We start from the raw sequence: 54,038 nt of genomic DNA, 5'->3' as shown, positions 1-54,038 counted from the left end.
GGCGTTGGGGCCGATCAGCGCGAGGCGGCGCGGCGCAGCGAGCGGCAGGACGCCGTCGTTCGCGAGCAGCACCACCGACTCCTCGGCCAGGCGGCGGGCGATGTCGCGGTGGGCCGGCGAGTCGAGGTCGATCGACTCGGGGGCGTCGTCGAAGCGCGCGTCGAGCAGTCCGAGCCGCTCCTTCTGCGCGAGCACCCGCAGCACGGCCCGGTCGACGAGCGCCTCGTCGGCCTCCCCGGCTCGGATGCGCGCGGCCAGCGGAGCGAGGAACGCGTCGCCCGTGGGCAGCTCCACGTCGATCCCCGCGGCGAGCGCCAGCTCGGCCGCCTCGCCCAGATCGGCGGCGACCGCGTGCATGAGGTGGAGGAACGCGACCGAGAAGTAGTCGGCGACGACCACGCCGTCGAAGCCCCAACGCTCGCGCAGCACGCCCGTGAGGTAGGCGGGCGTCGCTCCGACCGGGTCCCCGTCGATCTCGGCGTAGGAGTTCATCACCGAGCGGGCGCCCCCGTCGCGGATCGCCATCTCGAACGGCGGCAGCAGCACGTCCGCGATCTCGCGCGGTCCGGCGTGCACCGGCGCGTGGTTGCGGCCGCCGCGGGAGGCGGAGTAGCCGATGAAGTGCTTCAGCGTCGCGTCGACGCCGGTGGACTGCAGCCCCTGCACGTACGCGGTGCCGATCGTGCCGACGACGTACGGGTCCTCGGCGATGCACTCGTCGACCCGGCCCCAGCGGGGGTCGCGGATCACGTCGAGCACGGGCGCCAGACCCTGGTGGATCCCGAGCTCGCGCATCGAGCCGCCGATCACGGCGCCGAGCTCGGCCACGAGCTCCGGGTCGAAGGAGGCGCCCCAGGCGAGCGGAGTCGGGAACGTCGCGGCCTGCCAGGCGGCGAGCCCGGTCAGGCACTCCTCGTGGACGATCGCCGGGATGCCCAGCCGCGTCTCCTCGACGAGCCGGCGCTGCTCCGCCCACAGCCAGCGGGCGCGCTCGAGTGGATCGACGGGGCGCGTGCCGTAGACGCGGGTCAGCTGGCCGATCCCCTCGCGGGTCGCCTCGGCGTACCCGGTCGAGGTGGCCATCTCGCCGGCGAGCGGGGCGACGACCTCGCCGCCCTGGTCGACCCAGTAGCCGACCAGCTGGGAGAGCTTCTCCTCCAGCGTCATCCGGCCCAGCAGCTCGGTGGTGCGGGCGGACGGAGCCTGGGGGTCCTCTGGTGCGTGCGGTGCGGTCACGGTGCGACCCTCTCTGCGGGTGGGGCGACGGGTGCGGACGGAACGGGGGACGCGGCGGACGGGCGGATCGATCCGCTCATCCCTTCACCGCCCCCGTCAGCCCGCCGACGATGCGGCGCTCGAAGACGCTGAAGAAGATCAGCGCCGGGATCATCGACAGCGACACGAAGGCGAGCACCTTCGCCGTGTCGACCGAGTACTGCGACGAGAACGCCTGCACTCCGAGCGGGAGCGTGAAGGTGGACTCGTTGTTGAGGATGAACAGGGGCAGCAGGTAGCTGTTCCAGCTCGCGATGAACGCGAGGATCCCCGTGGTGATCACGCCGGGCATCGCCAGGCGCACGACCATCCGGAAGAAGAAGCCGATCCGGCTGCAGCCGTCGATGAAGGCCGCCTCCTGGATCTCGTCCGGGATCGCGCGGAGGAACGGCACCAGGATGATGATCGTGGTCGGCAGGCCGAACGCGATCTGCGGCAGCACCACTCCGGCGAGCGAGTTCATCAGGCCGAGGCTCTTGATCACCAGGTAGAGAGGAGTGATCGCCACGGTCATCGGGAACATCAGGCCGGCGGCGAAGAGCGCGTAGAACACGCCCCGGCCGGTGAAGTCGTAGCGGGCCAGGACGTAGCTCGCCATCAGGCCGAGCACGACCACGCCGAGCGTCGTCGCGAGGCCGGCGATGGTGGAGTTGCCGACCTCCTGCCAGAAGACGCCGCCGGTGATCACGTCGAGGTAGTTCTGCACGTTCCACGGCGAGGGCAGGCCCGCCGGGTCGGTGGTGATCTGCGCGTTCGTGCGGAAGCCGCCGAGGATGATGTACGCCACCGGGGCGAGCATCAGCGCGATCACGACGATCGCCACGACGTAGGCGATCGTGGTGCCGCGGCCCAGGGGCTGCCGGCGCCGCTTCACCGCGAGAGGCCGAGGGGTCTCCGGAGTGATCGGCGGGGCCGTCATCGTCGTGCCGGTCATCGCTTGTCTCCCGTCAGTGCGCCCGCCGTGTCGCGCCGGAGCACGAAGCGCTGGTAGAGCAGCGCCACCACGAGCGAGATCAGGAACAGGACCACCGCGACGGCGTTCCCGTACCCGTAGTTGCCGGCGTTGCGGCCGTTGGTGACCAAGTAGATCGCCATGGTCGAGGTGCCCGCGGTCGAGGACACGTACTGGCCCCAGATGATGTAGACGAGGTCGAACAGCTGCAGTGCGCCGATGATCGACAGGAACGCCCAGATCCGCAGGGTCGGCGCGAGCAGGGGCAGGGTGATCCGCCGCTGCACCTGCCAGTAGGAGGCGCCGTCGATGGCCGCGGCCTCGGACAGCTCCTCGGGGATGCCCTGCAGACCCGCGAGGAAGAGGATCACGGCGAAGCCGATGTACTTCCACGTGATGATCAGCATCAGCGTCCAGATCGCGATCGCCGGATCCGAGAGCCAGTCCTGCTTCAGCGCGCCGAGGCCGACCTTCTCGAGCAGGCCGTTGACCGCGCCGCTGGTCTGGAGCATCAGGCTCCAGCCGGTGCCGACGACGACCTCCGAGATCACGTACGGCACGAAGATCAGGACGCGGATGATCGACTGCCCGCGCAGCTTGCGGTTCAGCAGCAGCGCCAGGAGGATCGCGACCGGCCCCTGGAGCACGAGCGAGAGCACCACGATGATGCCGTTGTGCGCGAGGGCGTCGTGGAAGGTGGGGTCCTGCAGGATCGTCAGGTAGTTGCGGAAGCCGACGAAGTCCGTCGGCACTCCGTAGCCCTGCCAGCTGAAGAAGCCGTAGTAGGCCGCCATCACGACCGGGAAGATCACGAAGGCGAGGAAGACGATCAGCGCCGGGCCGACCAGGAGCGCGATCTCGAAGCGCCCCGCCCAGCCCACGCTGCGGCGGCGCCGGCGCACCGGAGGCGTCGAGGTGACGCCTCCGGTGCGCGCGGTCCCGCGGGGCTCATCCACTCCGAGGAGCGGGCTCTCGCGGAGTGCCATGGTGGCTAGGCCTTCGCCGCGGCGGCGTTGACGGCCTCGACCAGCTGCTCGGGGTCGCTCTTGCCGGCCAGCAGGTCGACGACTCCGACGTTCAGCGCGTTGCCGACGTTGAGGCCGTAGACGGTGTCGAGCCACTGCGAGACGTACGGGGCCGAGTTGTAGGCCTCGAGGATCTGCTGCAGGTACGGCTCGGTGACCGCCTCCTGCGCCACGGTGTTCACCGGGGGCGCGTTGAAGGCCGCGTAGTACTCCTTCTGCACGTCGGAGGTGGCCAGGTAGTTGAGGAAGTCGACGCACTCGTCGGGAGCGCCCGCGGAGCAGGAGTAGCCGTCGACACCGCCCATGATCGCGCCGGCCTCGCCGTCGCCGCCGTCGATCTCGGGGAACGGGAACCAGCCCAGGTCGGGCAGCGGCTTCTCGTCGGGGGTGAGGGAGGCGATCACGCCGGGGTTCCACGCGCCCATGAGCTCCATCGACGCCTGGTGGTTGGCGAGGAGTCCGGCCGAGCTGCCCGCGCCCTGCTGGGCGGCGGTGGTGAGGAAGCCCTCGTTGAACGGCTCGGTGGCCGAGAAGTCCTGCAGGTCCTCGCCCGCGCGGACCCAGCAGTCGTCCGAGAAGTCCTTGGTGTCGGCCGCCTCGGCCATGGTGTCGGCGCTGCACTCGCGGAGCGCGAAGAAGTAGTACCAGTGCGCGGCGGGCCAGGCGTCCTTCGCGCCGAGCGCGACGGCCTGGGCTCCGCTGCCCTTGATCTTCGTGATCGCCGAGTCGAGCTCGTCGATGGTCTTCGGCGTCTCGGTGACGCCCGCCGCCGTGAAGAGGTCCTGGCTGTAGAACAGGCCGCCCGGGAGGACGGCGACCGGCATCGCCCAGACCTTGTCGTCGAGGGTGTTCGCCGAGAACGAGCCCTCGGGGATCTCGCTGCGCGCCTGGTCCGAGATGCCGTCGGTGAGGTCCTTCAGCTGTCCGCCCGCGACCATGGCGGCGAGCTTGCCGCCTCCGCGCTGGAGGAAGACGTCGGGGGCGTCGCCCGAGTTGAGCGCCGTCTGGAGCTTGCCGTCGAGGTCCTCGTTCTGGATGGCCTGCGACTCGATGGTCACTCCGGGGTTCGCGGCCTCGAAGTCCGCGATCGTCTTGTCCCAGAACTCCTGGCCGGGGCCCGTGGTCGAGTTCTGCCAGAGGGTCATCGCGACGGTGCCGTCGCTCGATCCCGAGTCCTGGCCCGAGCAGCCGGTGAGGGCCGCGACCGTGCCGAGCAGGGCTGCTGTCGCCACTGCGATCTTCCTGAACTTCATCGTCCAACCGTTCTCTTCATCGAGGGCGCCGCCTGGTGCACCGGCGCCGTGGGGGTTCCCGCCTTCGCGGGTGGAGTCAGTGTCCGCAGTGCTTGCGAAAGTGGTCAAACGTTTTCGAAATGGTTTTCGAAGCACGGGTTACAGTCGGCCACATGACCACCCGACCGACCATCCACGACGTCGCCGCTGCCGCCGGCGTCTCGGTGGCGACGGTGTCCAAAGCCGTGAACGGCCGCTACGGCATCGCCCCCTCCACCGCCACCCGCGTGCTCGAGGTCGTGCGCGAGCTCGGCTACGAGTCGAGCCTCGTCGCGAGCAGCATGCGCTCCCGGCGCACGGGCGTGATCGGCGTGCTCGTCGCGGGGTTCGAGCCGTTCAGCGCCGAGATCCTGAAGGGCGTGGGGTCGGTGCTGGCGGAGTCGCGGTTCGACCTGCTCGCCTACTCCGGCTCCCACGAGGGCGAGCAGGAGGGCTGGGAGCGGCGCTCGCTCAGCCGGCTCAGCGGCACCCTCATCGACGGGGCGATCATGGTGACACCGAGCGTGGTGAGCGCCCCCTCCGACATCCCGCTCGTCGCCGTGGACCCGCACACCGGCCGCGCCGACCTGCCGACCGTCGAGTCCGACAACTTCGGCGGCGCCCTGCTCGCCACCCGCCACCTCGTCGCCCTCGGGCACCGCCGCATCGGCTTCGTCGCGGGCCGCGGCGACCTGCGCTCGGCGCGGCTGCGGGAGGCCGGCTACCGGGCGGCGCTGGCGGAGGCCGGCATCGCCTTCGACGAGCGCCTGCTGCGGGTGGGCAACTACCACCGCGACACCGCCCGGCGGCCCGCCTCCTCGCTCCTGTCGCTGGCCGACCGCCCGACCGCGGTCTTCGCCGCCAACGACGTCTCGGCGCTCGCGATCATCGAGACCGCCGCGCACCTGGGCCTCGCCGTGCCCCACGACCTGTCGGTGATCGGCTTCGACGACGTGCCCGAGGCCGCGCGCTTCGATCCGCCGCTGACCACCGTCCGCCAGCCGATGCAGACGCTCGGAGCGACCGCCGCCGAGATGCTGATCGCCCTGATGGCCGGGCGCGAGCCGCGCTCGCTGCACGTGCAGCTGCCGACGCAGCTCGTCCGCCGCGCGACGACGGGACCGCCGGCATGAGCGGCGACGGGACCGCCGGCACGGTCGACGAGCTGGAGGACGACGGCCCGACCGCGGTGCACGCCGCCCTCTTCGACGCGCTGGAGCTGGTGGACCTGCCCGCGCTCGAGGCGCTGCTCGACGAGCGCTTCGTGATCGAGCACCCGACCGGCCTCGTGCAGTCGCGGGAGGAGTGGCTCGACGACATCGACGAGGCGCGCAAGGAGTACCACGAGATCGACCACGTCGAGAGCGCCCTCTCGGGCGGCGCCGCGCACCCGGTGCTCACCTCCCGCACCATCACCGAGGCGACCATCGGCCGCCTGCACGCGACCTGGCGGCTCCAGCTGACGAGCCGCCTCGTCCGCCGCGACGAGGGGTGGGTGATCACGCGGACCGTGGTGACGAGCTGGTGAGGCGGGCGGACCGGCGCGTCCGCGGCCGGCTGCAGGCGCGGCGGGCAGGATCGACACCGTGCTCCTCCAGGTCGTGACCCGCTCCGCCCGCCCGGCCGCCGAGATGTTCGACCGGGCGCGCGACATCGACCTGCACACCGCCTCGCAGGCCGGCGCTCGCGAGCGCGCGGTGTCCGGGACGACCACCGGGCTGATCGGCCTGGGCGAGCACGTGACCTGGAGCGCCCGGCACTTCGGCGTCCCGCTCCGGCTGACCAGCACCGTCACCGCGCTCGACGCCCCGCACTCCTTCGTCGACGAGCAGACCCGCGGGCCCTTCGCGACCTTCCGGCACGAGCACCGATTCGAGCCCCACGGCTCCGGCTCCGTGATGATCGACCGGCTCGAGTACTCCGCGCCGCTCGGCGTCCTCGGGCGGATCGCGGAGCGGCTGGTGCTCGACCGGCACCTGCGGCGGCTGCTGGAGGAGCGCGGCGCGTTCCTCGCCGGACGCGACCGGTGAGGCTCCTGATCCGGACCCTGCTGACGCTCGTCGCCGTCGCCGGCGTCCTCTCGCTCGCGACGACCTCGGTCCTGTTCGCCCTGTCCTCCCTCGACACCGGCCGGGACGTTGGCGATCTGCTCCTCCCGCTGGCCCGAGCGCTTCTGGCGACCGCCGTGACGGCGGCCGTCGGCGGGCTCCCCTACTCCGCGGGACGGGGTCGCGCGCCCTGGCCGGTCCTCTGGTCGGCCTCCACCGTCTGCATCCTCGCGATCGCCTGGATCGTGGTCTCGATCGCGGCGTGGACCGACGCGGGCGACGGGACGGACGCCGTCGTCGCGCTGCTGACCGTGGTGCCCGCCGCCTGCTGCTCGATCGCCGCGGTGCCGGTGACCGAGCTCGTCCTCCGGGTGGGAACCCGCAGGATCGGCGCCCGCTAGCGGATCCGTTCCCGCCGCTTGACGTTGACGCTGCGTCAACCCGTACCGTCGCTTCCATCGCCGCCGGAGTCACCGGCGACGCGGAGACAGAGGGCACTGTGGAGCAGGAGTGGTCCGTGCACGAGGTGGCGCGGCTGGCCGGCACGACCAGCCGGACGCTGCGGCACTACGGGGCCGAGGGACTGCTCCCGGCGAGCCGGGTGGGCGCGAACGGCTACCGCTACTACGACGCCGCCGCGCTCGTGACGCTGCAGCGGATCCTGCTGCTGCGCGACCTCGGTCTCGGGCTGCCCGAGATCGGGCGGATCCTGCGGCGCGACGCGGAGCCTGTGGCCGCTCTCGAGCGGCACCTCGACGTGCTCCAGGAGGAGCGCCGACGGCTCGACCGCCGCATCCGGGCGGTCGCCGGGACGATCACCACGATGAGAGAAGGGAACGGGCCGATGGCCGAGGACATGTTCGACGGGTTCGACCACGCGGAGCACCGCGAGGAGGTGGAGCGATGCTGGGGCGCCCCGGCGTACGCCGACGGCGACCGCTGGTGGCGCTCGATGAGCGCGGAGGACCGCGAGCAGTGGCAGCGGCGGCAGGCGGACCTCGCCGACGCCTGGACCGCCGCGGCGGCGAGCGGGGCGGATCCGACCGGTGAGGAGGCGCTCGCGCTGGCCGAGCGGCACCGCGCCTGGCTCGCCGAGGTGCCGGGCACGCCCCGCGACGCGACCGGCGGCCCGAGCGACGAGTACCTGCTCGGGCTCGGCGAGATGTACGTCGACGACGAGCGGTTCTCGGCGCACTACGGCGGAGTCGCCGGCGCCCAGTTCGTCCGCGACTCGCTGCGGGCGCTGGTCGACCGGCAGGGATGACGGAGGTCTCGTCGGCCGCAACGCGACCCCGCTCCGGAACGGCATGATCGCCTGATGGGACGCATCCGATTCAGCAGTCCGGGCCGGGACGAGGACACCGACCGGGGACCTGCGCCCGACCCCGACCGTGCCCGGTACTCCCGGGACGACGGGGCGAGGTTCACCGCGATCACGCTCACCTGCCTGTCGGTCCTCCCCGCGATCGTCCTCACGGCCGCGTTCCTCCTCGTGCGGCTCCCTCCGCTCGACCGCGACGACCAGCCCGACTGGACGGCGCCGAGCGCGGACGTCCTGGCTCCGTGGCTGCTGCTGTTCCTGCTCCCACCGCTGGTCACGGGACTGCTCGCCCGTCTGGTCGGCGGGCGGGACTCCTTCCACGGGTTCCTGCTGTCCGCCGCGGTCTGCCTCGTGGTGATGGCGCCGTTCCTCGGCCTCTCGGCCCTGTCGCTCCTCGGCTAGGCGCTGCCACCGCTCACGCCTGCAGGACCACCGCGCCGTAGTGCGTGCCCGCGCCCGTGCCCACCAGCAGCACCGACTCCCCCGGCTGCACGCGCGAGCGGTGCAGGGCAAGCGGGATCGCGCTGCCGATCGTGTTGCCGACCTCGCCGAGCGTGATCGTCATCCGGTCGCGACCCCAGAGGCGGGCCATGCCCTCGAGCCCGGCGGCGCTGGTCTGGTGCGGGACCACCCGGTCGATGCCGGGGAGCCCTCTCGAGAGACCGGGCCGCACCTCCTCGAGGAACGCCGGGAAGTGCCGCAGCGCGTCGACGAGCAGCGCCTTGCCCTGCATGTCGAAGCGGAAGTCGGCGAGCCGGTCGGGCGCCTCCTCGATCCGGATCCGCGAGCCGAAGCCGCGCAGCTCCGCGTGGCGCACACCGCTCGGGCGGGTGCGGAAGTGCGTGGTGACCAGGCCCTGGCCCGGCGTCAGGGCGCGTCCGATCACGACGGCGGCGGCCGCGTCGCCGAAGAGCAGGGCGCTCTCGGGCTGGCCCGGGTCGATGCCGCGGCTGCCGCAGTCGGTCGAGACGATGAGCACGGTGTCGGCGCGACCCGTGGCGAGGAGGAACCCCGCCTCCTGCAGCGCGAAGAGGAACGACAGGCAGGTGGCGCCGACGCTGTACGCCGAGACGTCGTCCAGGCCGAGGCCCGCGGCGAGCAGCGCGCCTCCGTCCGGGATCGCCTGCAGCTGGGTCCCCGAGGCGTTGAGCACCACGTCGACCGTGTCGAGCCCGGCCGCCGCGAGCGCCCGACGGGCGGCGAGCAGGCCGAGCTCCAGCGGGTCCTCGTCGTCGGTGACCCAGTGGCGGGTGCGCACGCCGGAGCGGCGCTCGGCCTCGTCGGCGGGCAGGCCGCAGAGCGCGGCGACCTCGGCGGTCGTGACGATCCGCTCGGGCAGCGCTTCGCCCGTGCCGAGGATGCGGAGCGGGAGGAGGTCGGGCACGCGGGCCCCTTCCTGCCCCGGGACGTGCGGAGCGAATCCCTGTATAGCGCGCCTCTGCACCTCCGCGCGCACTGTTCGGCGCGGTTTGACGGCACGGGCCCCCGCCGACACCATGGTCCCGGAGCGGGGGACGGATGGACGCGCGCGGTTTCTGGGTGGTCGTGCCCTTCCTCGACGAGGAGAAGCTGCTCGGTGGCGCCCTCGACGCGCTCGCCCGCCAGACCGATCCGGACTTCACCCTCCTGCTCGTCGACAACGGCAGCACCGACGGCTCGCGCGCCGTGATCGAGGAGTTCCGCCGCCGCCACCCGGAGCGGCAGGTCGCCGTGATCGACGAGGCGCAGAAGGGCACGGGAGCCGCCTCCGACACCGGCTTCCGCCACGCGATCGCCGAGGGCGCGACGGCCGTCGCCCGCACCGACGCCGACTGCCTGCCGAGCGCCGACTGGGTGGCGCGCCTCAAGGCCGACCTCCGCGGCGGCGCCCGCTTCGTCGGCGGCCGCCTGTCCCCGCGGCGGGACGAAGCCGTCTACCGCTGGTACGACGGCGTGCTCGGCACCGCGCTGATCCGCCTGATGGAGCACGCGCCGGGCGTCTTCTACCGCCGCCCCGGCCAGCGGTACCGGATGTTCATGGCCGCCGGCTGCAACCTCGCGATCGATGCCGCGCTGTACCTTCAGGTCGACGGCTTCCCGCGCTCGAGCATCGACGACACCGACGAGGACCTGGAGCTGCACCTCAAGGTCTGCCAGGTGATCGGGCGGAGCGAGGCGCTGCTCGACAGGGACGCGGTCGTGCTGATGTCGATCCGGAAGGGCAAGGCGCTCGGGTACCTGGGGATCCTGCTCTGGTACTGGGGCCGCAAGCGCGGGCTGGAGGTCGTCGATGTCCGATGAGCGCCGGCGCCGCGTGCTGATCACTGGGGCGACGGGCTTCCTCGGCGGCTACGCGGTGCGCGAGTTCCTGGCCGCGGGCGACGACGTGCTCGCCACCGGTCGCGCCCCCGAGGCGCTGGCGCGGTTGGAGGAGGAGGGCGCCACGGTCCTCCGCGCCGACCTCGCCGAGCTGGGCGCGACGGACGTCGAGGCCGACGTGCTCGTGCACGCCGCCGCTCTGTCGAGCCCGTGGGGAACGTGGAGCGAGTTCGAGCGCGCGAACGTCACGGGGACGGAGGCGATGATCGCGCTGGCCGAGCGCTGCGGGATCCGCCGCTTCGTCTTCGTCTCGTCGCCGAGCATCTACTCCGCCCGCCGCCACCAGTACCTGGTGCGGGAGGAGGAGGTCGACAACGCCAGCCGGATGAGCCTCTACATCCGCAGCAAGATCGAGGCCGAGCGGCTGCTGCAGGAGGCACACCGCGCCGGCCGGATCCCCGAGCTCGTGATCCTGCGCCCCCGCGGCCTGATCGGCGTCGGCGACCCCAGCCTCCTCCCCCGCTTCGTCGCCGCCAGTCGCCGCCGCGGCATCCCCCTCTTCGACGGCGGCCGGAACCCCGTCGACATCACCTGCGTCGAGAACGCCGCGCACGCGCTGGTGCTGGCGGCCGACGCTCCCGTGGCCGACGGCGGCGTCTACAACATCACCAACGGCGAGCCCGCTCCGCTCGGCGACCTCCTCGAGCGCTTCTTCGCCGCGATGGGCGAGGAGCCGCGCTTCATCCGGGTGGACCTGCGCGTGCTGACCGCGCTCGCCGAGATCCTGGAGCGGGTCTACCGGCTGCTGCCCGGGCACGAGCCGCCGTTCACCCGCTACACCGTGGCGACCCTCGCGTACGCGCAAACCCTCGACATCTCGCGGGCGCGGGCCGAGCTCGGCTACGAGCCGACCGTGCCGCTGGCGGACGGCATCCGCCGGGTCGGCGAGCACCTGAGGGGGACGCGTGGCTGAGTCGTCGCTGCAGGTGATGGCGTGCGGGAGCACCGTCTTCCCGCTGTCCCGGGTGTTCCGCGGGAGGGGGCTCCCCCGCCGCGTCTTCCCCTCGAACGTCTTCCTCTACACGCACGCGAGCGGCCGGCGGGTGCTCGTGGACACGGGCTACCCGCCGACGTTCCGCGGAACGGGCCTCGTCGGACGGCTGTACGAGCGGATCCTGCCCGCGACCGTGCCGGACGACCAGACCGTCGACCAGCGGCTGCTCGCCCTCGGCCTGACCCCGGCCGACGTGGAGTTCGTGGTGCTCACGCACCTGCACCCGGACCACGTGGGCGGCGTGCGCTGGTTCCCGGACGCGACCTTCGTGCTGTCGTCGGGCCAGGTCGCCTCCGTGCGGCGGAACCGCGTGCGCGAGGGGATCTTCCGCGCGCTGCTGCCGCCGTGGTTCGCGGCCGGGATCGTGGCGGACGAGCAGCCCGCGACGACGATCAAGGGGCTGACCGGATTCGACCTGTTCGGCGACGGGTCGCTGCTCGTGGTGCCGCTCCCGGGGCACGCACGCGGTCACCTCGGGGCGCTCGTCGAGGGGCGCGTGCTGGTCGCCGGGGACGCGGCGTGGGGGCGGGAGTTCCTCGGCTGGTCCGGGCGCCTGCGGAGACTGCCGCGGTTCATCAGCGACGATGCGCGGGCGCACGAGCGGACGTCCGAGGTTCTCGAGCGGGTGGAGGCGGAGGGCGTGCGGCTGTGCTTCTCGCACGACGCGTATCCGGAGGGGGACGTGCGGCTGGGTGGGGCGGCGGCGAGTGGCGGACAGGACCTCATCGACCTAGACGGTGAGAGCTCCCGTCTCCGCTAGACGGGAGGCGACTCAGGTTCACGGCGTCCTCGGCGGATCAACCGTTCGAACGTCCCGCGAGAGGCCCCGTCACCGGGCATGTCTTTCGGGACGCTGCGGACCGCGAGATCTCGAGTTCCGAGGCTCGACCAGGCGGCGGTCGTCAGCGGGGCAGGTGCTCATAGGGGACGCGGCGGCTCAGCCAGGCGAGCAGCCCGGCGGCGAGCGCCGCGATCGCCGCCGGGATGAGAAGCAACCAGAGGGCCGAGGTCACGGCGACGAGGACGAGCGCCGCCGCGGCGACGCCGGCGCCGATCGCGAAGTTCCAGCGCACATCCGTCGCCACTCCGCCCTCGGGACGCGCCCACAGCACGACGAGGGCCGTCGCGATCGGCCCGAGCAGCAGCCCCAGCACGAACCAGCGCCAGCGCGAGCGGCCCTTCTGCTCGGCGAGACCGGCGGTGACGATCGCGAGTCCGAACCAGATCCAACCGGAGTCCTCGGTGAGTGTCATGCGTGGAGCCTAGGGCGCGGGCAATATCACCCCGGCGAGGTCGCCGATCGGGCACGTGGGCCTGTCGCGCGCGTCTCCCGCCCAGCGGTCCACGGCACGGCCGCCGACCTCCGCCGCTACCCGGGCACCACCGCGAAGGCGACTCCGACGACGACGCCCAGCACGAGAGCCACCGAGCCGAACCCGATCAGGAGGGCGAACGTCAGCGGACGGGTCTCGCGGAAGCTCATCGTGCCGGGGATCAGCTCGTTGATCTCGGAGGGGCTGAGCGTCTTCTCCGCGGCGGGCGGCGCCTCGATCTCCTGCCGACGAGCGGCTCCGGTCAGGCGCGCCCACACGCTCCGGCTACCGGTGTGCACGCCACGCGCCGCCGGCAAGAGCGGCGTCGTCACGGCGGCGACGACGGCCCGCAGATCCTCGATCTCCCAGTCCGCCCCGCGGAGCCGCAGCGACCGGCTCCCGTCCGACAGGAACAGGATCAGCGACGGGGGGAGATTGATCCCCTCGCTGTTGGGGCCGGCGGGCACCCACGCGAGCAGCGCCTTCACCGACGGGTCGGCGCGGTCGAAGGTCACGACCCTGCCTCGAGCATCCGTGCACACGATCGCCCGGTCCGAGATCCGGAGGGACGCGGTGGCGAGGAAGCGCCGGTTGCGGAGCGCCAGCACTCCGACGATCACCAGAGCCACCGCGGTGGCGAAGCCGAACAGCCCGAGGTAGACGGCCAGCGCCGCACCGCGGTCGTCGGCGACCGCGACTCCCCAGACGCTCCCCGCCAGCAGGACCAGCGCGGGGAGCACGGCAACGGGCCTCAGCCGTCGCGACTCGTTCTTCTGCCGAGCCCTCGAGGGCCGGAACTCGCGAACCGGCTCCGAGCGGTCCGTCCGTCGCCGCTCCATCAGGCGGACGCGACGGACGGAGAGCCGGTGCGGACGCGGTTCCGAAGAGGGTCGTCGAGACTGCGGCGCATGGCGTCAGGGTAGCGGTGGCGTTCCGTCGGGCCGCGCTCGCGGTGCGGGCCTTCGCGTGGTTCCAGCGTCGCGCGGTCCTCTTCATGTCCTCTCCCTCCTTCGACGCCCCTCGTCCAGTCTCCGGAGAGTGAGCGGACACGGCGCGCCTGTCGATCCGTGCAGGACGTCACCGCACGACAGGTCGGCCCCTCCCGGGGTGCCGCTGCCGGGCACGATCATCCGAGCGAGGGCTCGTCCGGGTCGACAGACTGGGCTGGTGTCCTCACCGATGACGATCCGCGCCGTGCCGACCTCGGCCCAGCGTGAGGAGATGCACCTCAGGCGCCATCTCGCAGAGAGCAGGCGAGTGCTGCCTCTCGCGGCCGTCCCCGGCGATCTGCCTCCTCAGGACCTTCCGTACCGGGCAGCGCACTCGACGCACGCGCGACGCCTGGCGCGGCGGCAGCCCGCCGGGGGCCGAGCGCCCTGACGCGACTCCCGCGCCGCCGGCGACACGACGCCCCCACCCGACGCCCACGCACCCACTCCAGACAGGACCCGCCATGACCTCCTCCCTCTCCCACCCGGCGAGCCGCTGGGCTCTCGACCACATGCCCCTCACCGCGCAGGCCGTCCGGGAGCTCGCTCCGGTGCTCTCCGGGAAGAAGCTGGCGATCTGCCTCCACGTCGAGCCCAAGACCGCCGCGCTCGTGTCGCTCCTCGTCGAGGCCGGGATGGACATCGCTCTGACGGGCTCGCCCGGAACCACGAAGGACGACGTCGCCGACGACCTCCGCGCCCTCGGCGTGCACGTGCACACGAAGCAGAGCGACGGCGAGGCGGAGCACCTCCGCAACATCGAGAAGGTGCTCGAGCACGATCCCGATCTCACCCTCGACAACGGCGCCGACCTGACTCTCCGGCTCATCAACTCGGGCGTCCCGGACCACTACCTCGGCGGCACCGAGGAGACCACCACCGGCGGCATCCGCCTGCGGGAGAACAGCGCGACCCTCCCGCGACCGGTCGTCGTCATCAACGACTCGCCCCTCAAGCTGATCGTCGAGAACGAGTACGGGGTCGGCCAGAGCGTCGTCCAGGGCTTCATGAACGCCACGAACCTCATGATCCCCGGCACGCGCGCCGCGGTCATCGGCTACGGCCCGTGCGGGCGCGGGGTCGCCGACACCCTCGCGCAGCTCGGAGCGCGGGTCTCCGTCGCCGACGTCGACCCGATCCGCTCGCTGCAGGCGATCCTCCGCGGCCACCGTGTCGGACCCGTCGCCGACGTCCTCTCGGACGCGCAGTTCGTCTTCACCGCCACCGGCGCACCCGGCGTCATCGGCGCCGCGGAGATCGACGCGTTCGCCGACGGCGCCGTGATCGCGGGCGTCGGCCACTTCCCGTGGGAGATCGACGAGGAGGCCCTCGCGGCCGCCACCGAGTCGACCACCGAGTTCGCCGACGGCCAGCGCCGGCAGGGCATCCGCCTGAAGAACGGCAAGCGGATCATCCGCCTCGAGAACGGCCGGATGATCAATCTCACCGCGGCCGGCGGCAACCCGATCCAGGCGATGGACCTCGGCCTGACCCTGCAGGCCCGGAGCCTCGCCGCCGTCGTCACCGCGGACCTCGACGCCGCCGTGCAGCCCGTCCCAGCCGACGTCGAGCACCGCATCGCGACCGACCTCGTGGCCCTCCTCAGCCGCTGAGGGGCGAGCGGCGGGTCCTCGGCGGCGATCCGCGGGGCGGCGGCGCCGCACCTCAGAAGACGGCGATCGGATTGACCGGAACGCCGGTGAGCCCGAGCAGGCGCGGTGGGGCCACGCTGAGCAGGAACGACCAGCGGGACAGCTCGGCGCAGACCACGGCGAGCTGCTCCACGTCCGCACTGTCGATGAGGGGCATGCCCAGCCGTGCGAGCGCGACCATGTGCATCGGCATCTCGGGATCGTGAGGGGGGAAGCTGTCGCCGACGTCCCCCGCGTAGAGCGCTACGCCCCGCTCGTGCATCCAGGTCACGGCGTCGACGGTCATGCCGGGGGCCTGCTCCTCCGAGTCCCAGGAGAAGCCCCACCCGCTGCGGACGACGAGCGCGTCGCCGGACTGCAGGGGGACGCCTCCCCGGCGCTCGGCCGCGTCGAGGTCGGCGGCGACGATCGCGTGCGCCGCCGGCAGCCTCCCCTGCGGCGCGAGGTCGAGGAGGACTCCGCGCGTGACGATGCCCTCGGCGAACGAGGAGGTGGATCCGTGCATCACTCCGCCGGCGGTGACGGCTTCGGCGAGAGGCCGGCCCGGGTAGACGACTCCGTCATCGACGGGCAGGTGCGCGAACGCGTCCAGGTGGGTCATCGCCGGGTGGTGCGGAGTCACGATCAGCACCTCGGACATGCCCACCGGAGGGGTTCCGGTGTAGAGGAGCGCCTGCTGCACCGGGGGCGACGGCGGAGCGGCGGGCGCGAAGGGGCCGCCCAGCATCGACGCGGGAGCCACGGGGAGGGCGAGCGAGACCCAGCGGCCGGTCCTCACCTCCTCCGCGGCACGTCGCCGTGCGGCATCGTCGATGAGGGTGAGCGTGCCGAGCTCGTCCTCCGCGCCCCATCGGCCTCGGTCGTCGGGGAGCTGCGTGCCGGTCATGGGATGTCCTGTCGGATCGATGTGGTCCGGGGTGTGGTGCACACTCCAGGGAGGGGACTGCAGAAGCAGGTCCCTGCAGGCTACCTCGTGAAGCAGGTTCCTGTTTCTTTGAATCACCCGGGAGGGATGTCGGCGTGGACGACGACGAGGGACTCGAGGCCGTCCTCGGCTGGAACGCGGTCAAGGTCGCGCGGATCATCGGCGCGCGCATCACCGCCGGGCTCGCGGAGCACGACGTGAGCCTGGTGCAGTTCGGCGTCCTCTCCTGCCTCACCGGCGGAGCGCAGCTGACCTCGGCCGAGATCGCCCGCGCGGTCTTCGTCCGCCCGCAGACGATGTCCGAGGTCCTCGACGGCATGGAGCGGCGAGGGCTGATCGAGCGTGTCGGAGTCCGCGGGAAGGGCCGACGCACACCCATCCGTACGACCGCCGACGGGGAGCGCGTCCTCACCGCGGCGCGCGCGGTCGCGCTCGCGACCAACGACCTCAGTGACGTCGGCCTGAGCGCCCCCGCCGCCCAGCAGCTGAACGACCTCCTGCTCACCGTCATCCGGAACGCCGAGGAGCCGACGGGAGCCGGGTTCGGGTCCTGACGAGGTCGAAGCCGGGCTTCGGAGCATCGCCGACGCAGGACCTCGTCCAGACGGTGTTCACAACGAAGGATGGATCTGCTCCAGGACCCCGCGATCCGCGCGGAACGGGCGCCGGAGCCTCATCCTTCCTCCGTCGTGAACAGGATCAGCCGAGCGGGGCCGACGAAGGACGTCCGCTTGGGCGCCCTCTTCCGGACGTGGCCGGAAGAGGGCGTTGCCCACGGCGCTCGCAGCTGTCACGGTCGCAGGGCGGCCGACGACGGCCGACCCGACCGGAAGACCCCATGCGCCTTCGAAGCACTGTCCGCCCGCTCGCGCTCCTCACCGGCGCCCTCCTCCTCGGGACCGGCCTCGCCGCCCTCGACGGGCCGCTCACCGGCACCGCGGCCGCGGCTCACGCGGCCGACGCTCCCGTCGCGGGCGGGCGCGTCGTGGGCTGGGGATACGACGAGGACGGTCGGACGAGCGCCCCCGAGGATCTGACCGACGCCGTCTCCATCGCGGCCGGCCAGTACTACGGCGTTGCGGCGAGGAGCGACGGCACAGTGGCCGTCTGGGGTGACAATCTCGAGGGCGGCCCCATCCCGGCGGACGACCTCCGCGGCGTCGCGGCCGTCTCCCCCGATCTGGCGCTTCTCGAGGACGGCACCGTTGCGCCGCTCTTCCCCCCGGAGGACCGGTACACCGAGCCGCCGGCGGGGCTGAGCGGCGTCACCGCGATCGACTCGAGCGGCACCCACAGCGTCGCGCTCCGCGACGACGGGACAGTGGCGATCTGGGGGTACGACCAGGGGCGAGTGCTGGAGGCGCCTCCCGGTCTGGACGACGTCGTGGCGATCTCCGCCGCGTCCTTCCACACCCTCGCCGTCACGAGAGACGGCAGCGTCGTGAGCTGGGGCTACGACGGCCCCGACGACATCTTCGCGGGCTACTCCGACATCGTCGCGGTCGCGGCGGGACGGACCCACGACCTCGCCGTCCGCGCCGACGGCAGCGTCGTCGCCGAGGGGAGCGACAGGGACGGAGAGAGCGACGTCCCCGCCGGGCTGACCGGTGTCGTCGCGGTCGCCGCCGGGTACGGGCACAGCGTGGCGCTCCGCGAGGACGGCACCGTCGCCGCCTGGGGCGACGACGGTGCCGGCCAGTCCACGGTTCCCGCAGGACTGAAGGGGGTCACCTCGATCGACGCCGGCTACGGCTTCACCCTCGCCACCGGGACCCGTCCCGTCCTCACGGCTGCCGCGCCTCCCACGGCGACGGTCGGCACTCCGTTCTCCTTCGCCTTCGGAGGGGATGCGCGCCTCGCGGACCACACCCTCGCCAGCGGGACGCTCCCGCCCGGACTGACCCTGACTCTCGAGGGGTTCGTGACGGGCACGCCCGCAGAACCCGGAACCTCAGACTTCACCGTCACCGCGACCAACTCCTTCGGAACGACCACCACCGCCTCCCGGCGGATCACCGTCGAGGCCGCCCCGCCTGCACCCGTCGCGCCGACGATCAGCGGAACCGTCGCAGCCGGCGTCGTCGACTCGGCCTACGACTTCACCTACGCGGTCGCGGGAACTCCGGCGCCCGTCGTGACCGTGTCGTCGGGCGCCCTTCCCCCGGGTCTCACCCTCGATCCGACGGGGCGCCTCACCGGCACTCCGACCAGGACCGGCGCCTACGTCTTCACCGTGCAGGCCGCCAGCACCGCCGGAACCGCGACCGCGCAGAGCACTCTCACCGTGTCCCCTGCGTCCGCTTCCGCGAAGGCCGACCTTCGCGTCGACGTCTCCGCTCCGACCACCGCGGTGAAGGGGAGGACGTTCACGTACACGCTCATCACGAGGAACGCCGGACCCTCCGCGTCGACGTCCGTCTACTCGAAGGTGATCCTCCCGCCGGGGGTGCGGTTCGTCTCCGCGACGGGGAAGTACACCCGTATCGGCAGCGTCGTGGTCTTCCAGCGCTCCAGCCTCGGCAACGGGCGGACGTCCACCGAGAAGATCACCGTCACGGCCGTGAGCGCAGGCACGGGCACAGCGCTCGCAACCACCTTCTCCGCGAGGACTCCGGATCCGTCGATCCGCAGCAACGCCGACACCGCTGCCACCACCGTCCGCTGAGGAGGGTCGGGCGGGCGACGAGACCCTCCCGCCCGTCCTCGTGCATCACGCCGGGCGCAGCCAGTCCGTGATCGCGCTGACGACGCGGTCGAGGTGGGACTCGAGCAGGAAGTGCCCGCCGTCGACGAGCTCGATGCGCGCGTGAGGCGCGTCGCGGAGGAACGCCTGGGCGCCGGCGGGGGCGAAGATCTCGTCGTTCCGGCCCCAGACGGCGAGGACGGGGACTCCGGACTCGCGGATCCACGCCTGCACCGCGGGGTAGAGCTCGCGGTTGGTGGCGTAGTCGCGGAAGAGCGCCAGCTGCACGTCGTCCTGGCCGGGGCGGGCGAGGAGCGCGAGGTCGTGCTCCCAGGCGTCCGGATCGACGGTGGTGGAGTCGGGGACACCGTGGGTGTACTGCCATTCGACGGCCTCCCGGCCGAGAGCCGGCCGGAGGGCGTCGCGCGTCTCGTCGGTCCGCTCGGCGGCGTCGGCCCAGATCGGGTCCCAGAAGCCCGGCACGAAGCCCTCCTCGTAGGCGTTGCCGTTCTGCGAGATCACGGCGACGACCGCGGACGGATCGGCGAGGGCGAGGCGCCAGCCGACGGGGGCGCCGTAGTCCTGCACGTAGATCGCGTACCGGGTCACCCCGATGGTCTCGAGGAAGCGGCCGGTCACCGCGGTCAGGGCGGCGAACGTGTAGTCGAAGTCCTCGATGGAGGGCGCGGACGAGCGTCCGAAGCCGATGTGGTCGGGGGCGATGACGCGGTAGTGGCCGGCGAGGGCGGGGAGGAGGTGGCGGAACATGTGCGAGCTGCTCGGGTATCCGTGCAGCAGCAGGAGGACGGGCGCGTCGGCGGGCCCGGCCTCCCGCCAGAAGACGTCGAGTCCGTCGACGGACACGGTGCGGTGATGGACGACGACCATGGCTAACCCCTTCAAGTAGATTTACTGGTTAGTCGGACGCTAGCATGGATCGAACGGGCCGCACGGCGCGGGAGGACGGGGAACGATGGATCGGGACGAGGAGCTGCTCCTGGCGGTGCTGAACAGCGCGCCCGTGGTGGACGGACGGCCGACGGACGACCTCGGCGACGCGGCCGGTCGCGAGCTCGCCCGGCGGTGGGGCGGAGTCGGCACCGAGGACGAGCTCGAGCAGCTGCGCCGTGCCCGCGACGCGCTCCAAGCGGTCGTGCGCTCGGGCGCGCCCGAATCCGTCGCGGAGCTCGCGGACCTGGTCGCGCACGCCGTGCGCACCCCGCGCGTCACCGGTGAGGGCGTCGTGTGGGAGCTGAGCGCTCCCGAGCCGGATCGCCTCGCGGTGGAGTCGGTCCTCGCCTGGTCCGCCGTGAACGCCCGCTTCCCCGGGCGGCTCCGCGCTTGCGCGAACGACGAGTGCAACCTCTTCCTCCTCGACCGCAGCCGCCCCGGCACCGCCAAGTGGTGCTCGATGGCGACGTGCGGCAACCGGATGAAGGCCCGCGCGCACGCGAGCCGGTCGCGGGACTGAGGGCGGCCGGGAGGCGCAGCGGCGAAGGCTACGCGGCGCGCAGCCGGGCCGTTGATGCGGACGCCTGCGCTCGAGCCCGTTGCAGGGCGTCCTCGCGTCCGGCCGCGTCGAGGCGGGCGGGACCGTAGGTGACCACCGGGGGCAGGACGTCGTAGCCGACGAACTCGAGCATCCCGCGATGGATGTGGAAGAGGAACGACTGCAGGTCGCCGTAGCCGTCGGCGGCGCCGGGCGCGAAGGCCAATTCGCCACCTCCCGTCGTCAGCAGGAGCATCGCGGTCCTGCCGCGCAGGCCGCCTTCGGCGAAGACGCCGTGCTCGCCTCCGAACGTCGCGCCCATCACGAAGACGCGGTCGATCCAGCCCTTCATGATCGCCGGCATCGAGAACCACCACAGGGGGAACGAGAGCACCAGGAGATCCGCCTGCAGCAGCTCGTCGAGATCGCTCGTGACGGGCTCCCCGAGCGTCTTATCGAGGACCGCGGTCATCTGCTGCGCCTGCGGCTTGAAGTAGCCGGAGCCGGCCGCGAACTGGTCGCGGTGCAGCACCGGGTCCCGGCCCTCGGCGTACAGGTCGAGCCGGCGCACCTCCATGCCGTCGGCCCTCAGCTGCTCGAGGACCGCGTCCGCCTGCGCCGAGGAGAAGGACCGCTCCTCGGGATGGGCGTGGACGAGCAGAGCACGGCGAGCGGGAGCGGTCTCGGAAGCATCGGTCATGCCGCCGATCATATCGACGATTTGCGATACGTCGCTAGATCGACGCTCCGAGCCGCTTCAGGAGCCCGTCGACGTCGGCGTCGCTCCTCCGGTAGTGGGTGTACTTCCCCACGCGCGTCGAGCGGACGAGGCCCGCGCGCTCCAGGGATCCCATATACGACGAGATGGTCGACTGCGCGAGACCGCTCTTCGCGGCGAGATGCGTGACGCAGACCCCGAACTCGGCGCGGTCGGCGATCGGCTCGAACTCGCTGAACGACGCCTCAGGAGAGCGGAGCCACTCCATGATCTGCAGTCGCGTGGGATTGCCCAGTGCCTTCAGCACCTCGACCAGTCCCGTGTCCACCGCGCCATTCTCCCCTGCTCGCCGCCCGGGCGCCTCCGCGCCGGAATCACCCTCCGCCCGGACGCACCCCGCTCACGGCAGCAGGATCACCTTGCCGTCGAGCGTCCGGGACTCGGCGAGCTCCATCGCCTCGACGATCCCCGTGAGCGGGAAGCGGGCGGCGATGTTGGCCGTCAGCGAGCCGTCGGCGAGGAGTCCGAGCACGCGGCCGAGGTCCTCCTCGAGCCGCGCACGGAAGCGCGCGGGGCGCAGCGAGTGGCCCGCCCAGAGGTCGTAGAAGACCGCGCGCCGGCCGTTGGGGGCGAGCCGGTAGGCCTGGATCCGCGCGAGCTGGCGGAGGAAGGGGGGCCAGATACTCCCGGTGCTCGCGCTGACGATCGCGTACGCGACGAGGGTGCCGCCGGGCGCGAGCAGCGACCACACCAGCCGGGTCGTCGCTCCGCCGACGTTGTCGAAGACGGCCTGCACTCCGCCGGGAGCGAGCTCGCGCACGCGAGCGGCGAGGTCGGGATCGGCGTAGTCGACGGGCTCCACTCCGGCCGCTCGGAGGGCCTCGTGGTGGCGGGGCGAGGCGGCGCCGATCACGCGGATCCCCTCGAGGCGGGCGAGGCGGTGCACGAGGCCGCCGACTCCGCCGTTCGCGCCGAACAGGAGGATCGTGTCGCCGCGGGAGACCCGGGCCGAGCGGTGCAGCATCTGCCACGCCGTCACTCCGTTGACCACGACGGCCTCGGCGTCCTCCGACGCGACCGCATCGGGGACGACCACGCAGTCGCGGGCGGCGACACGGGCGTGCCCGGTCCAGCCGCCGGTCTTGGTGAGCGCGGCGACCCGGCGGCCCTCGAGCGACGCGTCGCCGCCGGGGCCGACCGCGAGGACCCGGCCGACGAGGTCGTAGCCGGGCGTGAAGGGGAACGGCGGCTGGGCGAAGTAGCGGCCGCGGCGCATCGACTGCTCGGCGAACGAGATGCCGGTGGCCTCGACGGCGACGAGCAGCTCGCCGGCCGCGGGCGGCTCGACCGGCGCCTGCTCGAGGAGCAGTCCGGACGGCTCGACGATCCCGGGGAGGACGACGCGGGTGGTGGTGCGGGGAAGGGTGGTGGACATGAGGGGCTCCTGGAGGTTGTGGTGAGTGACTGGACAGTCACAATCGCGGACATGAAAGGGGAGGGTGGTGAAGAGGAGGAGAAGGAGGAGGGGAAGGAGAAGAGGGCAGACGAGAGGACCGCGGGCTCAGTCGCGGTGCCGGATGCCGTCGGAGACGATGCGGGCCCACTCGGAGTCGACGCCGCCGAGGTCGGTCTGCACGATCAGGTGGCAGAGCTGCCCGTAGGCGACGAAGCGCTGCACGGCCGGGCCGTCGGCTCCGGAGACGACGGTGACCGTCCGGACGACCGCGGAGATCCCGCGGCGCACCGCCTCGCGGATCTCGGGGACGTCGCACGCGCTCTGCGCCTGCGACTGCAGCATGATCAGGTCGCGGTCGGCGATCAGGTCGATGTAGGCGACGGTCATCGCCTCGAGCCGGTCGGCCGGGTCCGAGGAGGGCGAGGCCTCCCCCGCCGCCGCGAGCGTGGTCGCCACCTGCTCGTAGCAGCGGTCGACCGCGGCGACGAAGACGCCGAGCTTGCCCGGGAACAGGCGGAAGACGTAGGCGGGCGAGACGCCGGCCTCGGCGGCGACCTCGGTGATCGGAGTCGCGGCGTAGCCGGTGCGCGCGAACACGTGGAGCGCCGCCGCGGTGATCCGCTCGCGCTGCGCCTCGGCGGTGGAGCGGGAGGAGGGGGAAGGCATGTGACTGATCGAACACTTACTTCGCTCGCCTGTCAAGAGCGCTGCCGGACGAGTCGACACGCGGGCCGGATCAGGAGCCCCGACGACTCCGTCAGCAGTACCGACGCAGGCCTGCCGGCCAGGAGGGGCGCGCGCCGCTCCGGAGCTCGAGCGCGCCTCCTCCGCCCTGCCGAAAATGGTTCGGCTACCGTCCGTGGCGGGCCGAGTTCCTCGGTCCGCCACCCGAGGAGGGATTGCCCATGCACGATTCGACCGAGGCTGCCGTCGTTAAGAGGGTCCTGGAGGACGAGATCCTCGAGAACTACGCCTCCGTGGTGGACGTGGTCCGGACCTGGATCGAGAGCCCGAACAGCGTCTGCATCGTCTACCGGCGCCGTCTCGACGGCGACCATCTGATCGGTCAGCGCTTCCGCTTCCCACCGCACGCCGCGAACGACGATCCCGTCTCGACGGGAGTCGATGCGGCGCTGAACACGGCCGAGCCCCTCGGCGCGCCCTTGGAACGCGCGCGGCTCGCGGACGGGGTCTTCTGGTTCGCGATACCGCCGACCGACGCACTGCCCGCCATCCCCGACGGGCCGTCAGCACCGAGCCGGGACTGAGCGACGGCGGCGAGCTCGACCGGGCACCCCCTACCCCGCACCCCCACCCCGCCCCTAGGTTGGGGGGACCCGCATCGCCGACCGCGCACCACTGAGTTCCGATGGAGGAACGCCATGGCCACGACACCCGTGCTCCGCAGGATCGCGATCGCGCTGGTCGCGGTCGTCGCAGTGGGAGTGGCGGGTGCCGCACCGGCGTCCGCTCTCGACAGGCCCCTCTCCGGGTACCTGAAGGACAGCGGGCTCACGCCCGAGAAGATCCGCGACTTCCTCGGCGGACCCCTCATCTCGCCCTCGACGCAGGTGGGCTACGGCGGAGCGGTCTCGAGCGTCGACGCGAACGCGAGCCGCGTGGGCATGGAGGTGCTGAAGCGCGGCGGCAACGCAGCTGACGCCGCTGTCGCCACGGCCGCCGCCCTCGGCGTGAGTGAGCCCTACAGCGCCGGCATCGGCGGAGGCGGGTACTTCGTCTACTTCGACAAGGCCTCCGGCGAGGTCAGCACCATCGACGGACGCGAGACAGCGCCGGCCGGCATCACCTCGGACGCGTTCCTCGACCCCGCGACCGGAGCCCCGTACCCGTTCACCCCGGACCTCGTCTCCTCCGGCGTCGCGGTCGGCGTGCCCGGCACGGTGGCGACCTGGGACACCGCGGTCGACCGCTTCGGCACCCTGCCGCTCCCCGTCGTGCTGGCGCCCTCGATCGCGCTCGCGGCGAAGGGCTTCCGGGTGGACGAGACCTTCCGCAACCAGACGCTCGACAACCTCGAGCGGTTCCAGGCGTTCCCCGACACGGCCGAGCTCTTCCTCCCCGGTGGGGACGCGCCGAAGGTGGGCAGCACCTTCCGCAACCTCGACCTCGCGAAGACGCTGACCTCCATCGCCGTCCACGGGCCGGCCGCGTTCTACGAGGGCGCGCTGGCCGCCGAGATCGCCGACACGGTCCAGAACCCGCGGATCGCCGAGGGGTCGGACCTCCCCGCCCCGGCCGGCACGATGACCGCCGCCGACCTCGCGGCGTACTCGGTCGCCGAGCAGGCGCCGACCCGCGTCTCCTACCGCGGACTCGACGTCTACGGGATGGCGCCCTCCTCCTCCGGCGGGATCGCGGTCGGCGAGGCCCTCAACATCCTCGAGAACCACGACCTCGCGGCCGAGGACACCGGCAGCGCCCTGCACCTCTACCTCGAGGCGTCCGCCCGCGCCTTCGCCGACCGGGGCGCCTACGTCGGCGACCCCGCCTTCGTCGACGTGCCCACCGAGACGCTCCTCAGCCAGGAGTTCGCGGACTCGCGGGACTGCACGATCGACCCGGCGACCGCCTCCGTCCGCCCGGTCGCGCCCGGCGCTCTCGACGGCTCCGGATGCGCGACCGCCCCCGCCGCGGAGGAGTCGGACACCGAGAACATCTCCACGACCCACCTCTCGGTCGTCGACAAGTGGGGCAACGCCGCCTCCTACACGCTGACGATCGAGCAGACCGGCGGCTCGGCGATGACCGTCCCCGGCCGCGGCTTCCTCCTCAACAACGAGATGACCGACTTCTCCCCCACCTTCGTCGACGGGGACCCGAACCGGATCGAGCCGGGCAAGCGCCCGCGCTCGTCGATGTCGCCGACGATCGTGCTCGACGGCGGGGACGTGCGGTTCGTCGTCGGCTCGCCGGGCGGATCGACGATCATCACGACGGTCCTGCAGACGCTGGTCAACCGCATCGACCTCGGCATGACGCTCCCCGAGGCGGTGGCAGCGCCCCGCGCCTCCCAGCGCAACGGCGCGACGACCTCCGCCGAGCCCGAGTTCATCGAGGCGTACGCCGACGACCTCGCTCCCTTCGGCCAGCAGCTGGTCCCCTCGGGCGACACCTTCACCTCGGCCGCGCAGATCGGGGCGGTGGCCGCCATCGAGGTCGACCCCTCCGGCCGGATGACCGCGGTCGCCGAACCGGTGCGGCGCGGCGGCGGCGTCGGGCTGGTGGTCCGGCCCGAGAAGTGACGCCCCGGAGCCTCCGCGGCCCGCTGAGAGGAACCGTCGGCCGGCCGCCCCTCTCGCCCGGGAGCGGTCCTCCGCGGGAAGGAGGCGTCTGCGACACTGGGGAGATGTCGTCGTCGCGCCCGCTGCGCACCCTCCGGGGCGTCGTCGCGGCGACGGTGGCGACGCTCGTCGCACTGTTCTCGCACGTGGCCGGCGGCGGCCAGATCCCGGGTCCGCTCGGTGTCGCGATGCCGCTCGTCCTGTCGGTCCTGGTGTGCGTGGCGCTCGCCGGGCGCAGGCTCTCCCTCGTCCGCCTGGCGGTCTCGGTGGGAGTCAGCCAGTTCCTGTTCCACACGCTCTTCACGATCGGGACCTTCGCGGGGCCGGTCGATGCGCCGACCCTGCACGCGCGCCACGGTGCCGTGATCGACGTCAGCGCGGCGATGACGCACAGCGGGATGACCGGCTCCTCGATGTGGGCGGCGCACCTCGTCGCCGCCGTCGCGACGACCGCGGCGCTCCACCGCGGCGAGTCCCTCCTCGTCAGTGTCGCCGCGACGACGAGCCACCTCGTCACCCGCCTGGTGCGGGTCCTGCCGACTCCGGTGGCCGCTCCTCGACCCGCGCGACGCTCCTCCTTCGAACTGCGCGACGTGCTCCCCCTCGCCTCGGGCGTCTTCCCCCAGGCGGCGCTGCGGCGCGGCCCCCCTCTGCAGCCCGCCTCCTGATCATCGACGCGAGCCGCGGCGAGGACCTCCCCGGAGGTCCCCGCAGCGTCTGACCGACCCGTCTCCTCCCTGGACCCTCGCGAACGGCGCGCCCCTCACCGGGACGGCGGAGGCCGACGAGCCCGACTTCGAGGCGACGACGACCATCGGCTTCCCGGTGATCCCGGAGTTCTCGCACATGAGGCGCGCCCGCTCGGAGAACACCGCCGAGCGCTTCCACCGCCGGGCCTACAACTACGACGACACCCCGACGGGCGAGGACATCTCGAACTCCGGGCTGATCTTCGCGGCGTTCCAGGCCGACGTCACCGCGCAGTTCGTGCCGATCCAGAAGCGCCTGGACGAGCTGGACCTGCTCAACGAGTGGACGACGCCGATCGGCTCCGCCGTCTTCGCGATCCCGCCGGGCTGCGTCGAGGGCGGCTGCATCGGCGACACCCTCCTCTGACCCTCACCGGCACCCGCCACAGCACCGAAGGACCAGAAGCATGGCCACAACCGCCACGAGACCCCGCGACTCCGCCGACACCCCGCCCCCGCCGCACAGAAGCAGCGCAGGCTGGCTCGGACAGCTGCTGCTCCGCCTGCACTTCTCCGCCGCCCTGTTCGTCGGGCCGTTCATCCTCGTCGCCGCGACCAGCGGAGCGCTCTACGCACTCACCCCGCAGCTCGAGCAGGTCGTCTACGCGCAGGAGCTGCACGCCCCCGAAGCGGACACCTACGTGCCCCTGGCCGACCAGATCGACGCCGCCGACGCGTACACCGGAGGCGGGCAGAGCATCGTCGCCGTCCGCCCCGCACCGAACCCCGGCGACACCACCCGGGTGATGTACGCGGACCCGTCGCTCGGCGCCAGCGAGACCCGCGCGGTCTTCATCGACCCGGCCACCGCCGACGTCCGCGGCGACCTCACCGCCTACGGCACCAGCGGCGCCCTGCCGTTGCGGACCTGGATCAGCGACCTGCACCGGACGCTGCACCTCGGGGACGTGGGCCGCTCCTACAGCGAGCTCGCCGCCTCCTGGCTGGGGGTCGTCGCCCTCGCCGGCCTGGGCCTCTGGATCATCCGCCTCCGCCGCGCCCGCGTGAAGAGGGACCTGCTGCGCCCCGCGCCGAGGACCACCGGCTACAAGCGCCTGTTCTCCTGGCACGCCTCCACCGGCGTCTGGCTGCTCGTCGGCGCCCTGTTCCTCTCGACCACAGGCATCACCTGGTCGCTCTACGGAGGCGGGAACTTCGAGACCCTCCGCTCCGCAGTCGGCTGGACCACGCCCTCGCTGGGGACGACGCTCGGCGACCGGACCGGCGAGGTGGCCGACGAGCACGCCGGGCACGCCGGACACGGCGCGGCCACCGGCGACGCCGTCGAGTCGACGGCGGGCTACTCGCCGGCCGCCTACGACTCGGTGCTCTCGGTCGCCCGCGAGGTCAACGTGAACACGGGACTGGTCGAGATCCGGCCGCCCGCGGCGGAGGGCTCGGCCTGGGTCGTGCAGGAGATCCAGCGCAGCTTCCCGACCGAGGTCGACGGCGTCGCGATCGACGGGAGCACGATGCAGGTCGTCGACCGGGTCGACTTCGCCGACTTCGGCCTCGTCGCCAAGCTCTCCCGCTGGGGCATCGACACGCACATGGGCTCGATGTTCGGGCTGCCCAACCAGCTGCTGCTGTTCGTCACCGCGGCCGGCATCGCCACGATGGTCGTGCTCGGGTACCTGATGTGGTGGAAGCGCCGCCCCACCCGCGGTCCCCGACGGCTCGGCGGCACCCCGCCGGCCCGGGGAGCGCTCCGGCGCGCGCCGTGGTGGGGAGTCGCGTCCGTCTTGGTCGTCGCCGCCGCGCTCGGGCTGTTCCTCCCGCTCCTGGGGGCGAGCCTCGCGGCCTTCGTGATCGTCGACACGCTGCTGGGGCTCCGACCCGCGCACCGCTGAGCGCGCGGGCGCCGGCCCGGTGAGGTCCACCGGGCCGGCGTCACAGCCCCTTCGGGAAGCCGAGGGAGCGCAGCACGGGGTCGAGGCCCTCCCACAGCTGACGCCGCTCCGCGTCCCGGTCGGCGTCGCTCCCCCGGAGTCCGACCGCCTTCCTCACCGTTGTCTCCGTGGATTCGGGGCAGTTGTCGGCTCCGGAACGCGCCAGGGGTCCCGGGTACGGCTGACCGCCTTCAGCCGCCTGATGGCATGCCGTGATGAGCCGCCCGGGACCCCGCAACGGCAGGACCGCTCATGGAGAGACGCGACCAGATCGCCCCGTGATGACATGCCGGCGAGGTCGTTCACGGCGCACCGCACCCGCTGAACGGAAGGACCCTGCGTGCCCCGACTCCGGGCCGGAATCGACGCCGGCAAGGCCGACCACCACTGCCGGTGAGGGTGCATCGATGATGCTCATCGCGCGCCTCCGAGCCAGAGTCCTGTTGCTGCGGCGATGACGCTGAGGAGGAGCGTGCCGAGGGCGTTGATGGCGGAGGCGAGTTGGCGTCCTTCGGCGAGGAGACGGACGGTTTCGAGGCTGGCGGTGGAGAAGGTGGTGTAGCCGCCGAGGAAGCCGGTGCCGAGGACGAGTCGCCACGGCTCGGGGGCGATGCCTGCGAGGGCGAGGCCGGTGATCAGGCCGAGGAGGAGTGATCCGGTGACGTTGATGACGGTGGTGCCCCAGGGGTAGGCGCCGCCGGTGCGGGCCTTGATGAGCCCGTCGAGGAGGAGCCGTGTTGCGGCTCCGATTCCACCGGCGAGGGAGAGCGCGAGGAACAGTGCGGGTGTCATGCCGGCACCTTCCTCTGCGTGCGTCGCCGGTGGAGTGCTGCGGCGAGGGCGACTCCGGTCCAGGACGCGAGGGCACCGAGCAGGACGGTGCCGAGCGCGTAGAGGGCGGCGGGTGCGGGGTGTCCTGTGGTGAGCAGGTGGGCGGTGTCGGTGGCGAGGGTGCTGTAGGTGGTGAAGCCTCCGAGCGCTCCGGTACCGAGCAGCAGCCGTGCGGTGCGGCGTCGGCCCTCGTCGCTGCCGGCTCTGGCGAGGCTCTCCAGGAGTACGCCGAGCAGGAGCGCGCCGACGATGTTGATGGCGAAGACGACGGTGTCGAAGGCGGGATCGGCGGGGAACGCGAGGGTCAGGCCCTCCCGCGCCCCGGTCCCGACCGTGCCGCCGGCGGCGACGAGGAGGAGGTATCGCGGACGCAGGTGCACGGGTCGTGGCGTCCCGTCGGGGGCGTCGTCGACGTCGAGGTCGCTGTCGACCGGCAGCTCGGGGTCGGGGTCCGGGGGGCGGTGACGGTGGCGGTCATCAGTCACGGGGAGTGGGACCTTTCGGGAGGGGGCGGGTCAGTGGGTGAGACCGTAGTGCAGCGTGGGGTCGAGGTGTTCGATGTCGACGAGGCGGTTGTACTTCGCGACCCTCTCGCCGCGCGCGGGGGCGCCGGATTTGATCTGCCCGACTCCGGTTCCCACCGAGAGGTCGGCGATGAAGGTGTCGAGGGTCTCGCCGGAGCGGTGGGAGACCATGCAGCGCATGCCGGCGTCGTGCGCGGCCGCGATCGCGTCGAGGGTGCCGGTGATGGTGCCGATCTGATTGGGCTTGATGAGTGCGGCGTTGGAGTAGCCGTTGCGGGCTCCGTCGCGGATGCGGTCGGCGTCGGTGACGTAGAGGTCGTCTCCCACGAGCTGCACCCGGTCGCTGATGGCGTGGGCGAGGAGGGCCCAGCCCTCGTGGTCGTCCTCGGCGAAGCCGTCCTCGATGCTGCGGATCGGGTAGTCGGCGATCAGCTTCTCGTAGTAGCGGGCGAGTGCGTCGCGGCCGAGATCGGTGCCGGCGACGGTGTAGTGGCCGTCGCCGTGGAAGAAGCCGTTCGCGGCGGGCGGCGGGATCCATCGCGATCGCGATGTCACCGGTGCCGGGCTGGTATCCGGCGTCGGTGATCGCTGCGACGAGGAGGTCCAGGGCGTCTTCGGGCCGGTCGATGGGGGGCGCGAAGCCGCCCTCGTCGCCGAGCCCGGAGGTGCCGTAGGCGGTGCGGACGCGGGCGGCGAGGGCGTGATAGATCTCGGCGCCGACCTGCACGGCCTCCTCCTCGGTGCCGGCGGAGACGGGGGCGATCATGAACTCTTGGAAGTCGAGGCCGTTCGCGGCGTGCGCGCCACCGTTGATGACGTTGAAGTGCGGGACGGGCAGGGAGGCGGTCGCCCCGGTGTGATCGGCGATCCACCGGTGCAGGGGCAGGCCGGTGCGCGCGGCGAAGGCGCGGGCGGCCGCGATGGAGACGGCGACGACGGAGTTCGCTCCGAGGCGGGCGAGGTTCGCGGTTCCATCCAGTGCTCGCAGCGCTTCGTCGATCTCGCGAAGCGAAGTCCAGGAGTGATCGAGCAGGAGGGCGCGGATCTCGCCGTCGACGGCCGCGACAGCGGAGCGGACTCCGCGTCCGCCGAACGCGGGGCCGCCGTCGCGCAGCTCGACCGCTTCGAACGCGCCCGTCGAGGCGCCCGCGGGGGCGGAGGCGTCCAGGACGGTGTCGTCGTCCAGACGCAGGGTGACAGCGACGGTCGGGAAGCCGCGGGAGTCGAGGATCTGCCGTGCGGCGACGTCGGTGATGACCAGCGGGTGTCCGGCGGGGTGGGTGACGTACTCGCCCGTCCCGTGGATGCTGGTGCGGGTGTGGCTGATGTAGGCGTTCATCAGGTTCCTCCTTCGTGGGCGAGCGTGATCGCCGCCCGGTCGGCTCTTGCGGGGTCGAGGTAGCGTCCGCTCCTCGAGATCGGTGTCCCGGACGGCCCGGTGTCGTACAGGTACGGCTGACCCGTCGGGATGTTCAGATCGCGGACCGCGGCATCGCCGAGGTCCTCGAGAAGGGCCCGCAGCGCGCGCAGGGAGTTGCCGTGCCCGACGATGAGCACCGTCTCGCCCTCCTGGAGGGCGGGCAGGATGCGCTCCTCGAGGAGCGGCTGCAGTCGGTGGACGACGTCGCGCAACGACTCCGTCTCCGTCATCGCCTCGGCCGGCTGCCCACGGAACGCCGCGGACCTGTGCAGCTGCACGAAGGCGGCGGCGGACAGAGCAGGCGGGCGGACGTCCATCGACCGACGCCACTCCAGGAAAGCGTCGGCCCCGTACCGGGCTCCGACGGCGCTTGTGGACAGGCCGGTGAGCGCTCCGTAGTTGCGCTCATTCAGCCGCCACTGGGCCGCGACGATCCGCGGCCGCCCTGGAAGGGCGCCGGCGATTATTCGGGCCGATTCGGTGGAGCGCTGCAGGGTCGACGTGAGGATCAGATCGGGGTCGATCGATGCGTCCCTCAGTAGCGTCGCGGCCTGTCGCGCTTCGTCACGTCCGTGGTCGGTGAGGGGGACGTCGAGGACGCCGCAGAAGAGACCGTCGGCGTTGCCGGTGCTCTCACCGTGGCGCACGAGGACGAGCGGGGGATGCGCGGGCATGGGTCACCTACCTGGTCTCTGATCGAGAAGGTAGGAACCATCAGCCTCGGCGGCAGTTCGAGCTCACGCTCGGGCGGGATCCATCACCACTGTCGTCAGCCTACGCCCGCACCTCGGTCAGGACCAGGGCAGCGGCTCCGAATCATCGACCGGGGCGAGGGGGATCATGAGGGCCGGCCGGTGCTGACGGTGAGCGAGACGGGCGCCGACGGCACCGGAGAAGACCTCCTGCACGGTGCGACGCAGAGACGGCTCCTTCGTGCCGACAATGATCATGACCGCATCGACACGGTCCGCGAGCGTCGCCAGAGCGTGTGCAACGTCACCGGCCATCTGATGCGTCTGCCACGGGACACGGTCACCGACGATCCGGTCAAGCCGCTCGAGGATCGCAGGATCTGGAGCCAGTGGAGTGTCGCAGATGCACTGCGGGCGACACCGGCCCCTTCCCAAGGGTCCGGTCCCCGCCAGCTGCCCGCGCGTACACGTGCGGACGCTGCGGCGTACCCGAGTCGGCTGCTGCTGACGAAGCGCGCCTCGGGAACGAACGGTGGGATCACGCTCGACCCGACGATCGGGGTGTCGTCGAGGACGGCACGCGGTCGAACCGATCACCACGGAGACCACCGCGCGCGAGGCGGTGAGAAGCAGCTCAGGCGCAAGGGGGTCGCGAATCGTCGTCGGCGCGGTTCACTCACTGCATGGATGGTCTGCCCTTCGTTGTTCTCGTCGTCATCTTTCTCGCCGCCGCCGCAGTGGTGTGGGTCGCCGGCATCCAGTTGTCGAAGGCCACAGACGTTCTGGACGCGCGCCTGCACCTGGGGAGTGCGCTGGGCGGTCTGATCGTTCTCGCCGTCGCGACGAACCTGCCGGAGATCGCGATCACCGTGTCCGCCGCGCTCTCCGGGAACCTGGACGTCGCGGTCGGCAACATTCTCGGCGGCATCGCGCTGCAGACCGTGGTCCTCGTCGTCCTCGACCTGTTCGCCAAGCCCGGAAAGGGTGCGAAGCCGCTCACCTACCGTGCCGCGTCCCTCACACTCGTGCTCGAGGGGCTCGTGGTCGTCGCGGTGCTCGCCGTCGTCATCGCCGGCAGCCAGCTGCCCTCCGGACTTGAAGTGCTGCGCCTGACCCCGGACGTCGTCCTCATCGCCGGCCTCTGGGTCGTCGGGCTGCTGCTCGTGCAACGCTCCGGCAAGCACCTCCCCTGGCACGAGGACGGGCGGGCCCCCGACGCGACAGCATCCCCCTCGAAGAAGAAGACGCACCCGATGAGCACACGCAAGGCGACCATCGTGTTCACGATCTCCGCCGCGGCGACCCTCCTCGCCGGTGTCGTGCTCGAGCGCGCCGGTGACGCAGCATCCTCGCAGCTCGGTCTCTCCGGGGTGCTGTTCGGAGCCACCGTGCTCGCTCTCGCCACCTCCCTCCCCGAGATCTCGACCGGGCTGCAAGCCATCAAGCAGGGCGACGACAACCTCGCCATCAGCGACATCTTCGGCGGCAACGCCTTCCTCCCCGTCCTGTTCCTCGTCGCCACCGTCCTCTCCGGCACCGCAGTCCTCCCGCAGGCGAACTCGTCCGACATCTACCTCACCGCTCTCGCCGCCCTGCTCACCCTCGTCTACATCGTCGGACTGATCTTCCGACCCACACGCCGCATCGCCGGCATGGGACTCGACTCGTTGATCGTGCTCGCGCTCTACACCGTCGGCATCGGCGGGCTCTTCGCCATCACCGCGACATGACGTCCGCGCCGCCGTGTGCAGATCGACCAGATCGCTGTAGCTCGAGCAGACACGGCCGCGGGCGTGATCGGCGTAGCGACGAGCCGTGCACCGGTCAGCGCAACTCGTGTGCGATCTCCAGGAACGCCGCCGCGGACGACCCGATGCGATCGGACCAGATGGCGCGGAGGGGTCGCACGAGTGCTGGTCCGCGGAGGGGCACTCGTATCAGTGAGCGCGCGGCGAGATCTCTTTCGACGGTGAGGATGCTCATGACTGCGGGCGCGATGCCGGCGCGGGCGTTCGCTCGGATGATCGCCGTCGTCTCCAGGATCGCGGCGGGAGTCGTGGGTGCGAGCCCGGCGTCGTGGAGCCATGCTTCGAGGGTCGTCCGGGTGCCGGAGCCTTCTTCTCGTGTCAGCAGTGCGGTGCCGGCCAAGTCCTCGGCGCTGATACTCGCCGCGCGTGCCCAGGGGTGGTCCGGTGCTACGACGACAGCGAGTTCGTCCTCCGCGACCACGTCAGAGGAGAGCGTGGCCGTGGACGCCGGTGTCTCGACGAATCCGAGTTGCGCAGCACCGGATCGCACGAGCTCTGTGACCGTGGCTGAATTGCCGGCGATCAGTTGCACACTCACCTCGGGTGTGCGCTGTCGGAATTCGAGGAGCCAGCGTGGGAGCAGCAGTTCGGCGATGGTCTGCGACGCCGCGAGAACCAGTGAGCCGGTCGGCTGTCGCAGTGCCGCCGCGCCCGCCTCGAGGCGGCGGGACGCCTCGAGGACCGGGCCGGCCAACTCGAGCACGAGCCGGCCCGCGTCGGTCATCAGGGACCCGGTCGGAGAGCGGCGCACGAGCGGCTGCCCGATGGCGCGCTCCGCTACCCGCAGACGCGCCGAGACGGCCTGCTGGGTGACGCCGAGGGCTTCGGCAGCGCGGGAGAGCGAGCCCGCCTCGGCGATGCGTTCGAGCACCTCCAGCGTGTCGAGATCCAGGATCCGGTCCGTCAATCGTCGCGTCGCCACAAGCACTCATTGTGCCCCGCCAACACGATCGCTGTATCGGCTGGTGACGGCGATGCTCAGGCTGGAGTCATGACAACTTTCTCCCCCGCCCGCGCATCTTCCTCGATCGGGCATCCTCCGCGGTCGAGGCGCTTGTTCCGGGAGTTGGAGCATCCGGGACTGATCGTGTCGAACCTGACGCCGAACTGGTTCGCGTCGATCATGGGCACCGGCATCGTCGCGGTCGCCGCCGCGTCCCTGCCACTCCAGTTCCCCGGACTCCGTACCGGGGCCACCGTCGTCTGGGCGATCGCCGCGATGCTGCTCGTCGCGCTGACGGTCGCGACCGGGCTGCACTGGGTCCGCTACCGCGCTACAGCGATGAGGCACCACCTGAATCCGGTCCTCTCGCACTTCTACGGCGCGCCTCCCATGGCGTTCCTCACCGTCGGCGCGGGAACCCTCCTCCTCGGCAAGGACTGGATCGGCCTGCCGGCCGCTGTCACCATCGACTGGGTGCTCTGGGGTGCGGGGACTCTCGGCGGGCTGGTGACGGCGGTCCTGGTGCCCTACCTCGCGTTCACCCGGCATGAGAACAAGCCCGATTCGGCGTTCGGCGGCTGGCTGATGCCGATCGTTCCGCCGATGGTGTCCGCTTCCACCGGCGCAGTGCTGCTGCCGTACACGCCCGCCGGGCAAGCGCGGGAGACGCTCCTGTGGTCCTGCTACGGCTTCTTCGGCCTCAGCCTGGTCGCGTCGCTGGTGGTGATCACCCTGATCTGGAACCGGCTCGCGCAGCACAAGGTAGGAGCGGCGGGGATGGTGCCGACGCTGTGGATCGTCCTCGGTCCGGTCGGACAGTCGATCACCGCTGTGAATCTGCTCGCCTCGAACGCGCCCACCGTCGTGGACGCCGGCATGGCGCGTGCGCTGCTGGTCGTGGCTCTGGTGTACGGCTTCGCGATGCTCGGCTTCGCGCTGCTCTGGACCGTCATCGCCCTCGCGATCACCCTCCGCACCGCGAAGGAGCACCTGCCGTTCAGTCTGACGTGGTGGTCGTTCACGTTCCCCGTCGGCACCTGCGTCACCGGACTGAACGGCCTCGCCCTGCACTCCGGTCTCACGGTCGTCGCCGGCCTCGCCGTGCTCTACTACGTCGGCCTGGTCGCCGCGTGGATCATCGTCGCCGCCCGCACGTTCCACGGTTCCGTGATCCGCGGCACCCTGCTCGCACCACCGCGGCCGGCCTGACCGGGATCGAGGAGCATCGTGGATGTCCGAACCCTGAACGCCCTCGCCGAGACCTGGCGGAGTACCGCGGACGCGACCGGACGCTTCGTTCCGGGCTTCGATCCCCGCTCCGGCGGCACCGCCAGTCGCGTCCTGGTGCTGATGCAGTCACCCGGCCCTCGGACGATCGCCGCGGGATCCGCTGCCGTCTGCAGCGAAGACAACCTCGGGCCCACCGCCGCCGCGTTCCGGGCGGCCCGCATCGAGTCCGGACTCTCCCGCGACCACTACGTCCGGTGGAACCTCATCCCGTGGGAGATCCCTGGCCGCGTCCGCCCCGCGGACATCGAGCAGGGCCGGCTCGCGCTCGGTGAGCTGCTGGAGCTGCTGCCCGCGCTCGACGCCGTCGTCACCTACGGGACCGTGGCGCTCGACGGGGTCATGCGCTATCTGACCCTGCACGATGATCCCCGTGTCGTCCCCGTCCTCGCGGCACCGCACCCCTCACCGGCCAACGGGCGTCACCGCGCCGACCAGCACCTCCGCTCCGTGAACGCGCTCCGCCTCGCGAATCGTCTCGGATCCGGTCGGCGAGTCGCAGACTGACGGCACTGAAGGGAGACGTCCGCGTCTCGGTCGTCACCGGTCGCCGTGACCGATGAGGTGTTGATCTCAGACGGCCCCCGTCCTCGAACCGCTGACGGGAACGGCCTGGTCGTCCACGACGTCGACGGTGTACGCCGCGCCGTGCTCGAGCGTGTGGCCGACGGTGCACTGGCGGTCGACCGCCCGGTGGGTGCGCTCGGACAGTGAGGCGATCCGCTCGGGATCGAGCGCCGACAGGTCGGCGCGGATCACGGCGGCGATCGAGTCGTAGCGGTCCTCGCCCTCGGGCTTGGTCGCGGTGATGTCGGTGGTCGCTTCGAAGTCGGCTCCGAGCCGGCTGGCGAGGATGTGGTCCGAGGAGAGCATGCCGCAGGCGGCGAGGGCGAGGTGCAGCAGCTCGCCGGGCGAGAACACGCCGTCGGCGTCCGACCCGCCGATGCGGACCTCGGCTCCTCGCGCGTTGCGGCCGATGAAGCTTCTCGGGCCCTCGCGGGTGATGTGCAGCGGCGTGGTCTCGGTGCTCATGGTCTGCTCCTGTCCGGTGCCCGCGGCACCGCGGGCAGTGTCGGTGTCTCCTGCGGGTGGGCGGTGTCTCAGGTGTCGGTGCGGACGAGGGGGGAGTTCGTGCCGCGGACCCTGATGTCGACGCCGGTGATCTCCGACCGGGCGACGCCCGTGGACGCCGCCAGGTCGACGGCGCGCCGCCCGGCCGCCGTCCAGGTGGCGACGGTGATCGTGCTGCCGTCTGTGCGGGTGATCACGAGTTCGTACTCCGCGTCGGCGGGCGCATCACCACTGTAGGTGCAGCTCCACTCCAGCCGGGTGCCCCACGGCTTCCCCTCGACCTGGATGTCCGCAGCGAGAGCGGGATCGGCCGCGATCGGGTCCATCGGTTCGAGGGTCGCCTCGCTCGCCACGGGAGCGCCCGCGATGCCCGTGCCGAGAGCGACACCTCCGAAGACGGAGGCGGTGACGGCGGCCGCGACGGCGAGGGACGTCACCAGCCGGCGCCGACGTCGGCGCGTCCGGACACGGTGGGCGATGGCGGGCAGCGTCACCATCGACGGCGGCGCCTCCTCGCCGTCGTCCGATGCGCTGATGGCGAGAGCGTCCTCGACGGAGAGGCGGCCGACGATGCCGGGCAGTCCTGCCAGCTCTGCCACGGCCGCGCGGCAGGCCGCGCAGCCGCTGAGGTGCTGCTCGTACTCGAGTCGCTGATCTGCGGGGAGAGCGCCGAGGACGTAGGACGCGTCCCAGTCGCGGTACTCGTCCTCCGTCGCAGAGCTTCCGTGGTGGTCGTTCATCGGGTGACGCCCCTTTCCTGCAGAGCCAGTCGCAGTCCGCGCAGTCCGTAGTGCAATCGAGATTTCGCTGTTCCCTCGGGGATGGAGTGCCGGCGGGCGATCTCGGGGACGGTGTGTCCGAGGAAGTACGCGTCCACCACGATCTGACGATGCTCCACCGACAGCGATGCGAGAGCGTCGGCGACCAGGATGCTGTCCAGGACCGCGTCGGTGCGATCGGGGACGGCGCCGCCGCCGTCTTCGTCCTTCGCCGGCACCTCGCGTCGGCTCCGAGCGGATCGGGCGTCGTCGATGACGAGGTTGCGGGCGACGGTGAACAGCCATGCGCGAGCGGCGTCGGCGTCGCGTTCGAGGACCTGCGGGCGCTGCCAGGCCCGGACCATCGTCTCCTGCACGACGTCCTCCGTCAGCGCCGCGTTCCGAGTGAGGTTCTGCACGAAGCGCCGCAAGGCCGGGCCGTGACTCTCGTACAGCGCCGCCAGGAGCTCATCGACGGGGCGGGGCACAACGCTCACCGCCTCGAAGCGCCACGGTGCGCTCCCTCATCACGGTTGCTGCGATCACTGCCGGTCATCCCTTCCGTCCATGCCTGTCGAGAACCGGCGACCCGGCCCGACGATGCGCTTCGCTGCGCGGGGACGGGTCGCCGTCGCATCAGGACGCCGGGGTGGCGGTGCTCATGGCCGCGGCTTCCTTGTTCATCGTGCCGTCGGGGAGGAGGACGTACCAGGCGTCCTTCACACCCTGCCCGTTGACCTGGCCCGGCGCGGTGTCCTTCGCGAACCGGTAGACCGGCCATCCGTCGACGGTCAGCTGGGTCGTCCCGTCGGTGCGCGTGATCGAGCCGACCTCTCCGGTGATCCCGTCCGCGGCGGTCGTGCTGGACGCCGACACGGCCGGCCAGGTCGTGGCGCACTCGTCGTAGCAGCTGCTGCTGCCCGAGTTCTGCGTGTCCTTGGCGAATGTGTAGACGGTGTAGCCGGCCTCGTCCGTGATGATCTCGCCCAGCGGCGAGGACGCCGTCGTGAGAGCCGCCGTCCCAGCGGAGGCGGTCGCGGTGGCGGAGGCCATCGCGGTGGCGGAGGGGCTGTCGGCCGGCGCTTCCGACGAGGCGGCCGAGCCGGCGGCCGTCGAGCATCCGGCGAGAAGGACGGCGGCGAACGCCGCAGTCGTCACAGTGGTCGCGATTCGCTTGAGCATGATGCCTCCTGTAGTGCGGGGGCCGAGGTGGTCCCACCGAGGACACGACACAGCAGTCGCGGACGTTCAACGACGCGAGAAGATCGCTGGGAGAGCATCCGCGCAGCGGGCGGATTCAGTGAGAGCGACGATCCGTTGCGCGCTCCTTCGCGTGAAGGCCCGAGGCTGCGCGCTGCTCTCCACGGCGGCGTGCGAGCAGTGATCGACCATGTGCGCGACGGCTGCGGCCTGCCCGGCCGCCCGCGCGGCAGCGGTGGCGGCAGGCTCGCCCGCCTGCGTCGCGGCGCGGGCTGCGGCGTGCGCCGTGAAGGCCGCCGTGCGGCACTCGGTCATCGGAGCCTCGCCCCGCCCCCAGGCGAGGAGGACGTCGAGCGCGCGCCGGGGCCGGGCATTGTCCGGGTCCCGCTCCTCGAACGCGGGGAGGGCGCGCTCCGCGCACTCCGCCGCCCACCGCGCGAGCGCCCGGTGGACCTCCGGCTCCGGATCCGCCCGGGCCGGCTCCTCCGCTCCGCCCACGGGTCTTCCTCCGATTCCGGAGCTCAGCTGGCTCTTCCCAGATGAGGGTGTAGGTCGGCCGGGCGCGTCGGTCCGCAGATAGACGTCGAGGTCTCCCGACGACGGAGGTTCCTACGCCATCCATCCGAAAGACCTCGACGTGACCGACGCTACCCCGCCGGCCGGCTTCGGCCTCCCTGACCTGACCGCCTTCGCGTCTCATCCCAGTCGACCCTGATCGAGTCTGCTGACCCCCTCGACGAGAACGCAGCGACATCACAGCCACCCAACCCCCGACCGTCCGGGAAGCCGGGACACGTCACATGACCTGTGCTGCGGGCGTGTCGAGTGGGTCGTCCAGGGGCGACGCAGGAGCGTCGACGCGACGTGCTGAGAGGTGGTTCCAGTCGAGCACTAGGACACCGGCTACAGGCATGGCGATAGGTCAGGAACGGCGTCGCTCCCTGCGCAGGAGGGAGCGCAGAGTCTCGGCATTCGCGTAGCCGACCCGTCGCGCGATCTCGGCGGAGGTGAAGTCCGTGGTTGCTGAGAGGTGCCGAGCTCGTTCGATGCGAAGCCGTTGGACGAAGCCGAGCGGAGTGAGGTTGAGCGCCGCACGGACTCGTCGTTCGAGGGTGCGCCGGCTGGTGCCGAGCGACTGCGCGACGAAGGCGACGTTGAACGGTTCGTCCAGGCGGGCGCGCACGAAGCGTTCGAACTCGACGACGATCGGGTCCTCGTGCCGGAGATGTTCGTAGGCGACGAAGGCCGCCTGAGACGGACGCTCGTCGATGATGAGGAGCTTGGCGACATGTTGGGCCAGGTCGGGGCTGATCGATCGCACGAGTGAGAGCGCGAGGTCGATGTGGGCGAACGCGGCGCCGGCGGTGACGAGGTTCCCGTCGACCACGACCATGGTGTCGAGATCGAGGGCGACGGTCGGATAGCGCTTCAGGAACTCCGGCCCCAGGAACCAGCTGGTCGTCGCCCTCCGATGATGCATCCGTCCGGTCTCGGCGACAGCGAACACGCCGGTGCACGCCGCGGCGATCCGGGTGGTCGCCTCGTCGAGGCGCCCGAGCGAGGCGATGACCGAACGAGCATCTCGGCTCTGGAGGACGTCGTTGGTAGCGGCGGCCGTAAGGGTTCCAAGCGCAGGGACGACGACCACGTCGAACTCTCCGGACTCCGACAGCGGGTGGTCCACCGACAGGGTCATCGATGCCGTCGTGGTCACTCGCCGTTTCGGTCCGAGGATGGCGAGTTCGATCGGGTCGATCCGCGGGTCGACATCGCCGCGGGCTCCGTCGGCCACCCGCACGATGTCGATGATCGACGCGATAGCCGAACCGAAGCAGCCGTCGATCGCGATCAGTCCGATACGCATGACGTAAACAGTAGCAATACTGCCGTATACGCCACTCCCCACCGGCCCTCGCTCGTCATACGCTGAACTCGTCCCACGAAGAACCCCGACGTCAAGGAGAGTCCCTCATGTCCACACCCGCATCACTTCCGTATGCCTTCGTCGCCAAGATCGTCGCGGCCGATGGACAGCACGACGCGGTCGCCGATCTGCTCGCCGGCGCTGTCGCACTCGCCAACGAAGAAGTAGGAACGATTGTCTGGTTCGCGGTCAGGACCCACGCCGACACCTTCTGGATCTTCGATGCATTCCCCGACGAAGCCGCTCGCGACGCCCACGCCAACGGCGCCATCGTCGCAGCCCTGATGGCCAACCAGCACCTCCTCGGCGCAGCACCCGAGATCCTGGCGGCCGACGTCCTCGCGTCCAAGCTCCCGTAGTCCGCCAACGCACGAGACGATCGCGCCCCGCCGAGCCGTCGCCAGGTCGCGACGCAACGCCACGCTGCGTTGCCGAGCGGTGCGAGGCCTATCGGCACACGGACAGGATGCCGGCCGCGAGCGCTCAGCCGGCGAGGGGTCCGTCGCAGAGGAGAGCGACGTCGGTGTCGGGCAGAGCCGTGAGGCCAGCGCATCGCGCGACCACCAGAACGGTTCGCCGGAGCCGCCTGTCGGAATCGAACGGACGACCTAATGACGTCGGCTTTGCGTCTATCGCTTGATGCGCCGACTGGGCGAACGAGCCGCTGACCTGCGCAAACGCCGAGCGTGGAGGACGCCGCCATCCGGTGGTGACCGACGACGACCGACCAGTACCGACCGTTTCACCGGAGCTTGCGGCGGCGTCGAAGCCGAGCAAGCTCCATTCTTCTAACTCACCGCGCCCTCCTCCTCGCCGGCCCCGTCGTCGGCGAAGACGTTTCAGGGGTCTTCTCAGATGAGGGTGTAGGTCGGCCGGGCGCGTCGGTCCGCAGATAGACGTCGAGGTCTCCCGACGACGGAGGTTCCTACGCCATCCATCCGAAAGACCTCGACGTGTCCGACGCTACCCCGCCGGCCGGCTTCGGCCGCCCTGACCTGACCGCCTTCGCTCGACTCGACGGCCTCGGTCTGCACACCGGCGCGGACCTGCTCACCGACAAGCAGAGCGACAGGCTACGCGCGCTGTTCGTTGATGACGCTCACGTCGAGGTCGAGGCGACCTGGGGTGTCTACCAGCGCATGATCGCCGCCTATCGCCACGAGGACCGGCAACGTGGCCGCGAGCTCATGGAGAAGCTGATCACCGACCTCAGCGCCGGCGTCCCCAAGGTGCTCACCGAGCTCACCACCCTGGGCCGGACCCTGAACAAGCGAGCCGCTGACGTGCTCGCCTACTTCGAACGACCCGGCACCAGCAACGGGCCGGCCGAGGCGCTCAACGGACGGCTCGAACACCTGCGCGGCTCCGCACTCGGGTTCCGCAACCTGACCAACTGCATCGCCCGAAGCCTGCTCGAGACCGGCGGCTTCAGACCCCAACTCCTACACCCCCGATTGGGATGAGCCGCTCAGCTCCGGCGCGGCCGCCCCGTGAAGTGCTTCACCCCGTAGACCAGGAGGAGCAGGATGCCGCTCAGCTGCAGGGCGAGCGAGAAGCCGGAGGCGAATTCACCGGCCGGCCACACCAGCCTCAGCACCAGCGCGACGAACATCGCTGTGACCCCGACGACGAACAGGACTCGATTCCGCATCCGTCGAGTCGACCATCCGCACGCGGGCCCTGGCCAACCGCCAGTGCTCAGCTCAGGCGCTCGGTCAGGTGGACGGTGACGACGTCGCCGAGGTCCTTGCCGATCGTCTTCCGCAGTTTCGCGCTGATCGACAGCATGTGGCCGCCGGCGCCGGTCGGCAGCAGGCCCGCGGTCACCGGCTCGCCGTCGACGGTGGCGACCACCTTCACCGACCTCCCTGTGCCGAGCAGCTCGACGGAGCCGGGCACCTCGACGCACGACCAGAGGTCGCCCTTCACGGCGACACCGATCGGGGCGGTGAAGGCGAGGTCCAGGGGGCCGGCGCTCATGCGCTCTCCTCCGCGGACGCCGCGCTCTCGCCGGAGGAGTCCTGCCCGCTGTACCGGTCGAGGATCTCGTCGTACATCGCGGCGTCGAGCAGACCATCGGACAGGGCCCGGCGGACCTCCTCGAACTCCCCCGGGTCGAGGGTCGTCCAGTCGAAGCCGTCACTCGGCGATCCGGGCCGGTAGCGCCGGCGGCCGAGCTCGTCGACGGCCTGCTCCCGCGTCAGCTCCCCCGCGGCGAAGCGCTGCGCGATCCCGTACGGTGTCGCGCCGGAGAAGCCGGAGCGCACGTACGGCAGCGCGGCGGCCGCCTCGATCCCGTCGGACACCTCGTCGATCGACATGCGGACCCCTCCCGTCCGAGGGCCCACCGACCCTCCCGTCGACCCTACGACGAGACGTCGCATCCCGGTCGGGCCGGGCGACGCCCACTGCCCTCGACAGGCGGCTACCGTTCCTCCATGACCGGACGCGCCGCTACGTCCCGGTACGAGTTCCGCGTCGACTCGCGCACGCTCGTCGCCCACGACCTCCATGGGACTCGAGCCCCCCGCGCTGCAGTCGTCTGGTGCGGAGGGACACCGCACACCGGCGCACTCCTCGCTCCCCACGTCGACGCCGCTGCGGCGCGCGGCATCCGGCTCGTCTCCGTCGCCCGTCCCGGCTTCGGCGGCTCGATGCGGGCTCCCGGACGGAGCATCGCGGACGCGGCCGCCGATGTGCTCCGCGTCGCCGACCTGCTCGCGATCGAGCGCTTCCTGGTGACGGGCTACTCCGGCGGCGGCCCGCACGCGCTGGCCGTCGGGGCTCTCGGAGGTGATCGCGTCCTGGGCGTCGCGACGTTCGGCAGCCCGGCGCCCTTCAGCGACGACGGAGCGTGGTTCGACGGCATGCAATCCGGGCGCTCTCCGCAGCGCGCGCAACGGCCGGGCTGCGCGCGAGGAGTGGGAGGAGACGGCCCGCTTCGATCCGGAGCAGTTCACCGGTGACGACTACTCGGCCCTCGACGGCCCGCTGACGGCGCTCGGCGCAGAGGCCGGACGCGCCTCGGAGCTCGAACAGGGCGGGAGCGTCGACGACGACCTCGCTCTCGTCGTGCCCTGGGGAGTCGACCTCTCGCGCCTGGCGGCGCCGGTCCTCCTCCTCCACGGCGCCGCGGACAGGGTGGTCCCGGTCGCGCACGCGGAGCGGATCCGCCGCCTCCACCCGGCCGCGGAGCTCACGATCCGGCCCGGTCGAGGCCACATCGGCATCCTGCTCGACTGGCCGGACGTCCTCGACCGCCTCCTCGCGGACGGGTTCCCCGGGGACCGCTCCGGCAGCGGAGGCTGAGCGTCTCATCGCGGCCGGCAGCGGATCCGACGCGGAAGGTGGGCCTGGAAGGGCCACGCTTCGGGAGGGCTCCCTCCGCGAGGATCACGGCATGGCCCCCCACACGGATCCCCGCCGATGACTCTGCAGGACCTCGCCGACGAGCTCGCCCAGGCTCTCGACCGCCCGGTGACGATCGAGGACGCCTCGAGCCGGGTGCTGGCCGCGACGCGCGCGCGCGAGGAGGCGCCTCACGACGGCGTGTTCCCCGTCCAGGATCCGCGGGGCCGGCTCGCGACCCTCCTCCTCCCCCGGGAGCGGCCCGCGCCGCTCACTCCGGCCGAGTACTCGCTCATCGACGCGGCCGTCGGAGCGATCGGCCGCCTCCTCGGCCCCTCGACGCGGGCGGGCGGCAGCTCCCGGCGCGCGGACGTCCTCGCGGCGCTCCTGTCGGGCGACGGCGGCACCCGGCGCGCCTCCTTCGCCGAGGCGGTCGAGCGCCGCTGGCTGCGCCGGGACGCCCAGACCGTGGTCCGCGCGGTGCGGCTGACCGGCCCGACCGGCTCCCTGCAGCGGACGGCGCTGGCGCGGCGGATCGACGCGAGCGCCGCCTCCGGCCTGACGTTCCTCGGCGACCAGGAGGGTGTGCTGTTCTTCGTGAGCGTGGAGGCGCCCGAGGCCGCCGCGGAGGCGGACGACGTCCTGCGGGCGGAGGCGCGCGGCCGCTGCACGGCCGTCGACGCGATCGGCTCGGCGCGCTTCGACGTCCGCGACGACGACCTCCTGCCGACTGCCGAGCGGGCCGCCCTCGCGGCGACCATCGTCGGCTCCCTGCCCGACGGCCGTAGCCGGGCCGACATCGCCGAGCTCGGGGCCTGGGTGCTCCTCGCCTCGATCGGGGCGGACAGCTCGCAGCTCGCCATGCTCTCGCCGGCCGCGGCGACGCTGCTCGAGCGGGGCGACGAGGTGCAGCGGCGGACCGTGGAGGCCTACCTCGACGTGCGCGGCAGCGTGCGGGAGGCGTGCGGGCTCCTCCACATCCACCGCACCACGCTCTACTACCGCCTCGACAACCTGCCCGAGGCGGTCCGGGAGGCGCTCGACGACGGCCTCGCCCGCAGCACGCTGCACCTCTGCCTCAAGCTGATGAAGTTCCGCGACGGGCTCGAGCGGCGGCGGGCCTCGTGACCGTGGCCGGAGACCTCCCGCAGGTCCGCCTCTACGGGCGGCGCGAGAGCCGCGACGCGTGGGAGATCCGCGACCTCCTCTCGCGCAGCGTCGTCTCGTTCTCGTGGACGCCGATCGACACGGACGAGCAGTGCCTCGCCGTCGCCGGGCACCCGCTCGCCACCGCGTCACTCCCCCTCGTGGTGTTCCCGGACGGCAGCCGCGCCTCCGATCCGACGCTCGCCGAGGTCGCGGCCCGGCTCGGCTGGGTCGGCTCGCCGCGGCTCGCGGAGTACGACCTCTCCATCTACGGAGCCGGTCCGGCCGGGCTCTCGGCCGCCGTGTACGCCGCCTCGGAGGGGCTGAAGGTCGTGGTCCTCGAGCGCTCGGCCATCGGCGGGCAGGCCGGCTCGAGCAGCCTGATCGAGAACTACCTCGGCTTCCCGCACGGGATAGCGGGAGCCGATCTGGCCGAGCGCGCGCGGCAGCAGGCCGTCTCGTTCGGCGCCGAGCTGCTGCGGATGCGCGAGGGGATCCGCGGGCGCTTCGCCGACGACCGGATCCACGCGCTGCTCGCCGACGGGACGACCGTCGTCGCCCGCACCAACATCTGCGCCACGGGCATCCAGTGGCGCCGGCTCGGCCTCGAGCGCGAGGACGAGCTGCTCGGCGTCGGCCTCTACTACGGCGCCGGCACGAGCGAGGCGCCGCTCTGCGAGGGCGAGGACGTCGTGGTCGTCGGAGGCGGCAACTCGGCCGGGCAGGCCGTGATGAACCTCTCGGCGCACGCGCGGCACGTGACCATGCTGGTCCGCGGCCCGGATCTGGCCGACAGCCTCTCCTCCTACCTCGCGGAGCGCGTCGTCCGGCAGCCGAACGTGACGATCCTGCTCGACTCGCGCGTCACCCGCCTGCACGGCGCCGACGCCCTCGAGTCGATCGAGGTCGAGAACTCGGCGACCGGCGCGCACGGGGCGCTGGCCACCTCCCACCTCTTCGTCTGCATAGGGGGCGAGCCGGATACGACGTGGGCGGCGGAGACCGCGATCGTCCGCGACTCCGGCGGCTACCTCGTGACGGGACCGGACCTCGCCGGCGAGCACGCGGCTCGCGACTGGCCGCTCGAGCGGGCGCCGTTCTACCTCGAGACGAGCGTCCCCGGCTCCTTCGCCGCGGGGGACGTGCGCCGCAGCTCGGTCAAGCGCGTCGCCTCCGCCGTCGGCGAGGGCGCGATGGCCGTCACCTTCGCCCACCGCCACCTGCAGGAGACCTCGTGAGCCGCCGGCTGCCGACGGTGCGCCACGGCGTCGGCTTCTGGATCGTCGCCGCGACCTTCCTGCTCGTGATGGCGTACTCCACAGTGCCGACTCCGCTCTACCCGCTCTACCAGCAGCTCGACGGCTTCCCGCCGTTCGTGATCACCGTCGTCTTCGCCGCCTACGCGGTCGGAGTGATCGTGAGCCTGTACCTCGCCGGTCACGTCAGCGACTGGCTCGGCCGCCGCCGAGTGCTGCTGATCGCGGTGCTCGTCTCGGCGGTCTCGGCCGTGCTCTTCTCGCTGACGACGGAGGTGCCGGGGCTGATCGTCGCCCGCTTCGTCAACGGCGTCAGCATCGGGATGCTCACCGCCACCGCGACCGCCCATCTGGGCGAGCTGCGCGCCCGCGCCCGGCCGGACGAGAACACGATCGTCGCCGCGTCGATCTCGGGCGCGGTGAACCTCGGCGGTCTCTCGCTGGGCCCGCTGCTCGGCGGGGTCTTCGCCGAGTTCCTGCCCGATCCGCTCCTCCTGCCGCACCAGGTGTTCCTGGTCGCGCTGCTCGTGGCGGGCCTCGCGCTGCTCCTCGTGCCCGAGACGGTCGACGTGCCGGAGACGGCGCCCGCCTACCGGCCGCAGCGGCTCTCGGTGCCGGCGGATACGCGCCGGGCGTTCCTGCTCGCGGCGTTCGGAGCGTTCTCGGCCTTCTCCGTCCTCGGCCTCTTCACCTCGCTCGCACCGACGTTCCTGGTGCAGACCTTCCAGGTGCGCGACCACCTGCTGGCCGGCGCGACGTCCTTCGCCGTGTTCGCCTCCGCGGCCCTCGGCCAGCTGCTGCTCGTGAAGGTGGGGACGCGCCTGCAGCTCTCGATCGCGGTGGCGGGCTGCGCGGTCGGGCTGGCGGCGGTCGCGGCCGGAGCGATCGCTCCGCAGCTGGGAGTGTTCCTCGCCGGGGCCGTCGTCTCGGGCTTCGGGGTGGGGCTGCTCTTCAAGGGCTCGATCGGCACGGCGGTCGCCCTCGCGGATCCCGCCCGCCGGGGCGAGACCCTGGCGGTGGTGTTCCTGGTCGCGTACACGGGGCTCGCGGTGCCCGCACTGGCGGCGGGAGCGGCGCTCAACCTCGTCGCCGCGACGACGGTGCTGACGGTGTTCGCGGCGCTCGTGCTGGCGGCGACCGCGACGGCCGGCGTGCTGCTGCGCGCCCGCAGCGCGGCGGCCGGGCGATGAGCGGCGGAGCGGGGCGGCGCTGCGGGGTGCGGGCCGGCGGCCGTCCAGGTGCCGGCCGCGTGCACCCCGGACGGCCGCCCGCCGCATCAGAAGTCCTCGCGCCGCTCCTGCTCGGCCTCGGCGGCCGGCTCGAGCGCGGCGAGATCCCCGAGCGCGAGGCGCAGCTGGCGCAGCAGCCACTCCTCGGTCAGCGCACCCGCGTCGAGCGCGTCCAGCCGGCGGAGGCGCTCGGCGGCCGACCCGGTGAGGTCGGCGGGCGTCCCGGCGCTCATGCGCCGTACCCCGCTCCGCGGAGCAGGCGGCGCAGGTCGACGAGCTGCTGCTCGTCCACGTCCTTGTGGTGCGGCCGGTGGAGGGTCTCGGTCGTCGAGCCGACCGTCACCGAGAAGGCGCCGTCGTGCTTCTCGTGGACGGTGCCGACGGCCTCGAGCAGCGTCAGCACGTCCGCCCAGAGGACGTTGTGGCTCGGCGAGTCCTCGAGCAGCCGCTCGAGGGTGTCTCGCTGGTTCGAGTGGAGGTGGCGGGTGTCGGTCATGAACGGCCCTTCGGTGTCTGCGCACGCGCCCCGGTGGCGGTGCTCGGCGTCGCGTCCGACGGTAGGCGCGCGGGTGGAGCCGGTGCGCGAGTCGGATGACTCGAAGAGCGGACGCCGCGGGGCGGCCCCGCGAGAGGTACGGTCCCCGCGAGAGGTGCGGCCGTGAATCCGGAGCCGGGCGACCGCCTCGACGAGGAGGACTCTCCCCGCACGCCCGCGCTGCCCGAGGCCGCCGTCTCCGCCGCGTCGCTCCCCGACCGGCCGGCCGCGTTCCTCAACGCCCTGCTGACCGAGCACTTCGTGCTGGAGTCGGCGCGCGGCATCACCGTGACGGAGTCGAGCAGCCGCGCCTCGCTCTACCTGACGATGCTCTCCAGCTCGCTCGTGGCCTTCGGCTTCCTCGCCCCGACCCGGTACGCGATGGGGTTCCTCGCGGTGATCATCCCGGTCGTCGTGCTGCTGGGGGTGTTCACCTACGAGCGGCTGGTGCAGACCTCGATGGAGGACATCGCCGCGCTGACCGCCATCCAGCGCATCCGCCGCTACTACGGGACCCTGCTGCCGGGCGCGGGCGCCTACTTCGCGGTGCCGCGCGGCCGCCACGCGCCGAACGAGCTGCTCGAGATCGGCCGGCGGCAGAGCTGGCGGGGCATCTTCTTCACGATGTCCTCGGCGATCGCGGTGGTCAACTCGATCGTGGCGGGCGCCGGAGTCGCGCTCGCGCTGACGCAGAGCGGCGCGGACGAGGTCCCCGCGATCGCGTGCGGGATGGCGGCCGCCGTCGTCCTCGCGGTGCTGCACGGGGTGTACCAGTTCCACCGCTACCGGCAGATGCGGCTGCGGATCGCCGAGGCGGAAGCGCTGGACGGGGTCGAGAGGGGGTGACGGGGCGGGGCCCGGCCGGCGGGCGGCGTCCTGAGCTGACGGGCGCACTTGAGGCGCCGCGTCGGCCGCCGGCTGGTCAGCTGGCTCCGACCTGCTCCCGCGACTGCTCCCGTGACTGATCAAGAGTTGTCGCACTCGACGCCCAGTGCGACAACTCCTGGACTCTCGTGGCGATCGCTCGTCGGCGGGCCGCCGCGAACATTCAGCAGTCGCCGTGGTCGGTCGCGAGCACGGCGACTTCTGGCTGCACGCCGCCTGCGGACGTGCGCAGGGAGCCGGCGGCCGGCGACTGTCCAGGAGTTGTCGCAGTCGATGCCGAGTGCGACAACTCCTGGACTCTCGCGAAAGTCCTGCGCTCTCGCGGAGGCGCGCGGCTCAGCCGCGCTCGGCGCGCTCGGCGCGCTCGGCGCGCTCGGCGAGGAGGTACTGCCAGTCGCGCGGCACGCGGTCCTTCGGCCCCGGGGTGGTCTGGCTCGCCGGGTGGCTCTGCGGGTCGGCCAGGGCGGGGCCGTCGGCGTAGTCGTCGGTCCGGTAGTCCCAGAACCAGTCCTCGCCGGGCTCGAAGCTGCGGATGACCGCGTGGCCGGTCGAGTGGTAGTGGGCCGTCGCGTGGCGGTTCAGCGAGTCGTCGCAGCAGCCGATGTGCCCGCAGAGCGCGCAGCGGCGCAGGTGCAGCCACCACGAGCCGGACTGCTCGCACTCGACGCAGCCGGGGCCGCTCGGCGGGACGGAGGGGTCGATCATCTGCTGCGACGTCATGCGCTCAGCATGCGCCTCCCGCGGCGGCAGGCACCAGGTCGGATGACTCGATCCTGCGGCTCCGTCACGCGCTCCGGGCGTCCTCGAGGCGGAGGAGCGCGTCGCGGAGCCCGGCCCGCGAGGTCACCCCGAGCTTGGGGAAGATCCGGTACAGGTGCCCGCTGACGGTGCGGGGCGAGACGAAGAGCTGCTGGGCGATCTGCTTGTTCGAGAGCCCCGCGGCGGCCAGCGAGACCACGCGCCGCTCCTGCTCGCTGAGGTCGGCGGCGACCGGCGCCTCCCCCGCTCCGCCCGCCGCCCGCAGCTCGTGCTGGGCGCGGGCGAGCCAGAGCTCGGCTCCCACCGCGGCGAACCCCGCAGCGGCCTGGCGGAACCGGGTGCGCGCCTCCAGCGGGCGCATCCGGCGGCGCAGCCACTCGCCGTGGCAGAGCTGGACGCGCGCCCGCTCGAACGGCCACTCCTCGGAGGCCGGGTCGAGGGAGCGCTCGAAGAGGGCGCCCGCGCCGCCGGTCGGATCGAGGACCGCGGTCGCCGCGAGGGCGAGCATCCGCCCGCGGGGAGCGAGGGGCCGCGCGGCGAGGTCCGCCGCGGCCGCCGCCAGCTCGGCGCAGTGCTCGGGCAGGCGGAGGCGCGAGGCGGCCTCGGCTGCGTCGAGGAGCTCCAGCGGATCGCCACCGGCGCGGGAGGAGGAGCGGGCGTGCGCCTCCTCGAAACGGCCGCCGCCGAGGTCGAGCGAGCACAGGGCGTGATCGGCGGCGCGCGCGACCGACGCCGCTCCGTGCCGCAGCGCCCAGGCCGTCGCGCGCTCGGCGCACTCGAGGGTGCGTGCGCGGTCGCCCTGCACGGCGTGGACCCGGGCTCGAGTCGCGTCGATCAGCGCGCGCACGGCGGGCAGGTCGTCGGCGCGGGCGGCGGCGCGGTCGAGGTCGGCCGAGGCGTCGTCGAGGCGACCGCCGTCGAGTGCGGCGGTGCCGCGGCGGAGGAGGGCGAGGGCGCCGGGCAGGCCGTCCGCCTCCTCCCCGCCGTCGAGGAGCCCGGCGAGGCGGTCGCGGCGCTCGTCCGAGACCTCGAGCAGCGACCAGGCGAGATGCAGCGCGACCGTCTTCCACGGGTCGCCCGTGACCGCGGAGTCCTCGGCGAGCCGCAGGCGGCGCTCCCACTCCTCGTCCGGGACCGGCCGCACGCAGGCCTCCACGAGGCGCAGGACGGGATCGAGGGGGTGCTCCTCGCCGACGGCGAGCGCCTCCTGCCACCACGCGGGATCGCCGCGGAGCATGCAGGCGATGTGGAGGACGGTCGCCAGCAGGTCGACGGCGGCGTCGTGAGGGGCTGCGTGGTCGGCGGGGATGCTGCTGGCGTCGTCGTTGGAGGCGCCGGTCTCGGCGGGAGAGGCACCACCGACAGACGAGGCACCACCGACTCCCGAGCCCCCACGCCCCACCCGAGCGCCGAGCCCCCGGAGGGCCGCGCGGCGGACCCCGCCCACGTCCCCCGTGCGGAGCAGCGCATCGGCCAGCCGCGCCGCCTCGACGCCGGCCCCGGGAACCCCGCCGTCCTCCCGCGAGCGCTCGACCACCCGCTCGAGGGCCGCCGCGTCGCCGGTGAAGGCCGCGACGGCGGCCGCGCGCGCCTCGAGCTCCTCCCGCAGAGCAGCACCGCGCGCACTCGAGCGCGCCTCGGCGAGGAGGAGCAGCGCCTCCTGCGGCCGACCCGCGCGGAGTCGCTCCTCCGCCGCGTCCCTCAGCAGCCACGCCCGCTCCTCCGGCCCGGCCGCGTCGTCCGCCGCGAGCAGCAGGCGGAGGTGCGGGGCCGACTCCGGGCGCTCGGCGAGCCGCCTCCGTGCCGCCCGCAGCGCTCGGGGCGACGCCGTCGAGAGCACCACCGCGCGGACCACCGGGTCGCGGAACGCACGGCCGCCCGCCGTCAGGATCCCCGCCTGCACCAGGGCGCGGTCCCCGTCTCCGGGGGCCGACCCGATGCTCTCCGAGAACTCGGCGCCCGCCACCGCAGCGACCAGGAGCGCCTCCCGGCACTCCTCCGACAGCGGAGCCAGCAGGTCGAGCACCCTGGTCTCGGCCTGCTCGAGCCGCGGGTAGACCGGGAAGGGCGAGGGAGCGTCCTCGTCGGCCCAGGCCCGCCCGAGGACGTCGAGGAGCAGCGGATTCCCCTCCGCGACCCGCAGCAGGCGCGCCTCGACGGCGAGCGACCGCCGGCCGCCGTGGGCGCGCAGGAAGCCGCAGGCCGCCTCCGCGTCGAGGGGCTCGGTGCGACGGTGCCGGAGGCCCTCCCAGCCGGCGAGGACGCGCCGGTCGCCGGTGGCGAGGAGGCAGGCGGCGCCGACCTCGTCGACCAGCCGGGTCACCAGGGCCTGGAGGGTCTCGCGGGCGGCGACGTCGAACCGCTCCCAGTCGTCGACGACGATCAGGAAGCCGGGGTCGCAGGGCGAGGCGGAGGAGTCGCGCACCCGCTGCAGACGGCCGATCAGCGTGGCGAACAGTGCGAGCGAGGACGCGCCGATCACGGCGTCGCCCCGGTCCGGCCGCACCTCCACGACCTCGCAGCCGGCGGCGCGAGCGGTGGCCGCGGCGGAGCGCAGCATGTGCGTCCGGCCCGAGCCGATCCCGCCCTCGACCACCAGGAGCCGCTCCCGCGCGGGCGACGCCGAGCTCAGCATCCGGACCACCACGTCCTCGGGTGCGCTCGGGTGCGCGGGCGGCGAGGAGAGTGCACTGATCGTCATCGCGACTCCTGAGGGACGGGTTCCGAGGACCCCATGCTGACCGCCGGGCGCGGACGCGCTCTCCTCCCTCTGTCGGAACCCTCCGGAGCGCTCCCTCTGTCGAACCGTCCCGAGCGCCCGGCCCCCGGTCGGCGCCGGGCAGGAGGCACAGCAGGGCAGTGGGCCCCGCGAGCGCCCGACGGTACTCTGTGTCCCACCGGACGACCGGTACGGCCCCACCCCCGCACGACCGCCGCTCGACCCGGCGGGTGATCCGATGGAGTCGCACGATGAGCTCTCGCAGCCCCCTCGCGGAGTTCCTCCGCGCTCGCCGCGCGGCGCTGCGGCCGGAGCAGGTCGGCGTGCCGACCGCGGGCACCCGGCGGCGGGTGTCGGGCCTGCGCCGCGAGGAGGTCGCCGACCGCGCCCGGATCAGCCGCGACTACTACCTCCGCGTCGAGCAGGGGCACGCGGTCGCCCCGTCCGACCAGGTGCTGAACGCCCTCGCCGAGGCGCTCGCCTTCGACGAGTTCGAGCGCGCCTACCTCTTCCGGCTGGCCCGGCTGCGCCCCGGCCCGCACGGTCCCGACTCTCCTCCGCCGGGCCAGGGCGTGGAGTCGCTGCTCGCGCACTGGCCGAGGACCCCGGCGTACGCGTTCGACCGCAACCTCGACGTCCTCGGCGCGAACGACCTGATGAGCCGTCTCGCCCCCGACAAGGGCGTGCCCGGCGCCAACATGCTGCTCTCCACCTCCCGCGGCTATGCGCGCGCCGTGGCGGACGGCGACCCGCCGGACCAGCTGCAGGCGTGGGGCCAGGTCTTCCGCGAGCTGATCGCCGCGCTGCGGTTCTACAGCGTCCCCGACGATCCGCGGCTGCACGAGATCGTCGGCGAGTGCTCGGTCGAGAATCCGCTGTTCCGGTCGATCTGGGCCGAGTACCAGGTCCGCCCCTTCACCCACCGGTGGATCCGCGTCCACGTCGAGCCGTTCGGCTGGCTCGACCTCGAGATGCAGACCCTGGAGCTCGCCGGCGCTCCGGGCCGGTACGTCGTGACCTACCTCGCGGCAGCGGGGACTCCGGCGGCCGCGGCCGTCGACGTCCTCGCCTCGCTGCGGCCCGCTCCGGAGGCGGGCACCGCGCTGGCCGCCCCGGCCGGCGCCTGATCAGCGGCGGTGAGCCGGGCGAGATCCTCGCGACCCGCCGCGTCACCCGCCTCGAACAGGAGCAGGAGGCGAGCGCCGTCCCGGACCAGCCGGTAGTCCATCGGAACGGAGCCGACCGCGGTGTCGAGGAACACGACCGACCCGCGTGCGTCGGCCTCCGCCCCGGC

Annotated in this window: 60 protein-coding genes, 4 pseudogenes and 1 riboswitch (2 of these 65 only partly in view); of the genes and pseudogenes, 30 read left to right on the top strand and 34 right to left on the bottom strand. The window is 72.5% G+C overall.

Annotated elements, in window-relative coordinates; all coding sequences use genetic code 11:
* From C5C36_RS03170 to C5C36_RS03155, 4 genes are all read right to left on the bottom strand, one after another.
* Positions 1-1,167, bottom strand: the 5' portion of a protein-coding gene (locus C5C36_RS03170) for a glycoside hydrolase family 3 N-terminal domain-containing protein (protein ID WP_104309241.1). 1,080 nt of this gene lie to the left of the window's left edge; the window shows 1,167 of its 2,247 coding nt (coding positions 1-1,167); its start codon is at positions 1,165-1,167; the stop codon falls past the left edge of the window.
* Between the two features lie 145 nt (positions 1,168-1,312).
* Positions 1,313-2,209: a carbohydrate ABC transporter permease gene (locus C5C36_RS03165; protein WP_104224899.1), complete on the bottom strand. Its 897-nt coding sequence runs from the start codon at positions 2,207-2,209 to the stop codon at positions 1,313-1,315.
* Positions 2,206-3,213 (bottom strand): carbohydrate ABC transporter permease, encoded by a 1,008-nt coding sequence (locus C5C36_RS03160; protein ID WP_104226347.1) that lies wholly within the window; start codon positions 3,211-3,213, stop codon positions 2,206-2,208. Before C5C36_RS03160 ends, C5C36_RS03165 begins: the two co-directional genes overlap by 4 nt.
* A 5-nt stretch (positions 3,214-3,218) precedes the next feature.
* The gene (locus tag C5C36_RS03155) at positions 3,219-4,505 is read right to left on the bottom strand and encodes an ABC transporter substrate-binding protein (protein WP_104226346.1); all 1,287 of its coding nucleotides are present in this window, start codon (positions 4,503-4,505) and stop codon (positions 3,219-3,221) included.
* A gap of 152 nt (positions 4,506-4,657) precedes the next feature.
* On the opposite strand from C5C36_RS03155, the gene C5C36_RS03150 reads away from it, so the two are divergent.
* From C5C36_RS03150 to C5C36_RS03125, 6 genes are all read left to right on the top strand, one after another.
* On the top strand, positions 4,658-5,656 hold the full coding sequence (locus C5C36_RS03150) for a LacI family DNA-binding transcriptional regulator (protein ID WP_104263367.1): 999 nt from the start codon (positions 4,658-4,660) through the stop codon (positions 5,654-5,656).
* Positions 5,653-6,051 (top strand): nuclear transport factor 2 family protein, encoded by a 399-nt coding sequence (locus tag C5C36_RS03145; RefSeq protein WP_104309240.1) that lies wholly within the window; start codon positions 5,653-5,655, stop codon positions 6,049-6,051. The genes C5C36_RS03150 and C5C36_RS03145 overlap by 4 nt, the downstream gene beginning before the upstream one ends.
* 58 nt (positions 6,052-6,109) lie before the next feature.
* Positions 6,110-6,553: an SRPBCC family protein gene (locus tag C5C36_RS03140; RefSeq protein WP_258066365.1), complete on the top strand. Its 444-nt coding sequence runs from the start codon at positions 6,110-6,112 to the stop codon at positions 6,551-6,553.
* Positions 6,550-6,972, top strand: a complete 423-nt coding sequence (locus C5C36_RS03135) for a hypothetical protein (RefSeq protein WP_104309239.1) — start codon at positions 6,550-6,552, stop codon at positions 6,970-6,972. The genes C5C36_RS03140 and C5C36_RS03135 overlap by 4 nt, the downstream gene beginning before the upstream one ends.
* A gap of 116 nt (positions 6,973-7,088) precedes the next feature.
* Entirely contained in the window at positions 7,089-7,835 is a 747-nt protein-coding gene (locus C5C36_RS03130; protein ID WP_258072175.1) for a TipAS antibiotic-recognition domain-containing protein, read from the top strand.
* Positions 7,836-7,889: 54 nt separating this feature from the next.
* Complete coding sequence (locus tag C5C36_RS03125) at positions 7,890-8,294, top strand: hypothetical protein (RefSeq protein ID WP_104309237.1); 405 nt, start codon at positions 7,890-7,892, stop codon at positions 8,292-8,294.
* A 13-nt stretch (positions 8,295-8,307) separates the two neighbouring features.
* Here C5C36_RS03125 and C5C36_RS03120 read toward each other — a convergent pair whose 3' ends face one another.
* Positions 8,308-9,276 (bottom strand): 3-oxoacyl-ACP synthase III family protein, encoded by a 969-nt coding sequence (locus C5C36_RS03120; protein WP_104349595.1) that lies wholly within the window; start codon positions 9,274-9,276, stop codon positions 8,308-8,310.
* A 134-nt stretch (positions 9,277-9,410) separates the two neighbouring features.
* Between C5C36_RS03120 and C5C36_RS03115 the strand changes: the two genes are divergently transcribed.
* From C5C36_RS03115 to C5C36_RS03105, 3 genes are read left to right on the top strand one after another with little or no spacing between them, the layout of a single operon-like run.
* Positions 9,411-10,172, top strand: a complete 762-nt coding sequence (locus C5C36_RS03115) for a glycosyltransferase (protein WP_104309235.1) — start codon at positions 9,411-9,413, stop codon at positions 10,170-10,172.
* Positions 10,162-11,163: an NAD(P)-dependent oxidoreductase gene (locus C5C36_RS03110; RefSeq protein ID WP_104309234.1), complete on the top strand. Its 1,002-nt coding sequence runs from the start codon at positions 10,162-10,164 to the stop codon at positions 11,161-11,163. Before C5C36_RS03115 ends, C5C36_RS03110 begins: the two co-directional genes overlap by 11 nt.
* Complete coding sequence (locus C5C36_RS03105; RefSeq protein WP_104309233.1) at positions 11,156-12,004, top strand: MBL fold metallo-hydrolase; 849 nt, start codon at positions 11,156-11,158, stop codon at positions 12,002-12,004. The genes C5C36_RS03110 and C5C36_RS03105 overlap by 8 nt, the downstream gene beginning before the upstream one ends.
* A 142-nt stretch (positions 12,005-12,146) precedes the next feature.
* Here C5C36_RS03105 and C5C36_RS03100 read toward each other — a convergent pair whose 3' ends face one another.
* Together C5C36_RS03100 and C5C36_RS03095 are read right to left on the bottom strand one after the other, a co-directional pair.
* The gene (locus tag C5C36_RS03100) at positions 12,147-12,497 is read right to left on the bottom strand and encodes a hypothetical protein (protein WP_104282933.1); all 351 of its coding nucleotides are present in this window, start codon (positions 12,495-12,497) and stop codon (positions 12,147-12,149) included.
* 116 nt (positions 12,498-12,613) lie between these two features.
* Positions 12,614-13,297 (bottom strand): hypothetical protein, encoded by a 684-nt coding sequence (locus tag C5C36_RS03095; RefSeq protein WP_104309232.1) that lies wholly within the window; start codon positions 13,295-13,297, stop codon positions 12,614-12,616.
* Between the two features lie 713 nt (positions 13,298-14,010).
* On the opposite strand from C5C36_RS03095, the gene C5C36_RS03090 reads away from it, so the two are divergent.
* Positions 14,011-15,159 (top strand): adenosylhomocysteinase, encoded by a 1,149-nt coding sequence (locus C5C36_RS03090; protein WP_104309231.1) that lies wholly within the window; start codon positions 14,011-14,013, stop codon positions 15,157-15,159.
* A 52-nt stretch (positions 15,160-15,211) separates the two neighbouring features.
* Here the strand turns inward: C5C36_RS03090 and C5C36_RS03085 are convergent, their stop codons facing one another.
* The gene (locus tag C5C36_RS03085; protein WP_104309230.1) at positions 15,212-16,084 is read right to left on the bottom strand and encodes a cyclase family protein; all 873 of its coding nucleotides are present in this window, start codon (positions 16,082-16,084) and stop codon (positions 15,212-15,214) included.
* 134 nt (positions 16,085-16,218) lie between these two features.
* On the opposite strand from C5C36_RS03085, the gene C5C36_RS03080 reads away from it, so the two are divergent.
* Positions 16,219-16,677: a MarR family winged helix-turn-helix transcriptional regulator gene (locus tag C5C36_RS03080; RefSeq protein WP_104282929.1), complete on the top strand. Its 459-nt coding sequence runs from the start codon at positions 16,219-16,221 to the stop codon at positions 16,675-16,677.
* Positions 16,678-16,961: 284 nt separating this feature from the next.
* Entirely contained in the window at positions 16,962-18,788 is a 1,827-nt protein-coding gene (locus C5C36_RS03075) for a putative Ig domain-containing protein (protein ID WP_104309229.1), read from the top strand.
* A gap of 45 nt (positions 18,789-18,833) precedes the next feature.
* On the opposite strand, the gene C5C36_RS03070 is transcribed toward C5C36_RS03075, so the two are convergent.
* Positions 18,834-19,694 carry an alpha/beta fold hydrolase gene (locus C5C36_RS03070; protein ID WP_104288594.1) on the bottom strand — a complete coding sequence of 287 codons (861 nt, stop codon included), beginning with the start codon at positions 19,692-19,694 and terminating at the stop codon, positions 18,834-18,836.
* An 85-nt stretch (positions 19,695-19,779) separates the two neighbouring features.
* On the opposite strand from C5C36_RS03070, the gene C5C36_RS03065 reads away from it, so the two are divergent.
* Positions 19,780-20,277, top strand: coding sequence for a CGNR zinc finger domain-containing protein (locus C5C36_RS03065; protein WP_104309228.1), 498 nt, complete (start codon positions 19,780-19,782; stop codon positions 20,275-20,277).
* Positions 20,278-20,305: 28 nt separating this feature from the next.
* Here the strand turns inward: C5C36_RS03065 and C5C36_RS03060 are convergent, their stop codons facing one another.
* From C5C36_RS03060 to C5C36_RS03045, 4 genes are all read right to left on the bottom strand, one after another.
* Complete coding sequence (locus tag C5C36_RS03060; protein ID WP_104309248.1) at positions 20,306-20,995, bottom strand: NAD(P)H-dependent oxidoreductase; 690 nt, start codon at positions 20,993-20,995, stop codon at positions 20,306-20,308.
* Between the two features lie 34 nt (positions 20,996-21,029).
* The gene (locus tag C5C36_RS03055) at positions 21,030-21,341 is read right to left on the bottom strand and encodes a helix-turn-helix transcriptional regulator (protein WP_244230566.1); all 312 of its coding nucleotides are present in this window, start codon (positions 21,339-21,341) and stop codon (positions 21,030-21,032) included.
* A 72-nt stretch (positions 21,342-21,413) separates the two neighbouring features.
* Positions 21,414-22,448 (bottom strand): medium chain dehydrogenase/reductase family protein, encoded by a 1,035-nt coding sequence (locus C5C36_RS03050; protein WP_104309227.1) that lies wholly within the window; start codon positions 22,446-22,448, stop codon positions 21,414-21,416.
* Positions 22,449-22,574: 126 nt separating this feature from the next.
* Entirely contained in the window at positions 22,575-23,135 is a 561-nt protein-coding gene (locus C5C36_RS03045; RefSeq protein ID WP_104261361.1) for a TetR/AcrR family transcriptional regulator, read from the bottom strand.
* A gap of 239 nt (positions 23,136-23,374) precedes the next feature.
* Here C5C36_RS03045 and C5C36_RS03040 point away from each other — a divergent pair, with 239 nt between their 5' ends.
* The 5 genes and pseudogenes from C5C36_RS03040 to C5C36_RS03020 all read left to right on the top strand — a co-directional run bounded on the left by C5C36_RS03040 (position 23,375) and on the right by C5C36_RS03020 (position 28,370).
* Positions 23,375-23,737, top strand: coding sequence for a hypothetical protein (locus C5C36_RS03040; protein ID WP_104224922.1), 363 nt, complete (start codon positions 23,375-23,377; stop codon positions 23,735-23,737).
* Positions 23,738-23,851: 114 nt separating this feature from the next.
* Positions 23,852-25,732, top strand: a complete 1,881-nt coding sequence (ggt, locus tag C5C36_RS03035; RefSeq protein WP_104309226.1) for a gamma-glutamyltransferase — start codon at positions 23,852-23,854, stop codon at positions 25,730-25,732.
* Between the two features lie 104 nt (positions 25,733-25,836).
* Positions 25,837-26,439, top strand: a complete 603-nt coding sequence (locus C5C36_RS03030) for a hypothetical protein (protein WP_104309225.1) — start codon at positions 25,837-25,839, stop codon at positions 26,437-26,439.
* Positions 26,440-26,515: 76 nt separating this feature from the next.
* Positions 26,516-26,887, top strand: a pseudogene (locus tag C5C36_RS03025) (Dyp-type peroxidase); the annotation flags it as partial.
* A 40-nt stretch (positions 26,888-26,927) separates the two neighbouring features.
* Positions 26,928-28,370, top strand: coding sequence for a PepSY domain-containing protein (locus tag C5C36_RS03020; protein WP_104309224.1), 1,443 nt, complete (start codon positions 26,928-26,930; stop codon positions 28,368-28,370).
* A gap of 453 nt (positions 28,371-28,823) precedes the next feature.
* Here the strand turns inward: C5C36_RS03020 and crcB are convergent, their stop codons facing one another.
* The 6 genes and pseudogenes from crcB to C5C36_RS02995 form a co-directional block, all read right to left on the bottom strand.
* Positions 28,824-29,201, bottom strand: a complete 378-nt coding sequence (gene crcB / locus C5C36_RS03015; RefSeq protein ID WP_104224798.1) for a fluoride efflux transporter CrcB — start codon at positions 29,199-29,201, stop codon at positions 28,824-28,826.
* Positions 29,198-29,725: a CrcB family protein gene (locus tag C5C36_RS03010; protein ID WP_258062373.1), complete on the bottom strand. Its 528-nt coding sequence runs from the start codon at positions 29,723-29,725 to the stop codon at positions 29,198-29,200. Before C5C36_RS03010 ends, crcB begins: the two co-directional genes overlap by 4 nt.
* Before the next feature lie 30 nt (positions 29,726-29,755).
* Entirely contained in the window at positions 29,756-30,319 is a 564-nt protein-coding gene (locus tag C5C36_RS17950; RefSeq protein ID WP_258072174.1) for a hypothetical protein, read from the bottom strand.
* A gap of 28 nt (positions 30,320-30,347) precedes the next feature.
* Positions 30,348-31,103, bottom strand: a pseudogene (locus C5C36_RS17945) (phosphopyruvate hydratase); the annotation flags it as partial.
* Complete coding sequence (locus tag C5C36_RS03000) at positions 31,103-31,858, bottom strand: 2,3-diphosphoglycerate-dependent phosphoglycerate mutase (protein WP_104267627.1); 756 nt, start codon at positions 31,856-31,858, stop codon at positions 31,103-31,105. The gene C5C36_RS03000 and the pseudogene C5C36_RS17945, both read right to left, overlap by 1 nt.
* A 24-nt stretch (positions 31,859-31,882) precedes the next feature.
* Positions 31,883-31,955, bottom strand: a riboswitch (Fluoride riboswitch).
* 20 nt (positions 31,956-31,975) lie between these two features.
* Positions 31,976-32,134: a hypothetical protein gene (locus tag C5C36_RS02995; RefSeq protein WP_181027259.1), complete on the bottom strand. Its 159-nt coding sequence runs from the start codon at positions 32,132-32,134 to the stop codon at positions 31,976-31,978.
* Between the two features lie 425 nt (positions 32,135-32,559).
* On the opposite strand from C5C36_RS02995, the gene C5C36_RS02990 reads away from it, so the two are divergent.
* Complete coding sequence (locus C5C36_RS02990; RefSeq protein ID WP_104309223.1) at positions 32,560-33,606, top strand: sodium:calcium antiporter; 1,047 nt, start codon at positions 32,560-32,562, stop codon at positions 33,604-33,606.
* Between the two features lie 94 nt (positions 33,607-33,700).
* Here C5C36_RS02990 and C5C36_RS02985 read toward each other — a convergent pair whose 3' ends face one another.
* The gene (locus C5C36_RS02985; protein ID WP_104309222.1) at positions 33,701-34,606 is read right to left on the bottom strand and encodes a LysR family transcriptional regulator; all 906 of its coding nucleotides are present in this window, start codon (positions 34,604-34,606) and stop codon (positions 33,701-33,703) included.
* 165 nt (positions 34,607-34,771) lie between these two features.
* On the opposite strand from C5C36_RS02985, the gene C5C36_RS02980 reads away from it, so the two are divergent.
* A complete protein-coding gene (locus tag C5C36_RS02980) occupies positions 34,772-35,836 on the top strand; it encodes a TDT family transporter (RefSeq protein ID WP_258072172.1) in 1,065 nt (354 codons plus the stop codon).
* Positions 35,837-35,854: 18 nt separating this feature from the next.
* On the top strand, positions 35,855-36,421 hold the full coding sequence (locus tag C5C36_RS02975; protein ID WP_258068752.1) for a uracil-DNA glycosylase family protein: 567 nt from the start codon (positions 35,855-35,857) through the stop codon (positions 36,419-36,421).
* Between the two features lie 66 nt (positions 36,422-36,487).
* Here C5C36_RS02975 and C5C36_RS02970 read toward each other — a convergent pair whose 3' ends face one another.
* The 6 genes from C5C36_RS02970 to C5C36_RS02945 form a co-directional block, all read right to left on the bottom strand.
* Positions 36,488-36,946, bottom strand: coding sequence for an OsmC family protein (locus C5C36_RS02970; RefSeq protein WP_104263392.1), 459 nt, complete (start codon positions 36,944-36,946; stop codon positions 36,488-36,490).
* Positions 36,947-37,014: 68 nt separating this feature from the next.
* Complete coding sequence (locus C5C36_RS02965; protein ID WP_104257433.1) at positions 37,015-37,725, bottom strand: anti-sigma factor; 711 nt, start codon at positions 37,723-37,725, stop codon at positions 37,015-37,017.
* Complete coding sequence (locus tag C5C36_RS02960; protein WP_056865923.1) at positions 37,722-38,231, bottom strand: sigma-70 family RNA polymerase sigma factor; 510 nt, start codon at positions 38,229-38,231, stop codon at positions 37,722-37,724. The genes C5C36_RS02965 and C5C36_RS02960 overlap by 4 nt, the downstream gene beginning before the upstream one ends.
* 148 nt (positions 38,232-38,379) lie before the next feature.
* Positions 38,380-38,925, bottom strand: coding sequence for a hypothetical protein (locus tag C5C36_RS02955; RefSeq protein WP_104224787.1), 546 nt, complete (start codon positions 38,923-38,925; stop codon positions 38,380-38,382).
* Positions 38,926-38,991: 66 nt separating this feature from the next.
* Positions 38,992-39,441 carry a putative immunity protein gene (locus C5C36_RS18240; RefSeq protein ID WP_374954342.1) on the bottom strand — a complete coding sequence of 150 codons (450 nt, stop codon included), beginning with the start codon at positions 39,439-39,441 and terminating at the stop codon, positions 38,992-38,994.
* 424 nt (positions 39,442-39,865) lie between these two features.
* Complete coding sequence (locus tag C5C36_RS02945) at positions 39,866-40,807, bottom strand: GlxA family transcriptional regulator (protein WP_104309219.1); 942 nt, start codon at positions 40,805-40,807, stop codon at positions 39,866-39,868.
* A 107-nt stretch (positions 40,808-40,914) separates the two neighbouring features.
* Here C5C36_RS02945 and C5C36_RS02940 point away from each other — a divergent pair, with 107 nt between their 5' ends.
* Positions 40,915-41,226: a putative quinol monooxygenase gene (locus C5C36_RS02940; RefSeq protein ID WP_033107114.1), complete on the top strand. Its 312-nt coding sequence runs from the start codon at positions 40,915-40,917 to the stop codon at positions 41,224-41,226.
* Positions 41,227-41,895: 669 nt separating this feature from the next.
* Positions 41,896-42,330: pseudogene (locus tag C5C36_RS02930) on the top strand (transposase); the annotation flags it as partial.
* A 5-nt stretch (positions 42,331-42,335) separates the two neighbouring features.
* Here the strand turns inward: C5C36_RS02930 and C5C36_RS02925 are convergent.
* The 3 genes from C5C36_RS02925 to C5C36_RS02915 are packed head-to-tail and all read right to left on the bottom strand — an operon-like array spanning position 42,336 to position 43,188.
* Positions 42,336-42,518, bottom strand: a complete 183-nt coding sequence (locus C5C36_RS02925; RefSeq protein ID WP_104224784.1) for a hypothetical protein — start codon at positions 42,516-42,518, stop codon at positions 42,336-42,338.
* Between the two features lie 47 nt (positions 42,519-42,565).
* Complete coding sequence (locus tag C5C36_RS02920; RefSeq protein WP_104250445.1) at positions 42,566-42,847, bottom strand: DUF1905 domain-containing protein; 282 nt, start codon at positions 42,845-42,847, stop codon at positions 42,566-42,568.
* Complete coding sequence (locus C5C36_RS02915; RefSeq protein WP_104309218.1) at positions 42,844-43,188, bottom strand: hypothetical protein; 345 nt, start codon at positions 43,186-43,188, stop codon at positions 42,844-42,846. The genes C5C36_RS02920 and C5C36_RS02915 overlap by 4 nt, the downstream gene beginning before the upstream one ends.
* A 117-nt stretch (positions 43,189-43,305) precedes the next feature.
* Between C5C36_RS02915 and C5C36_RS18235 the strand changes: the two are divergent.
* The 5 genes and pseudogenes from C5C36_RS18235 to C5C36_RS02890 form a co-directional block, all read left to right on the top strand.
* Positions 43,306-43,650 (top strand): annotated as a pseudogene (locus tag C5C36_RS18235) (alpha/beta fold hydrolase); the annotation flags it as partial.
* 10 nt (positions 43,651-43,660) lie between these two features.
* The gene (locus tag C5C36_RS17940) at positions 43,661-44,176 is read left to right on the top strand and encodes an alpha/beta fold hydrolase (RefSeq protein WP_258072171.1); all 516 of its coding nucleotides are present in this window, start codon (positions 43,661-43,663) and stop codon (positions 44,174-44,176) included.
* A gap of 117 nt (positions 44,177-44,293) precedes the next feature.
* Entirely contained in the window at positions 44,294-45,343 is a 1,050-nt protein-coding gene (locus tag C5C36_RS02900; protein ID WP_104309215.1) for a helix-turn-helix domain-containing protein, read from the top strand.
* Positions 45,340-46,599, top strand: coding sequence for an NAD(P)/FAD-dependent oxidoreductase (locus tag C5C36_RS02895; RefSeq protein WP_181133764.1), 1,260 nt, complete (start codon positions 45,340-45,342; stop codon positions 46,597-46,599). Before C5C36_RS02900 ends, C5C36_RS02895 begins: the two co-directional genes overlap by 4 nt.
* Positions 46,596-47,807, top strand: coding sequence for an MFS transporter (locus C5C36_RS02890; RefSeq protein WP_258064101.1), 1,212 nt, complete (start codon positions 46,596-46,598; stop codon positions 47,805-47,807). The genes C5C36_RS02895 and C5C36_RS02890 overlap by 4 nt, the downstream gene beginning before the upstream one ends.
* 86 nt (positions 47,808-47,893) lie before the next feature.
* Here the strand turns inward: C5C36_RS02890 and C5C36_RS02885 are convergent, their stop codons facing one another.
* Together C5C36_RS02885 and C5C36_RS02880 are read right to left on the bottom strand one after the other, a co-directional pair.
* Complete coding sequence (locus C5C36_RS02885) at positions 47,894-48,079, bottom strand: hypothetical protein (protein WP_104224778.1); 186 nt, start codon at positions 48,077-48,079, stop codon at positions 47,894-47,896.
* A complete protein-coding gene (locus C5C36_RS02880) occupies positions 48,076-48,342 on the bottom strand; it encodes a hypothetical protein (protein ID WP_104257441.1) in 267 nt (88 codons plus the stop codon). Before C5C36_RS02880 ends, C5C36_RS02885 begins: the two co-directional genes overlap by 4 nt.
* A gap of 162 nt (positions 48,343-48,504) precedes the next feature.
* On the opposite strand from C5C36_RS02880, the gene C5C36_RS02875 reads away from it, so the two are divergent.
* The gene (locus C5C36_RS02875) at positions 48,505-49,227 is read left to right on the top strand and encodes a hypothetical protein (RefSeq protein ID WP_104224776.1); all 723 of its coding nucleotides are present in this window, start codon (positions 48,505-48,507) and stop codon (positions 49,225-49,227) included.
* 375 nt (positions 49,228-49,602) lie between these two features.
* Here C5C36_RS02875 and C5C36_RS02870 read toward each other — a convergent pair whose 3' ends face one another.
* Positions 49,603-49,986 (bottom strand): UBP-type zinc finger domain-containing protein, encoded by a 384-nt coding sequence (locus C5C36_RS02870; RefSeq protein WP_104309214.1) that lies wholly within the window; start codon positions 49,984-49,986, stop codon positions 49,603-49,605.
* Between the two features lie 64 nt (positions 49,987-50,050).
* The gene (locus C5C36_RS02865) at positions 50,051-52,726 is read right to left on the bottom strand and encodes a LuxR C-terminal-related transcriptional regulator (protein ID WP_104309213.1); all 2,676 of its coding nucleotides are present in this window, start codon (positions 52,724-52,726) and stop codon (positions 50,051-50,053) included.
* Between the two features lie 269 nt (positions 52,727-52,995).
* Here C5C36_RS02865 and C5C36_RS02860 point away from each other — a divergent pair, with 269 nt between their 5' ends.
* Positions 52,996-53,871, top strand: a complete 876-nt coding sequence (locus tag C5C36_RS02860; RefSeq protein WP_104308306.1) for a helix-turn-helix transcriptional regulator — start codon at positions 52,996-52,998, stop codon at positions 53,869-53,871.
* Here the strand turns inward: C5C36_RS02860 and C5C36_RS02855 are convergent.
* Positions 53,763-54,038, bottom strand: partial view of a hypothetical protein gene (locus C5C36_RS02855; RefSeq protein ID WP_104308305.1) — the end only. Its footprint extends 318 nt past the window's final position; only the last 276 of its 594 coding nucleotides appear in the window; the start codon falls outside the window, past its right edge — the gene reads right to left on this strand; the stop codon is at positions 53,763-53,765. The two genes, C5C36_RS02860 and C5C36_RS02855, sit on opposite strands and share 109 nt — an antisense overlap.

The organism is Rathayibacter sp. AY1G1 (assembly GCF_002932095.1).
In the GTDB taxonomy this organism is placed as follows: domain Bacteria; phylum Actinomycetota; class Actinomycetes; order Actinomycetales; family Microbacteriaceae; genus Rathayibacter.
This window is presented reverse-complemented; position numbering and strand designations above follow the sequence as displayed.

Bases quoted from the DNA above. Each gene is read 5' to 3' on its own strand.
- C5C36_RS03165 (WP_104224899.1), bottom strand. From the start codon at position 2,209: ATGACCGGCACGACGATGACGGCCCCGCCGATCACTCCGGAGACCCCT.
- C5C36_RS03160 (WP_104226347.1), bottom strand. From the start codon at position 3,213: ATGGCACTCCGCGAGAGCCCGCTCCTCGGAGTGGATGAGCCCCGCGGG.
- C5C36_RS03155 (WP_104226346.1), bottom strand. From the start codon at position 4,505: ATGAAGTTCAGGAAGATCGCAGTGGCGACAGCAGCCCTGCTCGGCACG.
- C5C36_RS03150 (WP_104263367.1), top strand. From the start codon at position 4,658: ATGACCACCCGACCGACCATCCACGACGTCGCCGCTGCCGCCGGCGTC.
- C5C36_RS03145 (WP_104309240.1), top strand. From the start codon at position 5,653: ATGAGCGGCGACGGGACCGCCGGCACGGTCGACGAGCTGGAGGACGAC.
- C5C36_RS03125 (WP_104309237.1), top strand. From the start codon at position 7,890: ATGGGACGCATCCGATTCAGCAGTCCGGGCCGGGACGAGGACACCGAC.
- C5C36_RS03115 (WP_104309235.1), top strand. From the start codon at position 9,411: ATGGACGCGCGCGGTTTCTGGGTGGTCGTGCCCTTCCTCGACGAGGAG.
- C5C36_RS03110 (WP_104309234.1), top strand. From the start codon at position 10,162: ATGTCCGATGAGCGCCGGCGCCGCGTGCTGATCACTGGGGCGACGGGC.
- C5C36_RS03100 (WP_104282933.1), bottom strand. From the start codon at position 12,497: ATGACACTCACCGAGGACTCCGGTTGGATCTGGTTCGGACTCGCGATC.
- C5C36_RS03090 (WP_104309231.1), top strand. From the start codon at position 14,011: ATGACCTCCTCCCTCTCCCACCCGGCGAGCCGCTGGGCTCTCGACCAC.
- C5C36_RS03085 (WP_104309230.1), bottom strand. From the start codon at position 16,084: ATGACCGGCACGCAGCTCCCCGACGACCGAGGCCGATGGGGCGCGGAG.
- C5C36_RS03075 (WP_104309229.1), top strand. From the start codon at position 16,962: ATGCGCCTTCGAAGCACTGTCCGCCCGCTCGCGCTCCTCACCGGCGCC.
- C5C36_RS03070 (WP_104288594.1), bottom strand. From the start codon at position 19,694: ATGGTCGTCGTCCATCACCGCACCGTGTCCGTCGACGGACTCGACGTC.
- C5C36_RS03065 (WP_104309228.1), top strand. From the start codon at position 19,780: ATGGATCGGGACGAGGAGCTGCTCCTGGCGGTGCTGAACAGCGCGCCC.
- C5C36_RS03060 (WP_104309248.1), bottom strand. From the start codon at position 20,995: ATGACCGATGCTTCCGAGACCGCTCCCGCTCGCCGTGCTCTGCTCGTC.
- C5C36_RS03050 (WP_104309227.1), bottom strand. From the start codon at position 22,448: ATGTCCACCACCCTTCCCCGCACCACCACCCGCGTCGTCCTCCCCGGG.
- C5C36_RS03045 (WP_104261361.1), bottom strand. From the start codon at position 23,135: ATGCCTTCCCCCTCCTCCCGCTCCACCGCCGAGGCGCAGCGCGAGCGG.
- C5C36_RS03040 (WP_104224922.1), top strand. From the start codon at position 23,375: ATGCACGATTCGACCGAGGCTGCCGTCGTTAAGAGGGTCCTGGAGGAC.
- ggt (WP_104309226.1), top strand. From the start codon at position 23,852: ATGGCCACGACACCCGTGCTCCGCAGGATCGCGATCGCGCTGGTCGCG.
- C5C36_RS03030 (WP_104309225.1), top strand. From the start codon at position 25,837: ATGTCGTCGTCGCGCCCGCTGCGCACCCTCCGGGGCGTCGTCGCGGCG.
- C5C36_RS03020 (WP_104309224.1), top strand. From the start codon at position 26,928: ATGGCCACAACCGCCACGAGACCCCGCGACTCCGCCGACACCCCGCCC.
- crcB (WP_104224798.1), bottom strand. From the start codon at position 29,201: ATGACACCCGCACTGTTCCTCGCGCTCTCCCTCGCCGGTGGAATCGGA.
- C5C36_RS03000 (WP_104267627.1), bottom strand. From the start codon at position 31,858: ATGCCCGCGCATCCCCCGCTCGTCCTCGTGCGCCACGGTGAGAGCACC.
- C5C36_RS02995 (WP_181027259.1), bottom strand. From the start codon at position 32,134: ATGATCATTGTCGGCACGAAGGAGCCGTCTCTGCGTCGCACCGTGCAG.
- C5C36_RS02990 (WP_104309223.1), top strand. From the start codon at position 32,560: ATGGATGGTCTGCCCTTCGTTGTTCTCGTCGTCATCTTTCTCGCCGCC.
- C5C36_RS02970 (WP_104263392.1), bottom strand. From the start codon at position 36,946: ATGAGCACCGAGACCACGCCGCTGCACATCACCCGCGAGGGCCCGAGA.
- C5C36_RS02965 (WP_104257433.1), bottom strand. From the start codon at position 37,725: ATGAACGACCACCACGGAAGCTCTGCGACGGAGGACGAGTACCGCGAC.
- C5C36_RS02955 (WP_104224787.1), bottom strand. From the start codon at position 38,925: ATGCTCAAGCGAATCGCGACCACTGTGACGACTGCGGCGTTCGCCGCC.
- C5C36_RS02945 (WP_104309219.1), bottom strand. From the start codon at position 40,807: ATGCGTATCGGACTGATCGCGATCGACGGCTGCTTCGGTTCGGCTATC.
- C5C36_RS02940 (WP_033107114.1), top strand. From the start codon at position 40,915: ATGTCCACACCCGCATCACTTCCGTATGCCTTCGTCGCCAAGATCGTC.
- C5C36_RS02925 (WP_104224784.1), bottom strand. From the start codon at position 42,518: ATGCGGAATCGAGTCCTGTTCGTCGTCGGGGTCACAGCGATGTTCGTC.
- C5C36_RS02920 (WP_104250445.1), bottom strand. From the start codon at position 42,847: ATGAGCGCCGGCCCCCTGGACCTCGCCTTCACCGCCCCGATCGGTGTC.
- C5C36_RS02915 (WP_104309218.1), bottom strand. From the start codon at position 43,188: ATGTCGATCGACGAGGTGTCCGACGGGATCGAGGCGGCCGCCGCGCTG.
- C5C36_RS02900 (WP_104309215.1), top strand. From the start codon at position 44,294: ATGACTCTGCAGGACCTCGCCGACGAGCTCGCCCAGGCTCTCGACCGC.
- C5C36_RS02885 (WP_104224778.1), bottom strand. From the start codon at position 48,079: ATGAGCGCCGGGACGCCCGCCGACCTCACCGGGTCGGCCGCCGAGCGC.
- C5C36_RS02880 (WP_104257441.1), bottom strand. From the start codon at position 48,342: ATGACCGACACCCGCCACCTCCACTCGAACCAGCGAGACACCCTCGAG.
- C5C36_RS02870 (WP_104309214.1), bottom strand. From the start codon at position 49,986: ATGACGTCGCAGCAGATGATCGACCCCTCCGTCCCGCCGAGCGGCCCC.
- C5C36_RS02865 (WP_104309213.1), bottom strand. From the start codon at position 52,726: ATGACGATCAGTGCACTCTCCTCGCCGCCCGCGCACCCGAGCGCACCC.
- C5C36_RS02860 (WP_104308306.1), top strand. From the start codon at position 52,996: ATGAGCTCTCGCAGCCCCCTCGCGGAGTTCCTCCGCGCTCGCCGCGCG.